The following is a 57,671-nucleotide window of genomic DNA, read 5'->3' as shown; positions in this document are numbered from 1 at the left end:
TAATTTTATTTTCGGCGCAGCTTCTTTTTGAAAAAATATTTTTGAATGCAATGTTCGGGGTAATTACTACATCGGAGTACCAAATGCTAAACTTTTCAATTTTCAATAAAAATTTATAGACAAAGCTATCTTGTGAAGTTTTAAATATAGAAGTAAAAAGCTCCGGCATTGGATCGTGAAGATCAATTACAGATTTACAGCCAAATAATTTTGGAATGAAGCCTGTGAAAACTAAAAAGTCCGGCATATTATGTACGTGAACAATGTCATAATGTTTTGAGAAATTTAATACTGTCACTTTCCAAAATGCCCACATGAAAAAATACAAATATTCCCAAATGTAACCGATCTTACCGGCTCTTTTTCGATTTAACTTGAGCCGATAAGCATTCACACCGCGCACATTTTCTTGCGGCAGTTCACCGCGTGAGGTTCGACAAATAACATCTACTTTCATACCCTCTGCAATCAGTGCTTCAGCTTCTCTTCTCACTCTAACATCTATCGGGTAAGAGGAGAAAACCACCATGCAGATATTTATTTCCTTAGTTTTTATCTCGCTCATATAAATTTATTTAATATCATATTTTTTTTATCTAAATCTCTCAAAGAAGACGATTTGTGATTGATCCTGAATATTCGATTAATGGCAGCGGTAAATGACGCCAAATTATTGCAACCAATGAAGAATTATTTCCGGGATCTAATTTTTCTTTTGGCTTATAATCAGATTTAAGGTAATAATGAAAAATTTCACTTTCGGCCATGCCCCATTTCTTTTTATAGTGATCAAGGCCATCGTGCTCGCCCTGTACCTCTCCCATATCAAATATTTTAAAACCCTCCTCCTGTGCCTTATTTAACTCGTACCAATGCAGTAAATCATTCACCCTGAACTTAAAATATTTCCTGCTGCTTCCTTTGAATGCTCCATAAATTCTTTCTTTATAACGAAAAGAAATTGCACCATTTAAAAGAATAGTCTTCGAGTTTACCTTCATCTCAACTAAAGAAATACTCATTAAGCCAGCACTATGAAATTCATCCCATAAATCTTTGAAGAAACCGAATCTCCTTGCCGGTGTTGTATGAAATCTCATTGTTTCCAGATACAGATGATACCAATTATGCAGGTCATCAATGGTTTCAGCTTCGCGAATACTAATATTATTTTCTTTTGCTTTATTTATAGCTCTTTGAACTTCTTTTTCTACACTGTGACTTGCTAAGGATATTTTAATTCCTTGTGACGGAATTTCTTTATAATAAGCTTTCCTCCAGGGAACACAAACTAATTTGTCATCAATCTTATCCAGGTTTCCACATTCATATTTTAATTGTAAAACTATCTTTGATTTAGATTTAGTTAAATCAATTGCTGAATCAATTAATAGTTTTAACACTTCAGGGTTTTCGGCTATAGGTCCTGCGATTGGCGAGCGCGGTAATGAAGCCAGCCTTCGTGCAACTAAAATCCCTCCTAAACCAAACGGCAATCCTTTGGTAAATAGGAGCGGCATATAACCTACTATATTTCCCAGTTCATTGATACAAATCAATTTGATCGCCTTTTGTGAGGACTCTTTCGCGAGTATCTCTAGCCACTTGGGCAGATGGTAGAAGGTTGCATCGTGATTTACTGAAAGAAAATCTTCTATTCTTCTATTGTCGGAAGAAACAGCACCAATAATTTTATACATAATATACTTTGCTATAAGATTAAAAAAATAATCATCAGCATAGCACATCTCATACTACTTATGACACTATAAGTAATTTTGATCCATATATTCAGCTAATTCTTTTGGTAGTGGATTCCAGTACTGATTTTTGTATTTCGATTTAACATACTTTAGAAATCCCTCGTATTGACTTACATGAAATTCTTCGGTTTTATTTGGAGTATGCGAAAAGTTTATATAATCAGGATGAACATTTAATAATGCCATCCCTCCTTTTTCAGCTATCCAATCTAATTTCTTTTTCCAGATGTCATTTGATTCATTCATTAAAACAAGAAGAGTGAAATCTTGAACCAGAGTATAAGGAAATTCCCAATATCCTTCTGTGGAGCCATTCCGTTTTACGAAGAAAGGAAAAATTGTTCCAACGCCATCAGACTGTGGTTCGAATGGATCAGTATCAAAAGTTGAAAGATCATATTTGACATTTAGTTCATGCTGCCATTCAAGATTGTGGTGCATTGCAGGCGCTCTGAATCCAACTGCATTCCACTGCTCTAAATACCCGTTAATCTTTTTTGCTCTCGTCGAAAAAACTTCTCTCGAACTAAAAAGTTTTCCATCGTGATTTAAACCATGAACACCAACTTCAAATCCATTCCGAACTAACTCATCTCTAACTTTTGAAGAAACGTTGTAACGTTCGGGGACAAAATTGAATGATGATCTGAAACCGAGATTCTTTTCAAGTTCCATTAATTCGACACATTTATCATGCCCGCCTTGAAGTTCAACGTCGTGGGTTAAAACTAATGTAAATTTTTTATTGTCCTTCCAACCGGGGAACTCCTTCGGTTTCATTCCAGCGGATTCAAGTATAGGCCAAACATCCTTAAACTTTTTAATTTTAATTTTAATAAGAATACGTCTTAAAAAAATTTGAACGTTTCTTGGGATTAATGGTTTTAATATGTAAAAAATTTTAGCGAGCATTGTAATAAAATTTATTTTATTAAAGATACTTGTATGTCCATTTTCCTAGCAATGCAGAAACATTTAATGGCAGTCTTTCAATAATCTTTTGTTTCCACCTTGCACACTTTCAATGTCAATTTCATTTCCATAAAGTGATACTTGTTCTGGGAAATAATAATGGTATATCTGAATTATTTTTGTTCCCCATTTTTTCTTGTAAGCAGCTAATCCCGCTTCATTTTTTGAAACCTCACCAAAATCATAAGTATGACATCCGATTTGTTGGGCGTCTGAGATAGCTTGCCAATGAATTAAATCATTTGGGCGTAATTCGAAGGTGCTTCTATCGCTTCCATTAAAGGCATAAATAGCATAACCATTAAAATAAAACAGCAGAGATCCGGATATAATTTTATCTTTGTGAATTGCGAGATAAAGTTTAAGATTTTCTGAAGGATGGAATTTTTCCCATAATGCTTGAAAAAATTTTAATGATCGAGCCGGAGTTGAATGAAATCGCATTGTATCCAAATACAGTTTATACCAAGCTATTAAATCACTATCGGAATTTGTAATCTGAATAGTAACACCATTATTCGCAGCTTTATTTACCGCTCTTTTAATTGCACTATGGTTTCGTGAATCGCCGAATCTTAATTCAGCATTTTTATCACCAGGAATTTCGAAAATATATGACTCACGCCAGGGAATACATGCTAATTCTTCTTTTGAATTGTTCAATTTATCCGAAAGTGATTTTACCTGAAGAATTTTTCCACTGAAATTTTTTGAAGTTTAATAGCTTCGTCAAGCAGGAGAGTATCGATTTCATCTGAATTAGAAAGCGGACCACCGATTGGAGTGCGGGGCAGGGAGGATAATCTTGCAGCAGCGGTTACACCACCCATTCCCAGCGGGAAACCTTTCGTAGTAACTAACGGCATGACGCCGAGAATATTTTTTTTATCATCAACGCAGGCTAAACGAATGAGTTTTTCTCCCGATTCCTGTTGAATGATTTTAAGCCAGCTTGTAGTAAAATAAATTTGTCCTTCCGGATGTGAGGCAACAAATTTATCCCATTTGGTTTCTAATTCTAAATTTTGGTTATCAATAAAAATTATTTTGTTCATTAAATTCAATAAGAAAAAATTACATGTAGTTCGGTAAAAATCTTACCCTCTAAAATTGTAAATAAAAAATCACAAAAATTCCTGAATAACTCACGTAGTTATCATTAATTAAAACATGCTTGAGTTTCTGCAAACAATTCCAAAATGCGAATTATTTGCGGGAGGTGATTATTTTAACAAAGTCATCTTTTTAGTAATGACTTTGCCTCCTGCGTTTATTACATAAATGTAATTACCATTGGCAAGATTCGTACCATCAAATTGAAGAGAATAACTGCCTGCTTCTTTTTGCTCAGTAATCAGCAAGGCTGTTTGTTTTCCTAATAGATCATAGACTTTTAACGAAACGAAAGTGTTTGATGGAAGCGTAAAATCAATAGTAGTGGTGGGGTTAAAAGGATTAGGATAGTTTTGTGAAAGGCTGAACTCTATCGGGATATTTAAATTTACAGAAATGATTTTGGAATATTCAAACGAGCCGTCTGTATCAATCTGTTTCAGTCTGTAGTAATTAATTCCAGTTTCGGGAGAATTGTCTTCAAATGAATAATACTTAGTCGAATTGCTGTTTCCGTTGCCTTGCACAAAACCAAACTTACTGAAGTTTTTTCCATCAATAGATTTCTCAACATCAAAACCGTAATTTCTAACTTCTGTGGCTGTTTCCCAATTTAAAATAATATTTCCGCCAATGATCCTGCCGCTGAACAATGATAACTCAACAGGAAGGGGTGCGTTGCTGCTTGCAAGTGTAAATTCAGTTCCCGTCAAACCACTTTTGGTAAGAGTATTGGCACCTTGATCCAATGTAGCGGTTAAATCTGCCCAGGTGTCATCAGCCAGATTATCTCGATACAAAAGATTTAATCCGTTTTCGGAAGTAATTCCCGGGTGACCGTTATAATTATAAACAAGAGTGTAAGTCGGTGTACTGGTTCCAAAAACTTTTACACCCCAATAACGCAACGGGTCAATGTTTGTGTAAGTGCCTGAATTATTTGAAGCACCTGACCGAAGTGGAGTAGAATCAACACGATAAACTTGTAATCCCGTTATTGTTCCGCTAGTGGTTGTTGCTGTTATCTCGTCGCCATCAGAATGACTTAAATTTTGGGTGAAGCTACCAGTTGGATCATAATCATAAGCGCTTTCATCGCCAATTGCAGCACCAGACCAGCTATAAGCATAGACCGGAATATCGTGAGCATCAACATAGTTGTTGTTTGATGTTTTGTCATTTACATGTAATCCTTCAGGTGCATCAAAATTCCAGTAGGCTATTAATCCACTTTCGGAGCCTGTAAGTTTTTTGCACATATTTGTACGGATCTCATCGACTGTTTTAACAACATTCCAAATTCTAATTTCATCCAACTGTCCTTCAAAGAAATTGAATGTGTTCTCAGATCCTAAATAGAAACTGCTCGAATTGGTACTAATTGTGCCTGATGTTGAATTTGAATTATCTAAAATTCCATTTATGTATATCTTCATCCCTGTGGCTGAGCTGTAAGTTGCAGCTATATGAGTCCATACTGAACTACCAGCCGTATAAGATGAAGAGGAAGTCAAGGTTGTAGAGTTTATTTTGAAGGTAACATTACCTCCTGAAGTTAATGCAAGATCATAACCAGTGGATGCGGTAGTTTTACTAATTAGTGATTGGTTTTTTTTGAATGTTAGGACTTATCCATCTTCTAGTGTAATTGCAGTAGTGATATTTAAGCTGGAAGATGAAGCGCCCCTTTTTAATTGATCATTAGATCCATCCAAGTTGAATGCAAAACCTGCTCCATTAGTTGTTGAATCTGCAGATAATTTTGCAATTACTCCATGCCAAACATTTAAGGAGGTAGCAAAAATAATAACAACACTATCCGAAAAAGTTTGCTTTGTTGTAGAAATATTATTCAGGTTCAAACTTCCATAGACTAAAAATCTTTCAGGATGGGAAAAATTGATCGAACTGATCGAAGATTCCTTATACAGTATATCATCGTCGCTTCCACGTGATGCGGTGTATAAAACTGCTATTAATCCTTTTGTTTCATTTAAAATTACCTGTGGTCGCGTTCCTGGATTATTGTCGTCTCCTTCGGTGACTGTATAAAGTGGATCCCATGTTCCATTACTATGTTTTACTAATAACCCTATCTCAGGATAGTTTGGTTCATCATATCCGGTTTTTACTGCAGCATAAATGGTTCCATCAGAGGCAACTTTTAAATTGATATGATCATCTCCAACTCCTGCGTTAGGGTCAGAAGCAGTTACAATAGTTTCGGTTGTCCAAGTATTAACATCATCCCCGTCAATATGATAAGCGAATCTGAACTGAGTATTGGGTTGATCTGACCACATTACTCCAATTTTGCTAAGTCCATCCGGATCATAAGCTGTTATTGCGCAAATGTCATCACCGCCAACACCAGTGGCAAGAGTTATGGCGGCACTGAATGAATTATAAGGATAATCACTCCACCGAACATTAATATTTTTTAAATCACCATCTCCACTTCCTGATCCTCCACCATCCGAAGCTAACCAAAATCTTCCATTCTTATCAATATCAATTGTGGCAGTTTCGCAGTAGGAATCAAGAGATATATTAGTAGAACTAAGCAAGGAGTAAGTAGAAGTACCTGAATCAAATTCATATCTCAAAAACTTTGCAGTTTGCGAAGATGGAGTGTTAGGTGAAACGAGAAGAATATTGACAATATCGGCTTGTACTTTAACATCCGCTTTAAATGAATTAGAACCTGAAAGTTGATTTTTTTGTGTCCATGTCGTGCCTTCCAACCTGTAAATATATGTCCCACCACTTACCGGAATTACAGTCCACCAGTATCCACCATAAAACCAAACTTTGGATTGAGGTTTATCAGCAGTAGTTGCATTGGCGTTTATAGTACCTAAAGAAGTAATAGTTTTAAAACTCTGCGCCTGAACAACTGCAGTAACTAAAAGCAAACTTAGTATTATTAAAAGCTTATTTTGAACTCTTTGTGATTTTATCATACTCAATAAATATTTTTCTTACTCACTTCGAAATGTCTTTTCAATATTAAAAATAAAAATCATCATCTGCAAACAATTGATGATTTATTTTGACAGAAAATTCTAATATTTATGTATTAATATTTTGAAAAAATCTCATTTCGGAAAAAGATTAATAAAAATATTTTAAGTCTTTTTAACGGTGGATAATCTGATATTAAGTTTGTTCAAGTTTTTTTCCGCTAAATAGTGACTTGAATATGAAAGCGAATATCAAACTCATTTCACCAAGAAACGGTTTAGGATCTTTCAAAGAAAATACTGCAAAGTACTTCGGACCGCTTACTGATTTAAAATATTCCCTTATTGTTAACTTATCTTTTTTCCAATAATTTATCGCTGACTGAAGATCAGTTCGAATATGGATCCACTTAATTCCTTTGTAAGTCTGAAATCTTGAAGAGGGGAGTGGTAATCCGAGACAATCGCAGTACATAGTGAAAAGTAAATCAACGCCGCAAGCTTCGGATAAAGCTGATCTGCCCGTCGGTCTGCCGATGTTTGGCTCGATGATATAATATTTCCCGGTACGAATATCTTTTTTTAATTCGAGGTAAACTAAGCCGATGTAATTAACTTTCTTGAAAAGTTCGTGCGAAATTCTAACGACTTCATCATCAATGCAATCAATTCCGAGCGCTGTATTTCCAGTTTCCGGAGGCCATTGTCTTAATTTTTTTGCAGTAAAAGTTGCTAATGGTTCCGACTTAGAATTGTAATAGCAATTGCTCGAATACAGATCTGAATCAGTTCCAACAATCCATTCCTGCACCATCAGAGTATCTGCCCACTGCGAACACATTTCGTAAGTTTTAAGATATTCTTCTTCGCTAAAAACTTTATAGACTTTATGTAGCTTTGAATATTTTTCCCACTTTGCGCTCTTCATCGGAGGCTTGATTATCGCCGGGAAAGTCAGATGTTTAGCCACACTGATTGCTTCATCTTTAGATTTTAATAAGTAGAATTTTGCAACGGGAAGATTTTCTTTAACTGCAAAGTCATAAAATTTATATTTATCCATCAGCAGCTCCACTGTCTCTTCTGAGGGCAGGGAAATGTGATAATACTTTGAAAGCTGCTGTCTATTGCGTGAAACTAAAAGCACACTGTTATCCTGGCAGGGGTAGAGAACGGGCTTTAATTCAAACTTTGGACCCATTTCCATTAGCAAGTCTATCAATGCTTGAGTTTTCGTATCTACTTTAAAAACTTTTTCACAAGTATTTGTTCGCGCACAATAGTGATCTGGATTATTAGCCATTCCAAGAACAGGCACTCCGCGCTCGGCTAACAATCTTGAAGACTGAAGTCCGGTGAGATAATCCATATCAATAAGAACTGCGTAAGGTTTTCCGTTTTTACTTTTTATTTTTTCCATTGCTGCCGGTTTAACTTTTCATTTAATATTATTTTGATTTTCCATTATTCACGAAATCAATTATAGTATTATTGACTTCATTGAAAACTTTTTCTATTGGCTGTGTTGTATCAACGATTACAAAATTTTTTAATGCTTTACCAACTTTCAAAAATGTTTCGGTTCTCGTTTTTAGATATTCAACATCAACCTCATGCTTTCGTTCGTAAAGTACTTCTGCGGGGGCGTTCAGAAAAATTACTAGATCCGGTTTCGAATAAACTTTATTGAGAAACCATCTATGTATTTTATTTGTAAAGCGCTGCTTTTTTAATTCTTCGCCGGTAGCGCTTGTAGCCGCATCAAATATAAAGAGACGATCAAACAATACATTATAGCCGCGTATCTGGAATGTCCATGATATAAATAACCTGTATAATTCCTCTGAAACTCTTTTTACTAATCTTGCTGTTGCCCCAACCTTTCCTCTCGGATCTCCTCTTCGGTTGTCATCTATTTGGTGAAGAGAGATATTTTTTAACTCGACATTTTTCAAGTGCTTGTGCTTGCGTTTGTACTCCCATAGTTTTACTTTATATGCTAATCGTGAGGTTGGGAGAGCATAATTACTTGACTCAATATTCAATCCCATATACAAATACTTTAATGGAACCGGAGGAGATTGCATTATTTTTTTAGCTACAGTTGTTTTGCCCGAGCCGTCAGCTCCAATTAAAGCTATCGTTTTCATTTAACTTCGACTGATTTTATTGTTGGTGGATACATTGCTTGATGATTTGATGAATTATTTCGCTCAAAAATAATCTTCATGTTGTCGAACAATTTTTCAAACGAAACAGGATAGGGATGAACAACTTTGTGAGCGGTTTTGTTTTTGAACGCTTCATTTAACAAAGCCATTTGTTTTGTTCCAATATTTTCGAGCAATTCATTTTTAAGATTTGGAAATGCATACTTGAATGTTAAATACTGCTCAATGAACGAAGCGATTTCATAATTCTGAGAATTTATCATTCGATCAATCACTTCATCTATGCTGCAATTTTCTACTTTTATTTCATCATTATCGTGGCTCATAATTAAGATAATATGATCGAGCGATAACTTTGATTTGATCATTTTTGTTTTAAAAATAGTCTTTGGTTCAACTCTGATATTAAGTTGCCGTCTGAATGCGGGCATTGCTTCGGCAAGTACTTTTGTTGGAAAAGAATTTTTTAGAAAAGACTTTTTTAGAAATTTGTAAAGTGAATCAAAAAAATGGATCAAACCGAAAAGCATTATTTTTTGATTCGGAAGTTTAGGAAGAAGTTTTGGTATCTGTTCAAATTGCCATTCCCAAACACAAACAGAAACAGGTATTCCAAAAATTGTTTTTCCATCTTGAGAAATTACTACTGTCTCATCGCCAATATATTCTGCTTCATTATTAGCAAAAGCTAGCAGTGATTCAGTCTTCCCGCCTTTAGACCATCCCATTACAAGCGCTGTTTGATCATTGAACCTGAATGCAGAAGCATGAAGGGGGATATAATTTTTTTTCAAAAAAATTAAATTAATAAAATGACGAAGCATTGGAATTTCAGGAGTACCGGATTCACAAATTATTTCAAAGTCTTCACCAATTTTATCGAATGGGATTTTAACCTTAAGCTGGTTTCTGCCTGTTGATAATATGTAAAAGCCATTTTCATCAAAGGCTGCGTTATTTAAACCAATGTATGTTAAAAGGGGAGTATCAATTTTATTGACGAAAGTAATTTTAATATCAGGTTCATTTTCTGTTTGACACTGATATTCGCCAAATGCATTGTTAAATTTTTTTAAATCTTTATCAGATGGATTTACTAACCTTAATCGTACAATACCATGCAGATCATAATTGTATAAATTTTGTATGTTTGAATTCATTCAAAGTGCAGCGATAGTTAAAATTTACTTAACCGATTCACCGATCATCGGCAAATATTTTTTCTCTGCTTGCTTCAATTCATCAGCATTTTGTAGTCGGAAAATTTCTTTAACCGAAACAATTTCCGGCTCAACGGACAGTAGTGATCTTTCACTATAAATTTGTTGTGCAGTGTTCTGCATCGCTTTGATAGAAGATCTTAAGAGATGATTTGCCCAAATAATAAGACTGATACCGGCATCTTCAAAAACTTTAGTTGGAGTTTTATAGTACATCGTTGGAACGATAACAATTGGAGCCTGATTCTGCCAGGCGTTCATAAAGTCCAAAATTTGATCAGGAGCGGCAATCTTGCTGTGAATTAAAATTGCATCGGCACCGGCTTTATAATATGCTTCAGCACGCCGCAATGCTTCATCCTGTCCAAGCCCTGCAATCAATGCTTCCACGCGGGCAACGACACAAAAGTCATCATCTGATTGAGTATCTTTTGCAGCTTTTATCTTTCCGCAAAATTCTTCAATGTTTGCCAGTTCCTGCTGTTCACCATTAATAAAAGAATTAGTTTTTGGAAATAGCTTGTCTTCGATACACATTGCTGCGACATTTCGCTGCTCAAGTTTTTTTACTAAGCGGCGAACGTTGTTGAAATTACCATAGCCTGTATCTGCATCAACAAGGATGGGGATATCAGTTGCATCGCTCATATATTCCAGAACCTCGAGCACTTGAGTCCAGCTTGCTTCATTGTTATCTCTTACACCCATGGCAGCAGACATTGATAAGCCGCTTGCCCAAATTCCTTTGAAGCCTGCTTCCTGCACGATCTTTGCGCTTAGTCCGCTATGTGCCTCCATTATAAATTCGGTTTCGTGCGATAAAAGCATTTGTCTAAATTGAGTTGTCTTTTTCATATTGCTCTCTTCGATTTTAGGTAAAAATTATTCGTCAATAAAATTAAATTACTGATGATTCCTGTAAAACTTTGATTTTTTCTTTGTCAAATTCTTCGACAGTTGATAAAATTATTTCGCCTATTTCTTTTTGCGAATCAATTGTCTGGGCACCAATGTGAGGGGTCAAAATAACATTTTTCAATTCGGCTAAAGGAGAAATTTTACCTTCGCCTTCGGCAACGTGAACATCAGTGGCGGCGCCTCTAAGTTTTCCACCTTCCGTTAATGCGTGATACAATGCCTGTTCATTTACAACACCACCCCTTGCAAGATTCATCAAATATGATCCTGGTTTCATTTTATTCAAAACATTCTGGTCTATAAGATTTCTTGTTGAATCATCAAGCGGTACGTGAATGCTCAAATAATCAGCGTTTGCAACAACTTCATCAAATGAAGTAATCTTAATGCCTTTAGCTTTCATTCCGGAAATGAATTCATTAGTTAAATTGGAATGACGGACACAGCCTAAAACATTCATTCCCCATGCCGCCCCCATTGCTCCAACCCGCGACCCAATATTTCCACATCCAACCACACCTAAAACTTTATTGGTGAGCAAGTAACCGTTCATTTCGGATTTTACCCAATGCCCATTTCTCCATGAAGAATCTGCTTTGAATAAATCTCGGGATAAAGCGAGCATAAATGCGAAGCTTAGTTCTGCAACTGCTTTTGCCCCCGGCTGAGGAATACGGACTAGCTTTATACCTCTTTGATTAACATAATTTAAATCAAGATTGTCAAGTCCCGATCCAGCACGTAAAAGCAATTTTAGATTAGGAGCGCTTTTTAAAACGTCAGTGGAAATTTTTACGCCGCTTCTAAAAATTAAAATCTCACGGTCAGCTATTGCTGAGATAAGGCTTTCTTCAGAAGCATTAAAAGAACAGACTACATCATGCTCTTTTTGAAGTTTTTCAATAGCACTTTTATGAATCGAACTTGCAATTAGGATTTTCATTTATTCCTCAGATTAGAATTTATAAAATTATCTCACCCACCGAACAAGTGAATGTTTTTGCTAATTTAGAACAAATAATGTTCCAGTAAAATTTCTTTAATTTATTTGATATTTAGAACAAATTTAATGCTTAAACAGGACACAGTGTTTCAAGGTGATAATTTTTCCATGTAATAGTTTCCCTAAACTAAGCAATTTGATTCTTAACCGATATGTCTGTAAGCTATTTTACCTATTGCTTTCAATACTGGAATTGGAAGTGCAGCAAAATATTTGTTATGCTCGCCATGAGTTTTGGTTGTCAGTTTCACAAAATCCTTTTTCCTAAAATCGTAACGGTAAGTTTTAATTTCAAATTCTACAGTGTTCCATCCATTCTTAAATCTTCTTAGCCCGTCATTTTCCGGTTCTGTTTTGCCAAAGTAAAATTCTTCATAACCCAGTGCAGCGTAATGACGAATCGCTTCCCACATCACTAAATTATTTGCTCTTAAATTTTGGAATGAAAGATCAGACGCACCGTATTTATACAACACTTTTTTTCCATAATGGAGGTAGACAGCACCCGCAATAATCTGTTTATCGTGAGATACGAGACATATAGTGCCCTTTCCTGTGCTTATGATTTTTTCAAATAAATTTTGGAAAAAATTATACGGCTGAGGAGGCAAACCGTGGCGCTTTCGAGTGATCAGATTCAAATTATAATAATCATTCATTGCTTTCTGAGTGCTTGAAATTTCAACCTCGAGTCCTTCAGAGAGTGATTTTTTAATATTTCTTTTTGTATTGCTGCTAAATGAACTGAACAATTTTTGCTCATCTGAATTGAGGTAGAGAAGATGTCCGAAGTCAATAGTGGCAGGTTCGCGCAGACAAAGGAATTTTGCCCCTCCTTTAATTTCAAGATATTTCCATTTGGCTTTTTCTCCTTGCTTCAATAGTTTATTGAAGCAATAGTCAAAAGCAGTTTGATCGGCAAATAGAGGTTCGCAATAATCACTGAAAGGCAGACATACTGCTCTCTTGCCTGTGATAAAACTATTTATCTCAACTAAAGGGAAGTATTCAAATGATGAATCGGGCTCATTCCTTTATAACAGAAATATTTTTATAATTATAAGATTCTATAATTAATTCTAACCATTCTTTTGTGTTAAAGAATGAATAGTCGGGATTTGAAAGTACATTTTTCTCCCATCCTTTAATAGATACTTGAGGATTTGTAAGCATTAATTCTAAAGCAAAAAATTATTATCTATTGAACTTATAAAATGAAATCAGGCTTTTGATTCAACAACTTCACCGCTCTGAACAGTTTGTTTAGAAGTTTCACCGTATTTTTTATGTCCATATCCATATCCATATCCGTAACGATATCTATATGAAGATTTTTCGACATCGGCTGAATTGACTACTATTCCGCGTATCTTGATGCTTGCCTGCATCATATCCTGAATACCACCGTAAACACTCTCTTTAAAAGAGAAGCCAGGACGAACGACGAGTATGGCATCTTTCACAAAACGCCCGAGTATCAAAGTATCAACAACACGAGTAACAGGGGGAGTATCAATTATAATAAAATCATAAGCAGATGAATTAATAGTCTCGAATAACAATTTCATCTTTTCTGAGTTAAGAATATTACCGGAGTCCTCCGTAGTTCCGCCAGCCGGAAGTATGTCAATTCTTTTTAATATTTTATTGTAAATTTTTGGCGGCACATCGTTCATTAAATATTCAATCAAGCCGGGTGATTTTTCGGAGATGTCAAATTTCGAAGAGAGCTCTGCCTTTCTTAAATCGCAATCTATCACAAGAACGCGTTTATTTTCTTGTGCGATGGAGACAGCCAAATTTGAAACGACACTCGTTTTTCCAGTATTTTCTTCACAACTGGTTACGAGGAATATTTTTTCTTTTCCTTCCATCTGGAAAAGTATTTTTGTTTTAAGCAGGCGAAATGACTCGGTAAATCCATCAGCGTTTTCCATCAGTGTTACCAATCGTGATTTGCCATCTTGAGCATTATCAATTTTGCTTTTAATTTCGGTAGTGTAAGCTGGAACTATAGCAAGAATAGGAATCTTAAAATCTTCCTCTAATTCATCAAGATTAATAAGTTTGGTGTTCTTAAATTCAAGGATAAAGATGGACATGACCCCGATAAAAGCACCAGCAATAATGGCTAATATAAGATTAAGAAGTTTTTTAGGTGAAATAGGATCCAGAGGGGTATGTGCGGGATCAACTATAACAATGTCTTGAAGTTTGGAAAGTTCTGCCATTCTCATTTCCTCACGTTTATCTAAAAGGAGGGTGAAAATTTTCTCATAAACATTTTTTTGACGCATTAAGTTTACTAAACGATTTTCCTGTGCTGGAAGCGTTTCCATCTTAACTTCATACTTGGACATCAGGTTGGTAATCTGCAAAAGTTTTTGCTCCAACGCATTTGAAATAATTCCGTAGGAAGTTAGAGTGTTTTCATTAAACGAACCCAACTTATTTTTCACGAGATTTATCTGTTCATCAAGTTTAATAACATCAGGATGGCTCTCTGTTCTTTTTTGAAGCAGCTCAAGTCGTTGAAGTTCAAGATCTGACATTTGTTTCATCGCTGCAGAGAAAGGGGAGTTAGTCGGTTCATTACCTTCAGGGGCAAGAAAACTTTGGTCAAAATATCCTTTATTGCCGAGTTCCTTCTGCATATCTCCCATCTTGTTTTTGTACTGTCCAAGCTCCAATTCCGTTTTCATCTTTTCAGCTTCTAATGAGCTAAGAAAATTCACTAGTTCTTCAGAACTTCTATCAATGGTCATAATTTGACCTGAGGATTTGAAACTTGTAAGATTTGCTTCTGCTGATTTTAATTTCTCCTGCATTTGTTCAAGCTGTTGATCAACAAAATTAAATGAATAACGAATTGTTTCTTTCTGCTGATCTATTCTCGACTCTCTAAATTTATCGGTTAGCACATTTGAAATTTTGGCGGCAGCAAAGGGGGAGGAATGTTTGATCGAAACTTCGAAAACGTCGGTCTTTAATCTTCTCTGCACATATAAGGATTTTTTTAATCCTTCAATGGTCGAATAGTAATTGTCTAATGTAAAATAGACTTTAGAACCCGGTTCAGCATTTGTCCATTTTAAAGGAATATCGGCTATATCAATACTAAAGTTAGCGGTTAAGGAATCACTTGTGGTTTGTAATAATCTGTCATTTTCTGCACTATATAATGAAAAATTAGTCTGATTGTTGACTTTTACATAAAATTTAGCAGTTATATCAAGCTGTTTAACTTTTATTCTGCCGAACTCAGGAAGAGAACCAAGGTTTGGTGCGTTAAGGTAAAATTCAGGGCTCTCGTATTCGATAGCATTTTTAGCCAGTTCGATTGATTCACCATTTGGTTTTACAATTTTATCAACAGTTAAAAATAAATTTAGTGAATCAGCAACTTTTCTTAACACAGTCCAGGTTTGCACCAATTCCATTTCGGTTTCAATTATATCTTGGTTTTGAACATTAAGAATATCCTGAAGATCAGGCTTGATGCTTGTTTCTGGAGCGTTTTCTTTTTTTAATAGAACTGTTGCTTCGTAGATAGGTGTCGAAATAAAATTGTACAAAAATGCAATTATTAGAGCAAGTCCCACAGAAATTATCAAATACCATTTATGTTTATTTAATATTTGAAGTAAATCAACTAAAGATTTCTCTTTTCTCTTAGGTCTCGTTGATCTTAATTGAGGATTTTTTTCTTTTGCCATATAAACCTTAAAATTCTTTTTTTAATTCAATTTACTTTACTTTAGTAATAATGCGGCTACCGATACAAGTACAGTTAATGCGCCTGCTATGATGGTTACGCCCTTTGCATCAGCCCACCATGTTCTTGGAACGTAGATTCTATCTCCAGATATTAAACCTAGATCACCTAATGTGTTTCCGGATTCTATCATGTCCCGTGCGTCTAATTCAATCTCGACACTATCCCGGATGATAAATATATTATCAATATCGGCATCACCGGTAACACCACCGGCAAGTGCAAAAATTCCGGATAATTTTTCAACATCAGTTACAAAATAAAAGCCGGGTTGTTTAACTTCGCCAATAATATTAATCTTAAATAATGGTTGAATTGTTAACTCAGGGTTACGATAGAGGGAATCATACTTCTGAATTATTTCATTTTTAATCAGTAGGTAATTTTTATCATTTGTGTAAATTGTACCTATGTAGGGGAGCTGCAATGTTCGGTCGAGCTGAATAAAATAATCGCCGGATATTTGATCAGTCACATTAAAGAGCGTAAGTCTGATACCATCTCCGGGATTAAGATTTTGCGCGAAAGAGGTAGAATAGAGAACAGCTAATAAGGTAACGACAAAAATTATTAATGTTTTCATCTGTTTATTAAGTTTATTTAAAGTTATAATTCTTTACCAATTTAATACCAAATAGAAGGAAAGCTAAAAATAATATAATCCTCTCTAAGGGTTTAGTAAGTTCCTGAATATTCAAAACCTGTACCAATAGTTTTCAAAAGTTTCCTCTATAACACAATCAAATTTACAATTTTAATTTAATAAATCAATTTTCTTTTTGCCAAAACGAGAAAAAGTATTTAAATGAATCATCGAACAATCACTTTTGAGTAAAAATCTAGGTTAAGACATTTCTTCAAGGAAATAATAGAAGAAAAATATATTTTTGAGACAGGATTTTTATTTTTTAGTGACTCATTCATTATCCCAATGGCAATTATATTATCACTATCAATAGGATTCAGGGAAGGCAATATACAGTGAGGCACAGAAATTGCTAAAAATCGCTTCAAATTATGGATCAACAATACTATGTATCCATAATATTAAAATAATTATTAACTAAACTAAAATCCAATTGGAGTCAAAATGCAAGTACCATTTCTCGATCTAAAAGTTCAATATAAATCTATTAAAAAAGAAATTGATGATGCAATTCAAAATGTTCTTGATAATACCGCATTTATTTTAGGCGATGCAGTTCATAACTTTGAACAAGAATTCGCCAAAGAACATAATGTAAAATATTGTCTTGGCACCTCGTCAGGCACTGATGCAAATCATTTAGTTCTATGGGCAGCAGGTGTAAAGGCTGGTGACGAAGTGATAATTCCTGCCAATACCTTTATCGCTACGGCTTGGGGTGCTACTTTATGTGGTGCTACACCAGTCTTTGTAGATTGTCATCCGTTAAGTTATAACATTGATCCGGAAAAAATTGTTGCTGCAATAACACCACGAACAAAAGCAATTGTTGCCGTGCACCTATATGGGCAACCAGCCGAAATAGATAAGTTAAAACAGATTGCGGAAAAATATAATCTTTTGCTAGTTGAAGACGCCGCACAAGCTCATTTTGCCGAATACAATGGGAAAAGAATTGGAAGCACAACTTACGCTACTTCTTTTAGCTTTTATCCAGGGAAAAATTTGGGAGCATTTGGCGAAGGGGGCGCTGTTGTCACAAATAATGATGAAGTATTTCATAGAGTGAAACTTTATAGAGAACATGGACAGTCGCAAAAGTATTATCATGAAACCTATGGGCATAATTATAGAATGGAAGGTATTCAAGGTGCGGTTTTAGGAGTAAAATTAAAACATCTCGATTCTTGGACTAAAGGTCGAAGAAAAGTCGCCTTAAAATATAAAGAAAGACTATCATCAATCGAGCAATTATTTAATTTAGTTATGAAACAAAAATGGGGGCTTGAACTTTGCGTCTTAAGATAATAATGAAAAAGATTTATCTCTCACTTTGGAACAAGTATTCATTCATTTTCCTAATAAATCTTCCATAAAGTGAAAGAAAACGAGTGAATGATTTCGGCACAGTTTTAGTCAGACTTATACCAATTGAAAAATTTTGAATAATAAAATAATAAATCAAAGTGAAAAAATTACCTGGTTATAAGTCTTTTTTTGGAATCATGGATTTCATAGTGATTTTTGCATCATTCTTAATGACAGTTTACTATCTCAGGACTGAAACAAACCTATCTTTTTTGGAGTTTTTTTATTCAATCAGATCGCTCATTCTAGTACTGTTTCTGCTTTCACTGTCTTTCATCGTAATCTTTAAATATAACGGGTTATACAGGATCAATATCATATTAAGCCGTGCTGCTCAAACTGTGAATATTTTAAAAGCACTCTACTATGGAGCACTGCAAATTGTAATTGTATCCCTATTTATCGAAAATAATAAGCTGATTGATTCCCGTCTTATCCTGATTGTATTTCTCTTTATTGGCGGTCCATTAATTTATGTTGTTAGAGTAGAAATATTTAGAACTTTATTTACATATTTAAAATCAAATAGTTTAAGAAGAAATGTTCTGATTGTAGGTGATGGAAAAGCCGGCAAATTACTCGCAGCAAAATTATTGTTTGAAAATCCACTGGGTTTAGAAATTGCAGGATTCCTTGACGATGATTTACCTATCGGGTCATATGTTGTTGGTGAGAAAAAGGTTTTGGGAAGAATTAGTGAGTTGGAAAAAATTATTAAAGTTTATAAGGTAGACGAGATTCTAATCGCAATTGAAAATGAAAGCTATGAGCAATTTCTGAATGTCGTAGATAAATGTAAAACACTGCAAACCTCAGTTAGGATAACTTCAGAATTATTTGATATTGTTGCAAAAAAACTCAATATCGAAAAGTACATCGACATACCGATTGTGGATGTTGCTCCTCACTACCAAAATAATTTAACTCTCTTTCTAAAGAGATCATTTGATGTTTTAGGAGCATTTTTTGGGCTCCTAATATTATCGCCTTTCATGATTACAATAGCTATCTTAGTTAAAACAACCTCCAAAGGTCCAATATTTTTTAAACAAAAAAGAATTGGGTTACTAGGTAAAGAGTTTGATTTTTATAAATTTAGATCGATGCATGTGCTTTCAGGCGAAGATGAGGAACGTAAAAAAATGATGATCGATTTTATGAAAAATAGAAAGCCTGAAAGTATTGATACCAAAGTAATTAACGATAGTCGTATAACCTGGATTGGTAATATAATTCGTAAAACTTCTTTAGACGAATTACCTCAATTTTTTAATGTACTTAAAGGTGATATGAGTCTCGTTGGGCCACGCCCCTGTTTGCCTTATGAATTTGAAAACTACGATGAATGGCAAAGAAGGCGAGTGAGCGTAATTCCCGGCTGTACAGGTGTTTGGCAAGTTTGGGGAAGAAGTTCAGTTTCTTTTAAGGATTCAGTAGTACTCGATCTGTATTATATTAACAATATGTCACCTTGGTTTGATTTACAACTTATATTGCAAACTATTCCAACAATCCTCTTTTTAAGAGGAGCAAAATAATTTATTCAATTAAGAAAATGGGAAAAAATATATGAAAATCGGAATAATTGGACTTGGTTATTGGGGTCCTAATCTAGTTCGTAATTTTTCATCGCAATCTGAAGTCACTGAAGTGATTGCGTGTGATGTTAGAGCTGAACGTAGAAATACAATTAAGAAAAAATTTCCAAGTGTCAAAGTTATTGATAGTTGTGAAGAATTAGTTAATAGTGATGTTGATGCCATTGTAATCGCTACTCCAGTCGCATCTCATTTTAATATCGCTAAAAAATGTCTTGAAGCCGGCAAACACATTTGGGTAGAAAAGCCTTTTACGGCGAGTTCACTTGAAGCATTAGAATTATTAGATATAGCTGAGAGGAAAAAACTTAATATATTTGTGGATCATACTTTCATTTATACTGGCGCTGTAAGAAAGATGAAAGATCTGGTTAAATCGGGTGAATTAGGGAATATTCTTTATTTTGAATCTGAAAGAATAAATCTTGGACTATTCCAAAAAGATGTTAACGTTATATGGGATCTTGCTCCCCACGATTTATCTATAATGGATTACATAATGGATACTCAAAAGGTCGTTGCAGTTTGTGCAAATGGTATAGCTAATTTCAACGGTTTAGAAAATGTAGCTCACATATCCGTATATTTTGAAGAAAAATGCTTTGCTCATTTCCATGTAAATTGGACATCGCCAGTCAAGATTAGAAGAATGATGGTCGGTGGAGATAAAAAGATGTTAGTTTTTGATGATATGGAAAACTTTGAAAAAATAAAAGTTTATGATAGTGGAATTGAGATTAATACAACAGAAGGAATTCACGAGGCATTGGTTCAATACCGAATTGGGGATATGTTCTCTCCAAAGGTAAATCAGACTGAGGCATTGGATTTGGGAGCAAAAGAATTTATCGCTTCAATTATAGAAAATCGCCTACCCAAAACAAATGGATACGATGGTCTAAAAATTGTCAAAATTTTGGAAGCGAGTTCAAAATCTCTTGCGAACAGAGGGGAAATGATTGAGATAAATTCTTTCGCTGAAGCTTATTAACGAATTAACCGAAAAAAGTATGGAAAAGAAAAATATTAATAATGTAAAACTTGGCAAAGATGTAAAAATCTTTGATTTTGTCAACCTCTATGGGTGTTCAATTGACGATGGCTCTAAAATTGGTACCTTTGTTGAAATTCAAAAGAATGCATCAATAGGTAAAAATTGTAAAATTTCATCGCATACTTTTATTTGTGAAGGTGTACACATCGGCGATAATGTTTTCATTGGTCATAATGTTACTTTCATCAACGATAAATACCCGCGAGCTACTAATGAAGATGGATCTCTTCAAACTGAAGTAGATTGGACAGTTGAAGAAACATTTATTAAAAATGGAGCTTCCATCGGTTCCTCGTCCACTATATTATGCGGTTTGACAATTGGTGAAGGGGCGATAGTAGGTGCAGGATCTGTTGTTACTAAAAATGTACCGCCTAAGACTATAGTCGCCGGCGTTCCAGCCAAAGTTCTAAAAAAATCATAGTATGTATTTTAAGTAAAAAAAAAGCCTGGATTTAACTTCCAGGCTTTTTTTTTGTAATAAATATTTTTATCGAAACAATAGAAACAATGATATACTAAGAGAAATAAAGTAAATAACACTTAGTACAAATTTTGTGGGAACTGGTCTACTATTTTCATTCTTATAGTTGGATGTAAAATCTTTAGAGTATTCGTCATTGGGATCAATATGTAAAATACCGATTCCTTTTCCTGTAATTCCGTGTCCAAAACTTTTATTCATTGTCAGTTCCTTGTTAAATCTTTTTGGACAAAGATTTCATTAATTATGCCGGATCAAATATTTCGATTTTAATATAAAAACAGGTGTTGTTCATGTTGGTAGGAAAATTTTACAGGCAATTCTTATTCAATTGGATAATATTGACCGCTTAAGCTAATTTATATTGCAATTTTTGTCAAGTAGTTTTATCAAGTGCTTATATTAAAAGATTTAAGTATAAGTATCTGATATTAAACTATAATTACTGCTCTCTAACGATAAGAATTCTTCTGTTACGCTGCCGTCCAAATTCGGTTGTATTATTAGCTATCGGAAATTTATCGCCCATACCAAATATTTCAAATTTTGAACCATCAATTCCCTTTGAGATAAAATATTGAAGAATAGCTTCCGCCTGTTTTGTTGATTTTATTCTTATTGATTGTTCGCTTCCTTTGCTATCTACATGACCTTCAATCCGCCAGTTAGCTTCAGGGTAATTTCTTAAGATTTCTACAACGCGATCTAATTCTTCAAAAGCTGAAGGCAACACAGATGTATTTTCGCTTCCAAAAATCAAATCCCCTTCAAGAAGTATTTGCTTGATATCTTCATTTTTATTTGTCACCGGAGCAGAGTCAGGACACCCATCTTCGTCTTCAAAATTATTAAATGTTTCAGGAGAATCGGGACATTGGTCGACAATATCTAAAATCCCATCGTTATCATTATCTTCATCCGGGCAACCATCTGTATCCTGAAAATAATCCTTATCCTCAGCTTCATTTGGACATAAGTCAATTGCATCGGCAATTTTATCGCCATCATTATCAAGATCAGGGCACCCATCTTCATCTTGAAATCCATCGGAGTCTTCAGCATCATTTGGGCAGGCATCTTTTAGGTCTGGAATTTTATCTCCATCATTGTCAAGATCAGGGCAGCCATCCTCGTCCTGGAATCCATCAATATCTTCAGGCTGCTCGGAACATAAATCAATTTTATTCAGAATTCCATCACTATCCGAATCCTCGTTTCCAAAAATATTGTATGATAAGCCTATATTGAACATAGTATAAAAGTCATTACTTGAACCAGCCTCAATATCATCTAAATTATCTGTTACCGGATTAAACAATTTAACATCAACGTTCGCCGAAAATTTATCACTAATAAAAACTTTAATCCCCGCAACACCAAACATGTTAAAAAATTCTTTGTCGTAATTCTTTTTCGATTGTTGAGCAAAGCTTCTCCTTCAGTATCCCTTGGGGTAAAAACGTTATAAGCCACGCCAACTCCCGCAAATGGGAAAATATATTCACTAACTTGATACGAATAAAAAGAGGAAAAACTTGTGCTAAATATTGGAGTAACAAATTCATTTGGAATTGTTTGTGTGCCTTGATTTGACGAGATACTGTTTCTATCGTCTTCGCCTCTGACCTGAAACTTATTTGTTGTTAATTCTAAGCCAATGATATGATTGCTATTTAAAGGAAGGAAATATTCGACACCTAAATTAAACCCTGTGCCTGTACTGCTATTATGATAGTCAGTTGAAGGCAGTGTGATCAATCCGCCGGCAGTAATATTGAAATTTCCCCAATACGGATTTGATGAAGCAGTCTGAGCGAATATCGGATTCGATAAAACTAATAATACAACTGAAACGAAAAGAATTTTTTTTACACTCATCACTAATTTCTTTTAATTGTTGTACTAAAATATCACTATAAAGTATTTGAATGCAAATGTTGATTTAGGGGAAATTAGAATTGTCAAAAAAAAGAGAGGGCTGTAAAATTACAACCCTCGTAACATTCAAGGGAAAGTTTTATTTCGAAAGAATTATAAACTCAACTCTTCTGTTAAATGCTCTGTTTATTGCAGTATCATTCTCCCTTACATTCTTCGTCTCACCATAGCTTTCTTTGCTGATTCGAGCAGCACTTATTCCATTGGAAGTAAGGTAAGAATAAACCGCATCTACCCGTTTATAGGATAAAATTTTATTGTCATCATTTGTGCCATAACTATCGGTATGTCCGGTGATTAATATTTTTATATCGGGATTTTCTTGCAGCACTTGAACTGCATGTTCAAGAATTGGATAAGACTCCGGACTGAATGAGAATTTATCAAACTCAAAATGAACTCCAAATAAAGCTGGCTCTTTAATATAAACAGTGTCTTTTATGACTTTGATTATTTCTGTTGGAGGGGTTTGACTAACAACCGGAATTTCTCTAATTATTTCACGAACGCCTTCCGGGCATTTATCACAAAGCTCTGAAGGTTCTCCTTTCAAGAAATACCACATTATACCGGCATTCAATTTCATATAAGTATCACCGTTGCCTCCGAGCAAACCTTTTGTGTTTTCATTCTGTCTATCATTGCCATCAATTTTATTATTTGATGCCGTGATATATTCGGCTTCAGTATTAAAACTAAAATCATCAGATAGTTTCCATTCAACACCCATTCCTAAATTCATTTGATAACCCCAGAAGTTCGCATCCATAGTAGTTGTGTAAGAATTATCGGAAGTGAAATTTGTAATTCCCAATCCAAATGCAAAAAAGGGAGTGGCAGTCTCGCAGGGCATAAAATTGTAAATCACATCTAAGTTGCCGGCGAGGTGATTAAGGTTTTGGGTATTTAACCCGCCGAGGTCGTCGTAGTAATTTGATGTCATATAAGTGTAGTTACCGCTGAGCCGCAATGCGAGGTGCTCGGTAAACATCCTCCTTAATGCGATATATCCGCCAAAGTTAGTATTAGCAGAATAACCAGTCCCGGATACACTTATAAAACGCGGGTAAGTACCGCCAAACTCGACTGCCCAACTTGTCTTACTCAATTGAGCAAAAGTTGGTAAGTTTATTAGAAATATTAGTGTAAAAAAGAAATATAGCTTTTTCAATTAGCCTCCTTAATATTATTTTTTTTAGAGAATTTTTATCAAATAGATGGAATGACACATACATTGAACAAAGTAGAAAAATAACTATGAGAATATAGCAAAGATTATTTCATTTTAATATTTTATTAAATCTGATTTAGATAAATTTAATCGAAAATTAACATTTGATTTTCTGTAAAAGATGAATGCATTTTATTTTGCGTGATGCGACTGACAAGTCCTCTTAATAATTGTAACGAGTTAATTCTGAAAACTCATCTCATTATCAAATTGCAAGACGGATGTGGAAAGATTTGAAAATTCTCTGTAAAACTGAACTTATGTGATGTCAACTACGGTGAATGTCAAATTCTACTTTTTCCCGCCATTTTGGCTTTCCAACTTTGGAAATATGACCATGAACGTTCAAAGTTCTATTTCCGATTTTGGAAATGCCACTATGAAGCTTCAAAGTCCTATTTCCAACTTTGAAAGTACCACCTTGAAGCTTCAAAGCCCTATTTCTAACTTTGGAAGTGCCGCCATGAAGCTTCAGAGCCCTATTTCCAACTTTGGAAGTGCCATCATGAAACTTCAGAGCGCCATTTCCAACTTTGGAAGTACAGCCATGAAAAATCTGAGTTAAACTGTAATATTCTCCAGTAAACTTTTTAATCGCTGTCCTAAGTTATTTTAGTTGTTGGGAAGTTGAATTATTAAGTCATCTTACGCAGGTGAGTATAAAACCTCCAAGGTTTTGTAAATAGCATCTTCCTGAGGCTGTTTGTTAGTGTTTAATTGAAAATATTTTCATAAACCAATTCATCGAAACCTCGGAGATTTGCCGTTTTGCGTAACGCGAGTTATTAAGTCACCTTACGCAAAGTTTACATTTATGTCATTCTGAGGCAATGCCATCAGCATGACAAATGTGTGAGGTAACTTATTAATTTGAGATTTGCTGAATAAGCATACGCTCTATTTAATTAGAATCATCCCATGAGATTCGGTGAAGTCTTTGGTTTGAATCGAATAAATATAAACTCCGCTTGATAAATTAGAGGCGTCAAATATTTTTTCATATTTCCCGGCGTTCAATTCTTCATTCACCAAAGTCTGAACAAGATTACCCAGCGCATCAAATATACGAAGGGTGGTGAAACTTTTTGTTGGAAGATTAAAACTAATTGTAGTTGCCGGGTTAAAGGGGTTGGGGTAGTTCTGTAATAGTGAAAATTGTGTGGGTGAAATTATAGTATTCTGATTTTCAACATTTACAGTTGTAAAACTTATCGGCGCTGTCCAAAGTTGATAAATGCCGCTTGAATTATCCATCCAAGCAGGAAAAATAAATTTACCATTAGCAGTAAGTCCAATGTTGTCGCCTTGGTATCCAGCGCCTAATCCGCCAATAGGCTGCGGCATAAAATTATGATCCGAAACTTCATAGTCAATCCATGTATCCCCACCATTAGTTGAGCGAGATAGAAAAACTCCAGCCGAATCAGAGGTTGTCTTGCGATCGTCATAATAAAGAATATTAATGGCTCCTGTATGATCAATATGAAGAGCAGGGAAGTATTGAATTTTATGATTGTTCAAAGCATCCTGATTCACTCTAATTCCTGATGACCAGGTACTGCCGCCATCAGTAGAACGATTTAAGATAATATCCGGATCAGTTCCTGCAGGAGCTAAATTTATTTGAGTAGTAACAATATAAAGCCAGCCGTTTCTTTGTCCGGCTGTTGTATCTATTCCAATTCGCGGCAGACCGTTCACACGAATATTCGCCTTGTCGCTTAACACGCCGCTAATGCCGTTCATATTAATTTTATTATCATCGGAGTTCCAGGTGATTCCGCCGTCGGTAGAAGTCGCAAATCCGATTTTGATTTCAGTAAAAGGTGATACATCTTGTACCCCTGCCCAGCAAGCATACAACTTGCCGCTTTGGTCAATCGTAAGATCTGCTCCATTTGAGCGAAGAGTTGGGTTATTGATTTGTTTAGGTGTAATCCAACTTTCAGCGCCATTGTCGGAATATGTGAACATAATAGGGTAGGGTGGTGTAAATCTTGTCCATGCTGCATAAACTCTTCCATTAAAAGTGCTGCCTGAAAATGCATCCGTTGTCAATACCGCTTTATATTCATTTTCATTTTGACTGATGGTTACAGAGTTAGACCAAGTAATTCCGTTATCAGTTGAATAGTGGGAATACAAACCATAAAAGGGTGCTCTACCCACCCTGGTGACTATAAATCTTCCCTTCTCAGTAATTGTTATTCCCGGTTCACCCCCATGGAAAAAAATATTTCCTCCATTAAGTGTATCTTTACCATACCAGCTTGTCCCTCCATTCGTTGTTGTATAGACTCCTTCTCCGATGAAGAATGGGTTAGGCGTAAATGTGTTGGCAGATGAAAATAGAATATCAGGATTATTTGGATGCACGGTAATAAAAACTTCACTTTGTGTTACAGTACTTGGATGAATACGATAGTTTTCTGATATTGATAAAGCCCCATCCTGTCTGAAATTGTATTGGGCAAATGCTACATAATCAAAAACAAAAAAGCTTAATAAAAAGAAATAATAAATTATTTTCATCGGTCTTCCTAAAAATGAATAAATGAATCAGCCGGAAAATTTGTTGAATTAACCGGCTGACAAAAAATAAAAAATTCCTAACTAAAGTCTATAACTAACATTCAGACTGCCATAAAAGGTTTGTGGCTCGCCTGCTTCATAAAATCTTCCATTGGTTGAATTAATATTTATGAATCCAACATAGGTTCTATCAAAAATATTATTCATTCCAACTGAAAGTAATAAATTTAAGTTATTTAAAACAATGTCAGAACCAATACTTGCACCAACAATATTATAGTCGGAAGTCTTTTCGGAATTTTGATCATTCACGTACATTCCACTTACGTGATTGTAAGTTGCCCTGACAAAAGCAGAAATTTCATTTGTTAGAAAATGTCGGTATGCTAACGCACTGAAAATATTGTGCTTTGGTACACTTGGAGAAACATTTCCACCAAAATCTTGAATAGATGTAATAATATTATTGAGTGAATTAAGATCAATTACTTCGGCGGAGTAACTGTCATAAGAAAAATCCGAATATGTATAGGATAGTTTCATATTTAATCCGCTTAAAATTTCTGCCTCACCACCGAGTTCGATACCCAGCCGATTTGTTGTTGCAGAATTTCGAAAGAATACATCACCAAAGATTTCAAATGGGACAATTTCATCTTCAATTTTAGTATTGAAAAATGTTGCTTCGAAATTAATATTCCGGAAAAATTGAGAATCAAAAGAAATAATATTTCCTTTTATGCCAACTTCAAAGTTTTTAGATTTTTGAGGTTGAAGATCCGGATTTAGTAATTTCCCGGGATCAGAACTTAGCGGGAAATTATCAAGCTCATTGCCTGCAGGACTATCGAAGCTTAGCCCATAAGAAGTATAAACTGCAATGGAGGGTGTAAGCTTAAAATTGAATGCAGCTTTGGGTGTAAATGCTTCAAATCGGCGATTTGAATTTTGCGCAGCAAGTTGTTGGTTCTTATTATCGAATATTACATTATCATATCTTCCCGAAACCAAAAGTGAAAATTGATCGGGCAGAATTTCAAAATTATTTTGCGCGTAGAAACCAACATTGCTTATAGATTCATCGCTAAGAAAATTTAAGATATCATCTTTCTGTCCGTTAACAGTGTTGTATTCTTCAATCGGTCCGGTTTGGTAGAATAAGTCATTGCCAATTGAGAATTCATTTTTTCTTTCGCCAACTTTAGCTCTAAAAATATATCTCGCAGTACTTCCTAATCCGTATCTATTAAATACTCTGTAAGATTTTGAAACTCGCTCAAAATATTTTATTGTTCCATAAGTTGTTAATTCAAATTGATGATTCTTTTCATCATCAAAATAATTATTGAATCGTAAACCAATTCGTCCTTTCTTTGTGACACGCCTGAAATCAAAATCAATTTCACGCTCGGCAGATTGGTAGGGGTCAAGCCAAAAATTCATCTTGCGTCAACGAGCCGGGTAATTTTATTATACCGTTTGCGAAATAACCAAGTATCTGCAAATTCGTTTTTTTGCCAAGATTTGTTTCAAGCACAGTATTAAGAATGTGCCAGTAATCCTGACTATGCGCTCTGTAACCTTCATAGTTGTGATAATTATAATTTACCATAAGTTTATAACCATCTCCTTTAACTCCCGCTTTGATTCCGTTTTGTCTCATACCAAAAGAACCAAATTCGTTAAAACTTTTGATAAATGAATTATCAAAGTTTATATCATTAATGAAATTAATAACCCCACCCGGCGCATTGGTATAAAGCGAGGATAAGTTTCCCTTAACTACTTCTATGCTTCCAAGCGCATTGAAATCAATGGCTTCGACCCTGGTTTGCCCATCAGGTTCCGATTCAGGAATGCCATCAAGTAAAATTCTAATCCCGCGAATACCTGTGTTAGATCGGCTTCCAAATCCTCTGATTGATATTCGAACATCATGGTTTCCATACCGCGATTGCATGAAAACACCGGGAATTGAAATCAATACATCGTTAATTGATACTTTTCTATCAAACTGAAATTGATAATTATTAATACGGTAAACAGGGTAGGGGATGTCAATTATTTTTTGTTCCACTCTTGTTCCAGTTACAACCACTTCATCAGTCTGATATTTAATTGTGTCGGCATAAGTTGTTTTAATTTTTTGTTCTGAATCACCGGTTTGACAATAGGCTTTTGTTCCCAAAGTTAGTGAGATAAATAAGAGAATCAGAACTGTAAACGTTATCTTAAACATTTTTTTCTCTTTCCTTTTTTAAAAATGATTTAAAACTGCAATGCTGAATTAAATACAATATTCTTAGCGAGAACAATTATTTAACTTTCGCTAAACGACATGCAGTTAAAATTATGTATAAAATATTTAGGAGAAAATGTTCTCTGGCGGGGGGGTTATAACATTTAGAAATGGAGTTAATTCGCTTTCACTTGCCGCCGGGAATAAGTATCCCAGAGCAAAAAGTATTGAACGACAATTAGCCGGCTGAGCTATCCAGTCCGACAGTGATAATAAATTTATTTTATGAGTATTAGACTCAAGTGACCTGGTCTCTTTTCCATTTTGAAAATGAACTTCGAAAGAAGTCTCGAGGAGATCTTCTTTCTTATCGGCAAAACAATAATAAATCACTCTGTCGCCGGCGGTTTCTTTTTTGACAATGTCATACATATTGCCATTATATCGGAATTCTTTTTCGTGAATCCAGTGCAAACCTTCAATCCCGGAATTAATTTCTTCAAGTGAGAATGAAAATTTAACAACAGGAAAATCTATCATTTCGCTTCTTATTAATTCTTTAGTTACTTTTTTTATAAGAAAGGAAGCAGGAGTGTAAATTAATATGAACCCGCCAGAATGGTAAATTAGAAGCGAAGTTAAAAGCAAGACAATTATTTTTTTTATTCTGATGTGTTCGTACATTTTAGATATTGTTCGTAAATCTCTATGAAAATTTAATTAAAAGATTTATAAATCACTATTGCATAGTAAAGTTATTTACGTGAATTTTAGACATCTAAAATTGAAGGATTAATTATTTTATTATGAATAAACCAATTGCAATCGTAACAGGAGCGACGGGATTTGTCGGAAGTCATCTCGTTGATTTATTATTATCCAGGGATTTTGAAGTCAGGTGTATAACCCGAAAGTCAAGTAATCTGAAATGGTTAAAAGAAAAAAATGTTAGAATTTATGATTGCGGCTTGAATGATGAATCCAAACTCAGAAAAGCATTTGTTGGTGCTAATTATATTTTTCATGTGGCAGGCGTCGTAAAATCTAAAACAACTGCAGGCTATTTTCAAGGAAATGTTGAAACAACAAAAACTTTGCTCGAGACTGCGCTAAAATTCAAATCTACAATTAAGAAATTTGTAATTGTCAGCAGCCTAACTGCAGTTGGTCCTTCAAAGAATGAAAAAGCAGTTGACGAAACTTCACCTTGCAATCCAATTACCACTTACGGAAAGAGTAAACTTGCTGAGGAGGAGGTGGCAAAGGTTTTTATGGATGTGCTTCCCATTACTATTTGCCGCGCACCAGCAGTTTATGGTGAAAGAGATACTGAGATTTTAATCTACTTCAAAACTTTCAGCAAAGGATTAACAACAATTGTAGGTTTCGATAACAAACTTGTCAGCCTTATTCATGTTTCCGACCTGGTTGAGGGATTATACCTTGCTGCTGTCTCAGAAAAATCCGTCGGTGAGATTTATTTTATCTCATCAGAAAAATTTTATACATGGAAAGAGGTAGGTGAAGTCACTTCTAAAACCCTTGCTAGAAAACCAATCAAATTAATCGTTCCTCATTTTATTGTTTTTGGAATTGCAGCATTTGCCCAATTCTTTTCAATGTTCAGCAGCAAACCTGCAACTTTAAATATCGAGAAAGCAAAGGATTTGACTCAGCACGCATGGATTTGTGATACTTCAAAAGCTATGAGAGATTTTGGTTACAGTCAGAAAATTTCAATTGAGGAGGGAATTAAACGCACGTGCAAATGGTATTTGCAGGAAGATTGGATATAAATAAGTTTAATTATTTAATGCACCTTCTTTTATCCAAGTTCTTACCCCTTCAATTTGATCGGGAGTTAAGTATGGAAAACCTACAGGCGGCATGACAGGGAATCCGGACCTCAATTCAATAGTCCACACAAGCACACTTTGATCGGGATCATACGGAAAGATTATCCGTGTGGAACTTGTAGCTTCAGCCCACGTTAGCAAACTTAAACCACCGGCTCTGTATTCATCATGACAGCCGGCGTTAGCGCACTTAACACTAAAAATCGGCTGGATATATTTTGAATAACTAACGCTCGAATCGGGTATTACAACATTATCCAAATCCTGTACAGTGATAGTATCTTTGCAGCCGCTTAATACTGCAAGTGATGAGAAAATCGAAATTAATATAACAGATAGAAATATTTTCATTTAATTTTTAATTTAAAATATAGTAGAGAACTCAATCAAGCAATACATAAATTAAAGTTCAATTAAGAATTGACAGAACAAAATAATAATCATATTTTTGAATAGTTCTTTTCCATAATTTAGTTTTGGGGCTATAGCTCAGCTGGGAGAGCGTCCCGATGGCATTCAGAAGGTCAGCGGTTCGATCCCGCTTAGCTCCACAAAAAATTGATGATTATGATAACTCAGGGGTGATAAGTCTAAATATGTAAGAGAGCGCCCCGATAGAAGCGGGAAGGTTAGCGGTTCGATCCCGCTTAGCTCCACGAAAATATCTATTAAATTTTAATTATGTAAAAATGATTTAATTCCATCCATTTGCCCACTTTATTCATTCAGATCGCAAAAGTTTTTTAAGCATCGGTAACAAGAATAAGATTTGTTTAGGAATAGTATTTCTACTATTTTGCAATTGCCTGCTTAAAAATTTGAATTCATACCTAAATATTCATTCTAGTTTTTATCCACAGGAGGAAGAAGCATTGCATTGGTGCTTTGTTAATTAATTATTTAAAATTTTTTAGGAGTTTATTAGTATGAATATCTTCGTTGGAAATCTGGCAAGTGATGTTAAAGAAGAAGATTTAACAAACTTGTTTTCAGAGTTTGGTCAAGTCAAGGAAGTAAAAATTATCCGGGACTTATTTACACAGCAGTCAAAAGGATTCGGCTTTGTTGAAATGCCGGGTTTAGCTGATGCTCAAAAAGCTATCAACAGTTTAAATACAAAAGATGTCAAAGGTAAAAAAATTACCGTAAACGAAGCTCGCCCAAGACGTGATGATAACAAAAGAAGACCTGGCGGCGGCGGCGGAGGCAGATCAAGCGGCTCCGGCGGCTCAAGCAGACGTCGTTTCTAATAACATTTTCTATAAATCCGGTTTGAATTTATTCGACTTAAAATAATTCAAATCGGATTTTTTTTGTTTCTAAAATTTCATTTCTACATTTTTGCCCAACCTTTTTAAATTTTAATTCTCGCAATAACTTTTATATAGGAGTTTTATGACTTCGGAAGCTAATAAAAAGAAAAACTGGTTATCCGCCTTTCCTAAGAATTACTGGGTTGTAATCATAATGGAGTTTTTTGAGCGCGGTTCTTACTACGGTGTTATGTCTGTACTTTCAGTTTATTTAGTTCTAAACACAAAAGATGGCGGACTTGGTTTTACCAAAGAAAGTGTTGGAGTAATTAAAAGTACAATTCAACCTCTCCTTTATTTCCTTCCAATCCTTTCTGGTGCAATTGCAGACAGGTTCGGCTATAGAAAAACTCTTTTCTTTGCATTTGCGGCTCTTAGTCTCGGTTACTTTCTCACAAGTTTATTTACCGGATATACCTTAGTTTTTTTAAGTCTAATTATGATGGCACTCGGTGCAGGATTTTTTAAACCGGTAATTTCAGGAACAATTGCCCGTACAACGGATGAGTCAAACTCCACCCTTGGTTTTGGAATCTATTATTGGTCAATCAATCTTGGCGCATTCATTTTTCCGCTTATACTTATCCCTATTTTAAAAGACATTTCCTGGTCATATATTTTTATAATGGCATCAGTCGGTACCGGATCAATGCTTCTGCTCAATCTTTTGATGTATAAAGAACCCGAGCGTCCAGCAAGTTCCAAGTCAATTTTCGATGTGTTAAAAGGTGCGGTTCTTGTTCTAAAAGATTTCAGATTCATTCTAATGATAGTTATTTATTCGGGTTTTTGGATTCTGTATTTTCAGATGTTTGATACAGTACTTTGGTACTTTACGGATTATGTGGATATGACGCCAATAAATAATTTAGTGAACGGACTGCTGTCAGTTTTTATAGCAAATCCAAATTGGAAATTTGATGCCGAGCATGTAACTGTAATCAATGCAGGGACTATAATACTCCTTCAGATTTTTGTCTCCAATATTGTTAAAAATAAAAAGCACTGCCAACTATGATAGCCGGCATCGGGCTTGGTACAGTAGGGATGGGGATACTTGCAATATCAACTCATCCACTGGTATTTATGCTTGGGATAATTATTTTTTCAATTGGTGAAATGACAGCGCATCCAAAGTTTATCAGTTATGTGGGACTCATCGCACCGGAAGATAAAAAAGCTCTCTATCTTGGTTATTCATTTCTTTATGGTGTTATCGGCAGCGGTATTGGCGGAATACTCGGTGCAAATCTTTACGTCTATTTTGTTGACACATTAAAACAGCCGGGAACTCTCTGGTTTATTTTTTCGATGATTGGAGTTTTGACTATCATTGGTTTATTACTCTTCAATAAATATTTAGCACCGAAAAAATAACTTTCTGAATTTTTGCAGTTAGTTTATAAATGAACAAAAAAGAAAATAGGATCAGTCAAAAGTCTCCATTAAGCTTATCTATGCTTTTACGAAGTATAGACTTTTTTAGATTCTCAACGTGGTCGTTGATATTTTCAAATCTTTCAGTGATATTTATTGCGCTTATTGATGACATAACTGCTGCAGATGTTTTATGGATTTACTGGGGACAAAGCGTAATTATTGGAGTATTTAATTTTATTAATATTATTTCCCTAAAAGAATTTTCAACCGAAGGATTCAAGCAAGGAGGGGAGCAAGCTCAGTCAACAAAAAGAGTAAAGATTTCTACTGCTGTGTTCTTCCTTTTTCATTATGGATTTTTTCATTTTATTTATGCTATGTTCATTGGCGGTTTTTACTCTATGAATCAACAAGACTCATCAAACACTGGTTCAAACTTCGTACTTTATTCTGGAGTAATATTTTTCGTTAGTTATTTAATTGAATTTATCTCCTCACGAACTAAACCTTCGGATGAAATACCCAATATCGGCAAACTAATGTTTGCGCCATACGCCCGGATTATTCCGATGCATATGACCATCATACTCGGTGGATTTGCAACAACGTTTGGTGATATATTTTCAACCGATACAAATTTTTTCATCATAGTTTTATTTGTAATGATTAAAACATCAGTTGACCTGATCACACACTCAATCAATTTTTCAGGAATAATTAAAGCGAAAAAGACTGGAAACACTAATGAAGTTGTATGATGAATTCCTGTATTGATACATCGAATCAAAGACAGCGGGTCAAATTTATTTGACTATTAACGCATAATTAATTTGGTTATGTCAATGAATGGACTTAGCTTTGTCTGTCCCAATAGTTGGGGCTTTTTATTTATTAATTTTTTTAGAGGTTCTTTCGTGAGTACTAAATTATTTGTGGGATCACTCCCTTGGTCAGTTGATGACAACACTTTACAAACAACTTTTGAAACACATGGTAACGTTGTTTCAGCAAAAGTAGTTAAAGACCGTGACACCGGCAGATCCAGAGGTTTTGGATTTGTTGAAATGGAGAATTCCTCAGAAGCAGAAAATGCTATAAAAGCATTGAATAATTCTGAATTAAAAGGAAGAAATATCGTAGTTAATGAAGCTAAAGCAAGAAGCTAAGATTCGATTCTAAGTTATTTTCTGAAAAAGGTGTCCAATTAGGACACCTTTTTGTTTTGGAATATCATAACTTAAAATCACTTTACTATATAAAATTTCGCATGCCGAGTTTCCTATTAAGCTTTCGAGGTATGTATCTCATTCATCCAAGTCTTAGCAACGATCATAGGTGCCTCAATCTTTATAACTAATTTTGTTATTGATCATCTATATTCAAATTGTGGAAGTCTTTGTTGCGGTTTAGTGCATTGTAATCAATAGCTGACTCTTAATATAAAGTTACAAATAAAAATTTTGACACAAATTCTATGAGATTGAATAATTAGTGCCAATATAAATTATTATATTAGAGTATATCGTCTTTCGCAATATTGAAAAAAAAGAAAACTTCACTGAAAACTATTCACAAGATTGGTCTATGAAAGCAAAAGTTTAACAAAATTATCATTTCATTGAAATAAAAAACATCATGAAAAAAAACTCAATAAATTTTATAAATGAAAGAAAGAACAGGAAGTCAAAAATTTACCTTCTACTAATCCTTTCCCTTGTAACATTTCCTCTTATAAGCTGCTCGGAAATAACAGCTCCTGCGGATGTATTTCCACCGGATTCTCCAAAAAACTTTATTCTTTTAGGTGGAGGTGATGGGCAGGTACATTTCCGCTGGGAAAAAAACACTGAGATTGATATCCAGGCTTATCAGTTATATCGCTCTATTAATAACATTGACTCATTTAAATTACTTGCAAGTTTAAATCAAACCGAATTCTTAGATCGCTTTTTGGAATATGATTCGACATATTATTATTACCTCACCGCAATAGATTTTGCAGGTAATGAAAGTTTGCCTACTAATATTATAGATATTCAACCGCTTAATCTTTCAGCGCCACAGCCGCCAAGCAGATTATTAGTACAGGGATATAACAATTCTTTGCTCGGAGCATTGGAGGTAGGAATAAGCTGGATCCCGCCTGATATAGGTGACCTTAAAAACTATATGATTTATCGGGGTTTAGATTCCTCTTTTGTCCCTGATGTTTTAAGCTTCCTTGATTCTACGGACATCGCAATTTATGTGGATAAATCTGTTCAGATAAATCAGAGATATTATTATAAAATTACAGCAGTAGATAAAGGTTTTAAAATAAGCCTGCCAAGTAAGGCTGGAACTGATATAATATTATCAAGCCCAATTTTAGTCAGCCCTGCAAATAATTCACGATTTGGTGACCCTCGTACTTTTAAGTTTGAAGCAGTGAGTAACGCTGTCAATTATGAAGTCTTTGTTGGCAACGGACCTTTTTCCGATGTTTTCTGGTCTTCGGGTAAAATAACAAATACTGAAATCAGCTATAACGGAGCGGCGCTAGAATCTTCCAGGGTGTATTACTGGTGGGTGGGTGTTTACAGTAAAGATAAAAACAAATTTGAAGATGGAACAGAGCTTCCTGCTCAAGTAAATTCATACAGTTTGGTAAATAATTTTTTTGCCGAATAAAATTTTAATATAGGAGATTTTATAAATGATTAAGCAATATTTTTTCTTTACAATGATTTTTGTCTCACTTTTTTTTATAAGTACATTCGCACAGGATGTAAACATTGTTTTAAAGAACAGCAAAGTAATCGCCGGAAGAATTGTTGAAGAACAGCCTGAATACTTGCTGCTGGATTATGAACTCGGACAATTAAAAATTGACCGGCAGAATATAGAAAGCATTACTTTTAATCCGTTTATTAAAATGGGCACAAATCAAGATGATAAATCACTCAATTCTAATCCTGAAAGTGGATATAAATTTGTCATTAATGATCCGGTTGTCGTATATCTGAAGAATGGTAATGTTGTTTCGGGCTTACTACTGGCTAAAAGTTTAAGTATGATTATGCTGCAAACTGATTCCGGTAATCTTACAATACCTAAGAGTGAATTATCTAAGATTGAATATATTTCAAGTGAATATGCCGAACGAGGTGAAATAGTTATTGCGTATCTAAACAATGGAAAAAGATTCGAGGGAAATATTTATTTTGAAGACTCAGAGAGTTTAATATTAGATACCGAAGTTGGTCGTTTGACAGTGCCTAAAAATAATTTACGTACAATTGAGTACACCGGCAAAACCGGAATTAGTGAAACCACATTATCAGATCAGTACTCCGACCTTACTTTGAATAAAAGATATATCTTACCCCATTATGATATTTTTGAAGTTTCATACAATTCAAAGTTTGGTTCAAATTATGGCTCCGGTTTTGGTATCGGTTATCAAAGCAGGTTTAATCTTGCCCAATTGGAGGGTATGAACATAAGCGCTGTGGGCGGCTTAGCTTTGAATTACTTCGGATTAAATACTGATAATATTGTTAATTCAAATCAATCAATTTCTGCGGATTTAAAAGGAGGGGCTTTTATAACTACTATCGGTGTTGGAGCACAGCTAAATATCTATCCTCAAACTTCCTCTTTCTATGATTTTTATGTATCGCCGATACTTGAAACGCATATAATCTATAAATCCTTCGAGCAGAATTATCCGTCATTCCCGCAGTTTAACACTAAAGAAACTTCCACAGAGTTTAAATTTGGTTTGGGCACAAGATTCGGTGTAGAATTTCTTTTTGATTCATTCAAGCTGGGGATACAATATAATATGCACACTATTTTTAGCAGTGATGGTTACAATCAGTTGTCAATTACTTTGGTGAATAATTTATTTTAGAAATGATAAAGATTTTTTTTGCCTTAATAGTTTTTATAGAAACTAATATACTCTTTGCTCAGCCGGATATAACCCGGCTTACCGAATTGCAAAAAATCTTTTTTGTTTCTGAGGCATCCGGACTAGCATCAACCAGCTACAATCCTGCCGCTATGGGTATTGGATTTGATAATAATGGAGTGATACTCGGCTATGATTTTGACGACTTCAATTCTCAAGGGAACTCATCAGTTTTTTTAACTTCGAATAATATCGGTATTTCATACCAGGATATTTATAACACCAATAATATTCGTCTGCAGAATTATTCCGTTAACCTATCTATCGGAAACGAATCTATAGCAATTGGAACTACAAATCGTTACATAATAGCTAAATATTCTTCTTATAACTTGAAACTATTTTCTTTTGATGCAGGCATTATCTTAAAGCCTTTAAGCTTCATTTCGTTCGGATTATTAGCAAGAAATCTTAACGAGGTAAAATTCGATAGTCTTAATTACGTCAGAAATTATACTGCGGGAATTGGACTAATTTTTTTCGACGAAACACTTAAACTTTTTGCAGATGTTGATTTTAAAGATAATTCAATAATAAAAGATTTGGGAAGTACGATTGGAATAGTTATTAGCCCGTTTAATCTGTTTGAATTCCGTGGCGGCGTTGTTCTAAACCCTGAAGACATCATAGATTTAAGAAATGACAATCCCAGAATTATTGAACTTAAATATGAGACTTTTATTTCCGCAAGTTTTTTAATAAAAAACACTATCAGGTTAACTGCCTCAACCAGATTTAATAATATGGGAGAACGGACCAGGTTCTCTGCTGTGTTTGGTTTTCCTTTTTCGAGCAACAGACATTAATACAAAATTAATCTTTGCGTAAGGTGACTTACTAACTCATGTTAAGCAAAACAACAAACCTCCGAGGTTTCGATGAATAGGTTTATGGAAATATTTTCTATTTAGCGCTAAAAAACAGCCTCAGAAAGATACTATTTACAAAACCTCGGAGGTTTTATACTTCCCTGCGTAAGGTGACTTACTAAGTTAAAAACATTGCGTTGGAAATTAAGAACCGCAGTTAAAAAATTTATACCTATAACCTTCAAAGTATATAATTCTTCATAGTCACTTTTAAAGTGATCTTATCAAAGCAAACATCAAAGGAATATTTAAACGGAATCAAAGACTCCGTTAGTAATTACTCTTTATTAGATTTGAAAATGTGATTACCTATCCCGCATGCAATCCCAAACAATAATAATGTTTGAGCCACCTGAACCCAGGTGTAACTCTGAATAAAAATTTTAGTACCGGTAAACTTACCAATCACTCCGGCTAAGATAGCAAGCCCGGCAAGCATAATAAAAAGAAGCACATTTTTATCTTTCATATCTCTACTCCAATAAATTGTTGTAAGAAGACAGTTGATTATATGCACCTGCATAGCAATATCTTTTCAATTGCGCGGTTAAAATTATTGAATAATAATTTAGGAATAAAGATAAATTTTGAAATATTGTTGCTGCTACTGTGATTTGTAAATCCCGAAGTTCAATTATAGCAAGTTTAAACTTCCCTTAAGGAGATCATTTTTCTCTCAGGAGAGAATTAGATTATAAATAATAATCACCTCAAAGAAATCCAACAGAAAAACACTTAATTACGCCTAGTATTTTCCCATTAACACAAGTTATTCTACGAATATTACTGGAATAATTATTGATACAATTATTTAGTTATATAAATAAATTGATCTAAAATTATTATTAGAGGATTTTATGATACACAAAAATTTAATTATTCATTTCGCATTAGGTTTGTTTTTTATTTCGATAGCAATTTTATCTTTGCCTTCCTGCAGTAATCAAAATACAAATCCTGTCGAATCATCTTCGGAAGAGGGCATTACACTAAGCGATCAATTCTCTGGTGAGGGAACAAATTCAAAATCTGAATTAATTACTTCCGAAAAAGTAGATAGAACGATTATAGCTCAATACACATTTAATGAAGGATCCGGGAGAACATTGAATGACATTACTGAAAATAGCTTTGATGGATTAATTGATAAAGGTGCCGAATGGTCAACAAATGGAATTGATGGATTTGCACTCAAGTTTAACAAATCCGGTAAGGTTACTTTTGTAAACCAGCAAGCACTAAATACTATAGGAGAAACTTCATACGGAACAATATCGGTTTGGTTTTAGTACTCCGGTATTCCTTCAGGACAGGAAATGGTTCCAATACTTTATTTTGGTGATGATGTCTATTCATCTTCTCAGAATTGTCTTGTTCTTGAGATCGGTCACCCCGGGAATGAATTTCTTTATTTTACCATAATTCGAAATGGTATTATCATTCAATGTTTTGATAACAATAAGACAATTCAAAAAAATCAATGGTATCACTTTGCTGCCGTAGTTAGCCCGACAGGTAACACTGGTTATATTAATGGTGTCGAACTAACCAATAGGCATTATAACGCCGGTACACTTCCCTCGGACACTGAATTTTTCAGTTCCATCACTAAGCGAGACTTAATGGCATTTGGTTATGGAACTACAGGAATTGCATCTGCTTTTCGTTATTACAATGGCTCGATTGATGAAATAGCAATTTTTAATCGCCCGCTGCAAGGTGCAGAAATTTTACAGATTTATAATTCAGTGTTACAGAGATAACAAAAGTATATTTTGATCCTTGTATAATCTAAAGGCATGTTAACAAAAAAGCTTTTCATATTGCCGCTAGCCTTAACGGTTTGACGGTTAGTCTCAACGTGTTTAAGTTTTACTGATATATGAGTGCTGTTATTAACGAATAACTCTGTGAAAATAGGAGTAAGATTTCTTTCTTACCCGGCATTGAAGGATTTCTCGCACAACAACTAACGGGGTGGTGAATATGGACCCGGCATTTAATACAATATTTGGACAGGGTCACTGTAATATTGCTGGCTCATTGATTTATTTTCTGGTCCGCAAGCTAGTTGATATTACTGCCTTCCATTACGTTAAATCAAAAACCGGAGAAGCAAAATTCTGGCTGCGGGCTGCAGGCTATACATTAGTAACTCAGCTTATTGACAGCTTTATAGTTTTGTTTATTGCTTTTTATATCGGAGCGGGGTGGGATATAAAATTAGTACTTGCGATTGGAATAGAAAACTATATCTAGAAATTCACAGTAGCGATAGCGTTAACGCCGCTATTATATTTTGTGCATAATATAATTGATAGATATTTAGGTAAAGAACTATCCGAAAAGTTAATGGCGGAAGCGGTAGAAGCGAATTAGCCGGGTAAGTGGAGTATAAAAAGTGAGAAATAGACGTATAATAACAACGTATAATTAGCGTATGTCTAGCGTATGATTAGCGTATGTTTAGCGTATGATTAAAGGTATTGTTGCCTGATAGGTACGGAATAGATAAGGAAAACCCTACCCTAAACTTCCCTTTAATTAAGTGAAAAGAATTATCGGAACTTGTCAATAAATATGGGGCTAAAGCCTAATATTTTCTCAGTTATCTTTATCAGTTGGCTGAAGCCAACTGCAATAGGAAAATTAAAAAAAATTGCACTTGACTTTAGTCAAGTGACAAAAAATATCTGGCTCGACTACATAAACGGCTATCAAGAACACCTTCATTGCTTAATTTCACTCAATAAAGATCAATCCATCAGCAAAACTGCTCAACCGATAAAAGGAGAATCTTCATTCTGGACAATTAAAAATCATCTGACTGAAATAAATTCATCTCGCAAGATGATTATTGGGCAGTAAGTGTAAGCGAAAACCATATAATAGAATATAGAAAACATATTGAACAGCAAGAAGAGCATTATTATATTGCTACCCAATCCCGTAAACTTAAAAGCTAACATTATCATTTTTAAGTGTCTTCATTGTACATTGCCTCCTTCTTTCTTCACAACCCCGATATCTGGGTTCACCCCTCACTCCCCCGACCAACATTAATCAACATAACAATTAGTCAATTAAACAATATAACAATAAGACAATCAGCAAATTCGTAATTTCCCATCTCCAATCACATCAACTAATTTATTGTCTCATTTGTAAACAATTTTTCTGGATATTCTTATCTTGGTTCGTATTCACTTAAAAAAACTTTCATTTTAATAGATAACATTTATTATTTTAGGCACATCATTTGATTTATGTGTTATATTTTTACAAAATAATTTGTCAATTACTTGACATTTTCTATTTATTTTTGTAAAATTATTTTAACAATTTTCAATTGCTTAATTATTTGATTTTTATTTAAAAAATTCGTTTTGGTGTATTTTTATATTATAGGCATAATTGTATGATTTTGAATAATTGTTATAATCAATAAATGCTATACTCCTGAACACTTTTATACTCAGGAAAATTTCTCATAATTAAAGCCGTTTCTTACAATCTAATTTTATAAGTTTTTAAATAGTGTTTTTACATAGATACATTTTTATATCAGATAAACCCAAAATATAGTTTTAATTTTTTTTTCTTGTTCTTTATTAATTAATTAATTTCTTCATAATCTTTGAGAGGATATTTATGAAAAAGAGATACTACGTCTCGCACAAAAGTGAACTTGGTTTAATTACTTCGTTCATTCTTTTCTCCTTCCTGCTCCTTTTTGTTTCTGGGTGTACTAAAGATGATTCAGCAACTAATACCGGCCCCGTTGAAGAACAGGATGGTATGCTTTATAATGTAGCTGGTCACGCCGGCGATCCTGGTGGTGGTGGTAACGACGCAGCGGCTAAGGATGCATATTTATACTGGCCTCAGGACGGTTTTGTAACTCCTTCCGGCGAAGTATTACTTATGGATTGGAATAACCATTGCGTCCGTAAGATTGGCACAAATGGAATTATTACCCGATACATTGGTTCAGGTAACCTTGGTGATGATAAAGACGCCACTGCTACTGATATTGATTTGAACCACCCTACAGGTATTGTACTTGGTCCAGATGGCAACCTATGGATGGCAGCTTGGCATAACTGGAAGGTCAAAAAAATTGATCCGTCATCAATGTTCCTTACTGCTCCTATCGGAACCTCTCAGGGTTTTGAAGGTGATGGCGGTGCTTCCAATTTGGCTAAGCTTGATCTGCCAAGCAGTGTTGTATTTGATGCAAATGGTAATTTGTACATCTCCGATCAGGGTAATCAAAGAATCCGTATCGTTGATCCTATGATGAACATATCCACTTTTGCTGGAAGTACTCAAGGTTTCGCTGATGGTATTGGTGATTTAGCTCAATTTAATATGCCTAAAGGCTCCGATGCAGTACCTGGTGGCAAAATCTGTCTTAGTGAAGATGGACTTTATCTTTATGTTGCTGATACCCAAAATAACAGAATCAGAAAAATTAATATCGCAACAAGAGAAGTAACTACTATTGCTGTAACCGGTGCAGCCGGTTACTCTGGCGATGGTGGCTCTGCCCTTCTTGCTCAGCTCAATTATCCTACCGACTTAGTTTGTACCCATGACGGTGATATTTTTATCGCTGATTCACGCAATCACGTAATTCGTAAAATTGATCCTGCAGGTAACATAACCACTGTCGTAGGAAATGGTACTGCCGGCTATTCTGATGATGGTACTTTGGCTACTCTTGCTAAACTTAACACCCCTTCCGGTGTTTTTTATGATGAGAATAATCATACACTTTATGTCTGTGATACTTTTAATCAGCAAGTTAAAAGAGTTAAAAACCCTTAATTTATTAATCGCTGGTGTTATTCTATCTTGGTCTAACACCAGCCTTTTATTAAAATCTGTTTCTCAACAATTTTATTTATTTATTTTATAATGCTAAGGTATAATAAGTTTTATCTTTTTATTTTTATTTTCTCTCTCATGCTTTCCGTTGGCTGCAATCAGGATAATTCAACAGAGCCTCTAATGGATAATCAGGATGGTATTCTCTATATCGTAGCAGGTATATCTGGTGTTGCCGGCTTTGCGGGTAATGGCGATCTTGCTATAAATGCTAATCTTAACTTCCCTATAGATGGTTTTATTACTCCGGATCACAAGATATGTATCGTTGATTGGAGTAACAACTGTATCCGTATTATTGATTCATCAGGTATTATCAATGGTTTTATTGGTACGGGTAATCCTGGCGATGATCTCTCCGGCTCTGCTTCAATGATTAATTTGGATCATCCGTCTGGAATCACTTACGATTTAAATGGAAAAATTTGGCTGGCTTCCTGGAAAATTCTAAAATTCAATCCATAGACCCCACCTCTATGATGCTTTCTTCTCCTTTCGGTTCAACCCCCGGATTTGAAGGAGATGGTGGTCCGGCAAACCTTGCAAAATTTAACCTGCCTAATAGTATCGTATTCGATGAAGATGGTAATATGTTGATTTCCGATCAAGCCAATCAAAGAATCCGTATGATTGATACGTTTTTCAATATCTCAACTATTGCAGGTGGTGGTCAAAAGGGTTTTACTGATGGTTTCGGTGATTCTGTAAAATTCAATTTTCCTTCTACTTCCGACCTTATTCCTGGTGGCAAAATCTGCTGGGGCCATCATCCTGACGGAATTTTTATTGCCGATACTGATAATAATAGAATTAGATTCCTTGAGCTTTATTCCGGAGAGGTTTATACTATCGCCGGTACTGGTGCCGCAGGTTATTCTGGTGATGGTGGCCTTGCAAAATTTGCCGAGCTAAATCATCCAACTGATATTTACCAATCTGATGATCATTTTATTTATTTTACCGATACTTATAATCATGTAATTAGGAAAATTAATCCGCTTGGGATCATCGAAACCGTTGTTGGCAATGGTATCCCTGGTTCTTCACCCACTGGAACCCCGGCTAAACTTTCAATGCTGAATACTCCGGGTGGAATTTTCTATGATGAAGTTTCTCACACTCTTTTTATCGCCGATACTTACAATAATCAAATTAAAAAGGTTAAAAATCCATAATGAAATTTCTTGCATTTTATTCTTTAATTCTTATTCTTTCTCTATCATTGTATTCTTGTAAATCCTCTGACAACCCTGCTGCTCCCGAACCATTGGATTGCAACACAAATTTTAATCCGAATGATTTTCCTGCTGCTACTGTTTCTTTTCAGCAAGATATTTTTCCGATTCTTCAGACTCATAACTGTGATAATATAGATTGTCATGGTGGGGGTGCGAGTTCTTATTCTGTCAGTTCTGCAATTTCTATACTTGGCCCTGGTGAACAGTCACAATCAATGGGTTTTTGTGATGTTATTAGGGGCGACCCTTCTGGCAGTTATCTCATCATGAAACTAACTAATGCCCAGGGGATCACTGGCAAGCAGATGCCTTATGAAGATACTCCACTTACATCAGTTGAAATTGCCGTTATACAGCAGTGGATAATTGAGGGTGCCAGAGATAATTAATTTCTACCTATGTGCTCCTCTCAAGACATTTCCGATCGGACAATGTTGAGGCAAAGGCTCCTCATTAATGGGGAGCTTTTTATCATCATACTTCTCTATTGCAAACTTTAAAGTTATTCATACCATTATTAAGTTTTTTAAAACTTGCTTAATACCCTCCCGTGTGCAGGAAAATTTCGCAAATTTTCAGTTATATTTCAAACAAACAACAATTTAACAATTCGTAAATTAGCCAATTCGCAAAGCCCCTGATTCCGAAGAGATGATACAACCCAAGAGTTTAAAACAAAAACGCTAACTTTTTACACAGCTATAATTTACTTTTGCCCGCTGAGTGATGATTAGGTTTTTTGAAGGCGGTTAGGAATGGATTTTGTAAATATGTTTAGATACTCCGTTTTGAAAATTGAATCGCTTATTTAATTGGATATAGATTAAATTTCAATAGTAAAAATTAATTACTTAAATGAATACTGATACAAAATCCATACTCATCAAAGAATACTTCCAAAAAGTAAAACAGGCTAATAAAGAGCATACTAAGAAGGAAGCGTTTAAAGACTTGTTAAACAGGCTTTATGGTGATGATAAAGATATTCTAAAGTTGGTTGATAAAATTTCTCTTGGCTCTGAAAAAACAATTCTGAACATTCCACGAAAAGATAAACTTCATAAAGGAAGTGCCGATACTCTTTACAACAAAATAATAATTGAATTTGAAAATGATCTTAAACAAACTTTAACTCACGCGAAAGAACAATTAGCCGGTTACTTGTTAGGACAATTCAATTCGGGTGAAGGATATAATTTTACTTTGATTGCATCTGATTTTATTACCTGGAAAGTTTATGCTCCTGCAGTTGAATGTATTGATAAACTGAAAGAACTTAAAGAAGATGAACTGAAGCTTGATGAAGTTAAAAGCGCATCATTTGTTTTGAATGAAAAGAATGCGGAAGATTTTTATTACTGGATAGATCGTTTCCTTTTTAAGGAAGAAAAACAACGCGCAACATTAAAAAGAATTGAAGAAGCATTTGGTTACCAGAGCAATGTTTTTATTGAAAGTTACCAGGTTTTAAGTAATTGGTTTAATGAGGCTAAGAAATACGGTGAAGTCCAGGTTTCGTACGAGCAATGGAATAAATTTTTAAGTGTTGCTTATGGCTCATTCGATGGAAGAGAAAGTATATTCTTAATCCACACTTACCTAAGTGTTTTTTCAAAGATGCTTGCATACAGTGTTGTATCTAATGATGATTACATTGACGATGCTGAATTAAAAGCTATTCTTGATGGTAGTTTATTCCATAAATACAATATCAGGAATTTTGTTGATAATGATTTTTATCATTGGGTTGTAAGCGATAGAAACTTTAAGAGTCTAAAAAAAGTATTTCGCCTGATTGCACAGGAAATTTCTTCTTTTGATTTTGATAAGGTTGATGAAGATGTTCTTAAAGGTGTTTACCAGGAACTTATAGATTTAGATACAAGACATTCACTTGGTGAGTATTATACTCCTGATTGGTTGTGTGAACGAATTGTTAAAGAATTTAATTTTAAGAAGACTGATAAAATATTAGATCCTGCTTGCGGAAGCGGTTCTTTTTACGAGCTGCAATTCATAGAGTAAAAGAATTAAATCCTGAATCAAACGCTGAAGAAATAAACGAACAGATTTATGGAATTGATATTCATCCCTTAAGTGTGCAGATAGCAAAAACAACTTTGCTTCTTGCACTTGGTAAAGAAATAATTGATGCAAAAAATCCTGTTTACTTAAATATTATTCTTGCAAACACTTTACTTGCACCGGAAGGAGTTGAAAATCTTTTTGGAAAAGACTTTACTCTTAATATTGATAAGGAAAACTACAAGCTTACAACACAGGTACTTGATGATGTAAAATTGTTTGATGATGCACTTGAGATTTGTGATGAACTTGCTGACCAAACAATGAGCAAGAAGAATGAAAGCGAAGAAGTTTTTTGAAAATATTCTCAGGAAAAAAATTAAAAGGTCATTCATTAAATAAACAAATAATTGAAAGTTTTTACAAAGTATATAAAGGTTTTAAAATCGTAAAAGAAAAAGGACGTGATAGCATCTGGAAGTTTATAGTGCAGAATTTATACAAACCTTATTTTCTTGCTGGTAAGTTTGATTATATAATTGGCAATCCTCCGTGGTTTACTTATAGTTCTGTAAAGAATGAAGAATATCAAAAGTTGCTCAATACGATTGCAGATATTTACGATGTTAAACCAAAATCAATCAAGAATTTTCCAAATTTAGAGATTGCAGCCATTTTTCTTAGTTATTGCAATTCATATTTTCTAAAAGATAATGGTTCATTAGCATTTGTTCTACCTAGAAGTTTTTTCAGTGCAGATCATCACGATAATACAAGGAGTGGTAACGCAAAAGGGTTTGCAAGAAGTTCAATATGGGATTTGAATGATGTTAAACCTTTATTTCGTGTCCCAAGTTGTGTTATTGTAACAAGGAAAATAAAAAAACAAAAAAAATTTCCTTCTAAAGGTGTAGGTGGTAAAACTTTTATTGGAACTTTACCCACTAAGAATTGTAACTATGAGATTAGCCTTAATAGCTTAACAGAAACAAACAACACTTGGTATTTAAGAAAACAAGGAAAATCTTCTGCGTTCTCATCAAAAAAAACAAAAGTGCAGTCCAAATCAAATCCTTACAAAACTTTATTCAAACGTGGAGCAGAAATCACGCCTCGTAATTTTTATTTTATTGATCTTAATCAGGAAATGCCATCCGATTGGAATGATAGGATTGTAAATATAAAATCTTCTGAACATTCAAAAAGAGAAGCAAAGAAACCTTGGAATATTGTAGATATTACTGGTAAAATAGAAAGTAAATTTATTTTTCGTACAGCACTTTCCAAAAGCATATTACCATTTGCTCTCATAAATCCAGATTTGATTGTATTACCTGTTGAAATTATTATTGATACCGAACTAAAAAAAATTAAAGTTCTTTCAGTAGATGAATTGAGAGAAAACGGTTACTTAAATGCTTCGAAATGGTTTCAATCGGCGGAGAATTTCTGGAAACTTAACAAGACTGTTCATAACAAGGAAACTTCAGCAATTCAATACTTAGACTTTCATAATAAACTTAGTTCTCAGAATCTAAACTCAGAATATTTAGTCATCTATAATTCGTCTGCAAAAGACGCTAATGCAACTGTTGTTAAAAGAGATGAGATTGATCTTGAGTTTTTTGTTGATACTAAAGCCTATGTCTTTTTTACTAGTGATCCTAACGTAGCTTTTTATATTGCTGCAATACTTAATTCATCCATCCCAAATGAACTAATGAAAGACTTTCAATCGAAAGGATTGTTTGGGGCAAGAGATGTTCATAAAAAAATATTAGATGTTTACTTTCCAAGATTTGATGAGACAAACGAAATACACATTAAACTTACACAACTAAGCGAGCAAGCACACGTAAAGGCAAAACAATATTTAGAAACAAACCCACCACAACAAGAACTAAGTGCAATTCACCTCGGCAGATTAAGAGTAGCAATAAAAAAACATCTTGCAGAAGAAATGAAAGAAATAGATAAGCTGGTTAAAAAGGTGGTAGGGTGAGGGGGAATCTTATAAAGGGAAAAAATATGGAAGATGATTATAGTTGGAAAGAATTAGCAGAAAAGTTTGATGAATTAGGTTCTTCTCTTAAAGGCTTAAGATTAGATTACCAGTGGGGTAGTGTCCCATCTATTTATTCTTTAGCTGGAGGTAGTAATTTAATGGCGTTAAATCAGTTTAAGACATTAGCTTATGTAGCTGGTAACAAACTGGTAGAAAATTATAAATCACTAAAAGAATTTGCTGAAGTTTTTACTATTAAAGAACCAATAAACATATGGTACAACTTTCTACGATTGTACAGTGGTCAATTCAATATTGGTTTAGTTGGTGATCAAACAGTAAATGGTGTTTCTATAGGTGCGGTTTATCACGGTTCACTTTATGATGTTGTTAGTATGTCATCTCAAATGTGTATGAGGATGATTGTTATTAAACCAAAACCCGTAAAAAAGAATAGCGGTTCCAAAACAACTAATAGTAGAAATGACAAGAAAATTCCTAAAAGAATAGAGAAAAAAATATTTCAGGAAGCTAATAGTACCTGTCCCTTTTGTGGGGAAAGAGAAATATCTTTTCTGGATATTCATCACATTATACCAAGAAGTCAGAGTGGACCAAACGAGGAATTAAATCTGATATTAGCGTGTAAAAAATGTCATACGGATATTGAAGAAGGTATAATCTCTATTGTAGAAGTTATGAAAAAGAAACAAGATTTAATTCATCAAAAAGCTGCCCATCTAAAGGCACCCCATGCTGGCACAATCTTTAATCTTAATAAAAATAAAATCGATTCCAGTATAATAGCTAACACTGTAAATATTAAGGGCAAACGGATTCCCAAGATGCACCATCCAATTGGAAGTATTGGAGCAAATCTTAATATGAACAATTATGTAAAATATTTAATTGATAGATATTACAATTATCGAAAAGTTGATTCAAGTTATGGTAGGTTTGATAAGTTTAACCATAGTGAAATTCATACATCTATTCAAAGTAGATTTAAAGCCAAGACTTATTTTATACCAGAAGAAAAATTTAACGAGTTATGTGTATATCTTTATGATAGAATTGATAAAACAATACAAGGTAAAAGAAACAAGTCAAATGGGGTTAAGAATTATGAGACGTTTGAGGAGTATTTAAAATTATAAAAAGGGTGTTAAATTGAGGAAAGAGCATTACGAACTTGAAGAAGATAAATTTTATATAAAAAGAATTATAAAATTATTTGAGCATGATTTTAATCCTCCAAAAGAAGAAAATAAAACTGATATTGAGTTTCTGGAAAAATATAGAGTAAAAGAATTATTTCTAAAAATAATAAACAGGTTTGACCCCGAATTACATATCCCGCATAGCAAAAAACTATTATTTCAAAGTATAGATAAATGGAATGAAAAAAATTCAATACAAAAATTTGATCTAAAGGAACTCACTGACAAGTATTATCTTATCCAATCTGAACACTTTGCAATTTTAAACCCCTATTTATTGAGAAGAACTGATAACCCAAATCCTATTTATAAATTTTATGAATCATTAGATAAAAAACTTATTATTTATTATCCATTCTTTTATGGTCATCATATTGAAGAATCAATTAATGACATGGACTATCCCAATTTTAATATTAAAGATTTAATTAATGATGAAGAAGATTTATTCGATGCTATATTTCACAACTATAAAGGAATTGGTAAGCAATTTAAGGAAGCATTAGCAGAATATCTTATAACTATAAGCTATTCTGAATGGACAAAAATATTGATAAATATTTTTATCTTCTAGTCGCTCTTAACTTTATGGAACTAAACCTAGATACTATAATTAACTCTATTGGTTTATACAAAAAAGATCAATTAAAGAGATTTGCTTCCCAAGTATTAAAAACAAAAAATGAAATTTTGAAAATTGAGAAAATTAATTTTTTGCAAAGAATGCTATATGCACCGTATGAAATAGAAGGGACTGATATTTATAATCCACCTGAGGGATCTTCATTAGACCCATATTCTGATGAGTATAAAGAGGAAAATAATTTATTCAGAAGAATAGATTCTGTTGAGCAATGGATTTTTAATAGTTATGAAAATCGAAATTTATTTCGTGATTTATTCAAAGATGTTGAATTTATACTGTGGTATCTTGGTAGTGAATTTTCCTTATCAGAATGGGAAGAAATATTTAATTACTGTAATTCATATTTCTATAGAATGGAGTTATTAAATACTTTTTCCCTTCGGAAAGATAAATGGGTCGAGAAAAATGATTTAAATTTCTCACCTTTTATAATCCTACAATTATTTAATTCCTCTGCTAATATTAACTTAGCTAAAGAAAGAGAAATAAATGTCAATGAATTAAAATTCAAGATTCTTCAATTCTTTATTGATTCAATATATGAGGGTAAAGAGATTGATTTATCTTTACTATTGGATCTATATCTCTACTTACCATCATCACCGGGTGTGATACAATATGATTATCAGTATGAAGTTAAAAAGATGTTGAGAAATTATGTGATAGATTTTTTCTCGGAAAATAAATCTGAGAATGTGTTTGATTTAGTATTAAAAAAAGTTTCGGAGCAAATTGATAAATCTTTTGACTTTTCGCCTTTCGATGTTTTTAATAGTTATTGGGAATACTCAAATAAATTAAGATCAATTATTATCAATCATTATTATAAAATTTTAGAACGTGAAACTTTAATTGGTCATTACTATGACATTAGTGGAAAAGAAAATTTTTTCAAAGCAATTTTATCGCTAACAGATAGTGAATTAACTGTTTTCCTTAATAAATATGATTTTGTTTCGCTTTTTAATGACATAAAGAATGCAACTAATATCTATAATGATGGAGCAAAGTTAAGATTTCACTTAGGAATTCTAACTGAATATTCACTAAATTATAATAAACACAGAAATGAAATACCAGATTATGTTCTTAACAGCTATAAAGGTATTATAAAGATAAAATCAGAAATTATTGAGCCTCTGGAGTGGAATGATATTATTTCTGATACTTTTCTCTTCAATACTAATTTCAGTGAAAGACAATTATTATCAATTATAATTATAGATTTATTAAAGTACAAAGGTAGTGCATATGTACCTACTTATTTTGATGAGATAAAAAATCATCTGTCATTTACTGAATTGAGCTTTTATCAACGGAAATTTCCAGAAATTGAGACTATAAAAAATTTCGATCTAATCTCGTCATTTCCGAAAGATTTGAGGGGAACTGGTTTAGGTAGGGCTAAGATAGAAGCACAACTCTTATTAAAATATAATTTTCCAGATAAAGCGATTAAGTACACTGAATATATTGAATCGTTAGGTTTTCAATACTATTCAAGCGATATAAAAGAATTAAGATTCAGAGGGTATTTAATAATAAAAGATTTTGATAATGCAGAAAAGACATTGAAACTTATACCCGGCGAGATATATAATCTCGTTGGCTTACTCCATTATTTTAAGGAAGATTTTTCGACTTCAGTTAAATATTTTGAGCAATATAAAAAAAGGTTTAAGGTTTTAGCAAAGGGAGATATAATTACTTATTCTGCTTCTCTTATAAAAAATAACCAAAATAGAGAAGCGATAATATTGTTAGAGGAAAATTTAGGAAATATCCAAATGAATATCTTATTTATAAGAATTTAGGTGCAGCCTATTCAGAAATTAATAAAGGTAAAGCTTTATATTATTTACTGATAGCAAAAGATCTTATCCCTAATTTAAATGATACAAGTTTTGCAGTATATGAAAGTATCATCGAAATAATTCCTGAGCTTGAAGAGATTGTAAATGATTTTGTAGAAGACCCCTCTGCTGCTAATGCACTTTTATCAAAATTCAGAAGTACCGTTATTCCAACAATCCGCAAAACTTTTACTTACAATATTACCAAGGTTGAAGAGTTAATTATTCAAGAAATATTTTATTCAATTGAACAGAAGCGGACAATCAATCATAGATTAGAGAAGCTATCAGAAACGGATATGAGTGATGAGTTGAGGCTAATCATACAAGCTCGACTTAAAGATAAAGGAATTATTGTTGAACGAGAGGCTCCTGTAGGATACAGTCTAAAAAATCTGGAGAATTGGATTTCTATATTTATAATAGCAAGACTATAGAAGTATATTCCGTAGGAGAAAATAAAGAATGGAGTAAAACAAACTTTGAAGATCAATTAAAACAGGTTTTCGGATATGCGAAAGCAAATCGCGGTTTTTGTTTTACAATTATCTTTAATAAAACTGAAGATATAAAGAAAATTGTAAAGGAAAGGGAAAATATTTTATCAACTTTTTATGTCGATGATAATGATGAAAAATATTTTGAAATGATAGAAATAATTCATGATGCTTCTGTGCTCATTGATGGAATTAAAGATGTGGTTTTAACTTTTCATAAAAATCCCGAAGACGACTCAATGGTTCATGTATATCACTTTATTATTGATGCATCTGAAAGACAAAGAAAAATTGCGGCTAAACAAGCTAGAAATAAAAAAGCCAGGCAAAATGCCCGGCTCAGATAATCTTTTGATTTTAGGAGAAAGTTATGATTGAATTGTTTTTATTTGATTAATTCTCTCAGAATTTAAGAGAGTATTGGTTCTGTTATCTAATAGAATAATAGTGTAACTATTAGTTCTCGATAATTGCTGAACCACCCAAAAGTAGAACATAATTATCGTAACTAGATTACTTAGAACATTCAACATCAAATCAATATTTATTATCATATATTTCAATCCTATAGTGTTTAAGAATTATCATTTATAAAGTAATAAACATAAATAATAAATCAAAGAAAGCAATGTCTGATGGAAAATGAGAACGAATAAATTCAAAACACAGAAGAGAATCATCGTGTAACTAGACAGCCAAATATTAATGATTTCGTTGAATTAGCAAAACCATTAATTGAGGTTTATCAGAAATCAAAATATGATCAGCAAAAACAGCTATTAGATTTTGAAATGAAAGCATTAGAAGAAACAACATAATAAAATAAATTACTAATCAACTATTTCTTCGGTATTGCTTTAATAATTCTTGGAATATCTATCTACCTGTTTGTTGATAAAAGAGATGATACAGCTTTTAATTTAATTCAGTTAGCTATCTCACTTGGTGCAGTAGCATTTGGGGCATATCACTGGGGTCAGAGTAGGAAATCGATAAATCGAAATGACAACGAAAATATTTAAAAGAGATAAACTTAAGATTTTAAATATGCTTTGACATAACTTATTCACTATTTTTGAACTAATGTACTACAGAAGAAAAATATTATTAGCCTTATTACAAACATTTGGTGGTGTTCTGCCAAAGATAGATTTCCAGAAATACCTGTTTCTTCTAAACGTAAATAAACAAAATCCTTTCTTTGAATTTATTCCGTATAAGTATGGATGCTTTTCATTCCAGGCAAACCAGGATATGTCAACAATGGTTAAGTACAGCCTCGTAACTGAATCTGAAAAAAACTGGCAATTAAAAAATGATAAGGATTATTTAGTTGATTTAAAAGAAGATGACAGAAAAGAGTTAAAACAAATACAATCGAAGTACGGAAATTTAAAGGGCAGAAACCTTATAAAATATGTATATGAAAATTATCCATACTATTCTATAAATAGCACAATAAAAGAAACCATACTTGATAAAGCACATTTAAAGGCTGTAGAAAATTCAAAACCAAGTAAAAGTGAGTTTACTTTATACTCGATAGGATATGAGGGTAAAACCGTTGAGCATTTTACAAATGAATTGATAGGGGAAGACATAAAGGTGCTCTGTGATGTTAGAAAAAATGCACTTAGTATGAAATATGGTTTTTCTAAGAAGCAGTTAAAAAATGTTGTTGAAAATGCCGGTATAAAATATATCCATATGCCCGCACTTGGTATTGAATCCGATAAGCGTCGGCAATTGAACACAAAAGAAGATTATGATAATCTTTTTCAGAATTATAAACTTAATACTATTCGTCAGAGAGATGCCGAAATATCAGAACTATATAAAATATTTATTGAGAATAAAAGAATTGCTTTAATGTGCTTTGAAGCCGATCATAATTTCTGTCATAGAAGCCGCACAATAGAAGCACTTGAAAAGAAATTTGAAAAGGAATTTTTAATAAAACATTTATAGGGGGTGGTTAATGCGTACTAAAGTTCTTATCACGGTTAAAGCATATCCTGCACTTTCCAAAAAATATAACGAAACAGTCTGCACGGCAGGCATAACCGAAGAAGGTAAATGGATTAGAATCTACCCTATACCTTTCAGACAATTAGACTATGATAATCAATTCAGAAAATATGAATGGATTGAATTAGATCTTGAAAGAAATACAAGTGATTTCAGACCTGAATCATACCGACCAAAAAACTTTATGCTTAATGATCTCATATCTTATGGAATTATAAAAGCAGATGGCAATGCCTGGGTTGAAAGAAGAAAATTTGTTCTCAAAAATATTTACACTAACCTTGAACAGTTAATCGCTAAGGCAAAGGATAAAGAAATTTGTACTTCGCTGGCAGTATTCAAGCCAACAAGGTTTATTGATTTTATTTACCAGGAAACTGACAGAGAATGGAAAAAAGAAAAAATCGATTTCCTTAAAAACAAAAAACTGCAATTGAATTTGTTCGAGAACCTTGAACAAAATGATATTGATGAATTTGAAATAGTAGATAAGCTGCCTTATAAGTTCTCTTTTAAATTTGAAGATGATGCAGGTAAAGAATCTACTTTAATGATTGAAGATTGGGAAACCGGTATGCTATTCTGGAATTCACTTACTGCAAATGAAGGAAATGAATATAAAGCCTGTGAAGATGTAAAGAAAAAGTATTTTGAGGATTTTGCAAAAACCAAAGATTACTATTTCTTTTTAGGCACAACAAAGAGATTCCATTATACAGCTCCAAATCCATTTGTGATTATTGGTGACTTTAGACCGAAGCATATTAAGCAGGAAGAATTGTTTTAATGAAATCAATCATTAAAATAAATTATTAACTCGCCCTACTCAAAAAAACCTCAAATGTCATTCCGTCGCGATGAATCGGGATCTTAATTTCTTGAAATTTTATATACTGTGTGTCAATGCCATCAGCATGACAACTGAATAAGGTGAGTTAATAACTTAAGTACCATTCATTTGATAAAAACTTTCAGGGTTATTTGAAATGATCAAGATTTCCTTTTTTTTCATCCATGTTCAAAGGTTTTACAGTTTAGTATAAGGTGACTAATTGATTCTATCTTTAATGAATATATTAAAACCAAAATTAATTAATTTTACTCCCTCCTTATATTCTTCATAATTCCAAATTCTTCTTATTCAACAAGTAAACTTGACTTTGAATAATAAATAATATTTATTTGACGTGAGGAATTTTTTCATTCCACCTTGAGAGGAAGGTTTTTACGGAAACCGGAATCTCTAATGAAAACTGCTGCTTCCCCCCAAGGCGTGTTCAACTGATCTAAGCTGACAAATTAAATAATGGGATTTACATTCACTAATAACTGTGAGTGAATGTATTTCTATTGTTCATTTATATTTAAACCGGAGAGAAATCATGTTACAGAACAATTCTTTGTTTAAAGTTGCATTTCTTTCTCTTCTCATCGCTGTAGTTACCGCAGTAACATTTATTAGCTGTAGTAAAGATGAAGACGTAATCACACCAAAGGTGTATGATGTTGCAGGCACCTGGGCTGGCAAGACCAGTCAGAATGAGGACATCACATTCCACGTGAACAGTTCTGGAGTTGTTGATACAGTATTAGTTTACCTGGAATTGGATTTCACTCAATTTACATGTACTGCCCCCTTTATGTGCGACACAATATCACAAATTCTTAACAACAAATTTACTGTTCCTATAAACTGTCCAATTACTTCTGTGAGCTCTGAAATAACGGGTAATTTTAGTTCATCAACAAAAGTTACAGGAACTTACAAAGGCTACGACGCAGGTGCATCAATCACTTGCGGTAACACGTGGGGATATAGCAGCGGAGGACAATTAAGTGATGGAACATGGGAGGCAGCCAAACAATAAAATTATATACAACTTTGCCGAAGACTATTTCTGTTTTAAAATTAAATAATTATTTAAAATTATTCAGCGGGAGGTTTGTTATGTTCGGTAAAATAATTCTGATACTTGCTTTGTTCTTTCTTCTCTCATCATTGAAGGCGCAAAATCAAAAAGTTGAAAAAAGATCGAACGATAATATCGTTACAACGGAAATTTCAATTAATGGAATAACCGATAGAATTGAACAAATATCATTGCCTCTTTATTCATTACCCGATAATCCAAATTCAATTACAGAAGGATTATGGGAGGGGAATCATGATGTCAGGTTTAGGGTAATAAGTCAAACTAAGATTGATACATTTTCTATTACTTTCTATAATGTTGGATCCTGTTCCTGGGTGAACATAAAAGTATATCCACTTAACTTTTCGGGAAACACATTTAATATTAATTTAGATTGGTCGGGGTACAGTGCAGGTTTTGTAAATGGTACTTTTAATCCTGAGGGAGATAGTATTTCAGGTACTTTCGATTATACTAATTATTCCTGCGGTGGTTCAGTTAGCGGCAGTTGGTACGCAACACCATCATTCACCCAGCCAACCTGGAATATTGTCTGGGAAGAAATATTTGATGACACAAGCCCACCCCCAGGTTGGGTTGTAATTGATAATGATAACAGCGGGTCACAGTATTTATTAATTCAACGAATAGATTTTTCCACCGGTGAACACGTTTATCCTCAAGCAGGCACAAGTTTTTGGTGGAGCGGATTTATCAATGCTAACGATGATGGATTGATTGATGAGTGGTTAATTTCGCCAAAACTTGATATGATAACAGATGAATCAGTTCTAATTATTTGGGCCGGAGCTGTTGGTGATTACAATTATGCAGATTCATTGAAGATATGGATTTCAGACACAGACCAAAGCCTTAGTAGTTTCGATGATATGATCGCATACTTCAAAGTTGATGGACCGATTGGCAGCTGGCATGAGTATGTCTTTGATATTTCAGATTATGCAGTTAAAGAAATATATGTAGCTGCAAATTAT

General features: G+C 33.9%; 57 protein-coding genes and 1 pseudogene (2 of these 58 running past the window's edge). 32 read left to right on the top strand and 26 right to left on the bottom strand.

The features are described from left to right. The 16 genes from IPH11_11590 to IPH11_11515 all read right to left on the bottom strand — a co-directional run. Positions 1-565, bottom strand: partial view of a glycosyltransferase family 4 protein gene (locus tag IPH11_11590; protein MBK6914249.1) — the 5' end (the start) only. It extends 656 nt beyond the left edge of the window; 565 of the gene's 1,221 nt are visible here — the first part of the coding sequence; its start codon is at positions 563-565; the stop codon falls past the left edge of the window. Positions 566-605: 40 nt separating this feature from the next. Next, a complete protein-coding gene (locus IPH11_11585; GenBank protein ID MBK6914248.1) occupies positions 606-1,700 on the bottom strand; it encodes a GNAT family N-acetyltransferase in 1,095 nt (364 codons plus the stop codon). Between the two features lie 66 nt (positions 1,701-1,766). Beyond that, positions 1,767-2,675, bottom strand: a complete 909-nt coding sequence (locus tag IPH11_11580; protein MBK6914247.1) for a hypothetical protein — start codon at positions 2,673-2,675, stop codon at positions 1,767-1,769. A gap of 63 nt (positions 2,676-2,738) precedes the next feature. Next, on the bottom strand, positions 2,739-3,398 hold the full coding sequence (locus IPH11_11575; GenBank protein ID MBK6914246.1) for a GNAT family N-acetyltransferase: 660 nt from the start codon (positions 3,396-3,398) through the stop codon (positions 2,739-2,741). 17 nt (positions 3,399-3,415) lie between these two features. Then, on the bottom strand, positions 3,416-3,790 hold the full coding sequence (locus IPH11_11570; protein MBK6914245.1) for a hypothetical protein: 375 nt from the start codon (positions 3,788-3,790) through the stop codon (positions 3,416-3,418). A 168-nt stretch (positions 3,791-3,958) separates the two neighbouring features. After that, entirely contained in the window at positions 3,959-5,362 is a 1,404-nt protein-coding gene (locus IPH11_11565) for a T9SS type A sorting domain-containing protein (GenBank protein ID MBK6914244.1), read from the bottom strand. Between the two features lie 114 nt (positions 5,363-5,476). Beyond that, positions 5,477-6,811 carry a hypothetical protein gene (locus IPH11_11560; GenBank protein ID MBK6914243.1) on the bottom strand — a complete coding sequence of 445 codons (1,335 nt, stop codon included), beginning with the start codon at positions 6,809-6,811 and terminating at the stop codon, positions 5,477-5,479. 196 nt (positions 6,812-7,007) lie between these two features. After that, on the bottom strand, positions 7,008-8,231 hold the full coding sequence (locus IPH11_11555) for a carboxylate--amine ligase (protein ID MBK6914242.1): 1,224 nt from the start codon (positions 8,229-8,231) through the stop codon (positions 7,008-7,010). A gap of 28 nt (positions 8,232-8,259) precedes the next feature. After that, complete coding sequence (locus tag IPH11_11550) at positions 8,260-8,961, bottom strand: hypothetical protein (GenBank protein ID MBK6914241.1); 702 nt, start codon at positions 8,959-8,961, stop codon at positions 8,260-8,262. Beyond that, the gene (locus tag IPH11_11545; protein MBK6914240.1) at positions 8,958-10,142 is read right to left on the bottom strand and encodes a hypothetical protein; all 1,185 of its coding nucleotides are present in this window, start codon (positions 10,140-10,142) and stop codon (positions 8,958-8,960) included. The genes IPH11_11550 and IPH11_11545 overlap by 4 nt, the downstream gene beginning before the upstream one ends. A gap of 24 nt (positions 10,143-10,166) precedes the next feature. Next, entirely contained in the window at positions 10,167-11,057 is an 891-nt protein-coding gene (gene aepX / locus IPH11_11540; GenBank protein MBK6914239.1) for a phosphoenolpyruvate mutase, read from the bottom strand. Positions 11,058-11,100: 43 nt separating this feature from the next. Next, positions 11,101-12,063, bottom strand: a complete 963-nt coding sequence (locus IPH11_11535) for a hydroxyacid dehydrogenase (GenBank protein MBK6914238.1) — start codon at positions 12,061-12,063, stop codon at positions 11,101-11,103. A gap of 203 nt (positions 12,064-12,266) precedes the next feature. Continuing rightward, a complete protein-coding gene (locus IPH11_11530) occupies positions 12,267-13,004 on the bottom strand; it encodes a peptidoglycan bridge formation glycyltransferase FemA/FemB family protein (GenBank protein ID MBK6914237.1) in 738 nt (245 codons plus the stop codon). A gap of 145 nt (positions 13,005-13,149) precedes the next feature. Beyond that, positions 13,150-13,296, bottom strand: a complete 147-nt coding sequence (locus tag IPH11_11525) for a hypothetical protein (protein MBK6914236.1) — start codon at positions 13,294-13,296, stop codon at positions 13,150-13,152. 47 nt (positions 13,297-13,343) lie between these two features. Continuing rightward, complete coding sequence (locus tag IPH11_11520) at positions 13,344-15,839, bottom strand: polysaccharide biosynthesis tyrosine autokinase (GenBank protein MBK6914235.1); 2,496 nt, start codon at positions 15,837-15,839, stop codon at positions 13,344-13,346. A 36-nt stretch (positions 15,840-15,875) separates the two neighbouring features. Next, the gene (locus IPH11_11515; protein ID MBK6914234.1) at positions 15,876-16,481 is read right to left on the bottom strand and encodes a hypothetical protein; all 606 of its coding nucleotides are present in this window, start codon (positions 16,479-16,481) and stop codon (positions 15,876-15,878) included. A gap of 507 nt (positions 16,482-16,988) precedes the next feature. On the opposite strand from IPH11_11515, the gene IPH11_11510 reads away from it, so the two are divergent. The 4 genes from IPH11_11510 to IPH11_11495 all read left to right on the top strand — a co-directional run bounded on the left by IPH11_11510 (position 16,989) and on the right by IPH11_11495 (position 20,988). Next, positions 16,989-17,852, top strand: coding sequence for a DegT/DnrJ/EryC1/StrS family aminotransferase (locus tag IPH11_11510; GenBank protein ID MBK6914233.1), 864 nt, complete (start codon positions 16,989-16,991; stop codon positions 17,850-17,852). 158 nt (positions 17,853-18,010) lie between these two features. After that, the gene (locus tag IPH11_11505) at positions 18,011-19,450 is read left to right on the top strand and encodes a sugar transferase (protein ID MBK6914232.1); all 1,440 of its coding nucleotides are present in this window, start codon (positions 18,011-18,013) and stop codon (positions 19,448-19,450) included. A gap of 31 nt (positions 19,451-19,481) precedes the next feature. Beyond that, complete coding sequence (locus IPH11_11500; protein ID MBK6914231.1) at positions 19,482-20,501, top strand: Gfo/Idh/MocA family oxidoreductase; 1,020 nt, start codon at positions 19,482-19,484, stop codon at positions 20,499-20,501. A gap of 19 nt (positions 20,502-20,520) precedes the next feature. Next, positions 20,521-20,988, top strand: coding sequence for an N-acetyltransferase (locus IPH11_11495; GenBank protein MBK6914230.1), 468 nt, complete (start codon positions 20,521-20,523; stop codon positions 20,986-20,988). Between the two features lie 502 nt (positions 20,989-21,490). On the opposite strand, the gene IPH11_11490 is transcribed toward IPH11_11495, so the two are convergent. The 3 genes from IPH11_11490 to IPH11_11480 all read right to left on the bottom strand — a co-directional run bounded on the left by IPH11_11490 (position 21,491) and on the right by IPH11_11480 (position 24,157). Further along, positions 21,491-22,432 carry an OmpA family protein gene (locus IPH11_11490; GenBank protein ID MBK6914229.1) on the bottom strand — a complete coding sequence of 314 codons (942 nt, stop codon included), beginning with the start codon at positions 22,430-22,432 and terminating at the stop codon, positions 21,491-21,493. Further along, on the bottom strand, positions 22,351-22,926 hold the full coding sequence (locus IPH11_11485) for a hypothetical protein (protein MBK6914228.1): 576 nt from the start codon (positions 22,924-22,926) through the stop codon (positions 22,351-22,353). The genes IPH11_11490 and IPH11_11485 overlap by 82 nt, the downstream gene beginning before the upstream one ends. Before the next feature lie 139 nt (positions 22,927-23,065). Then, a complete protein-coding gene (locus IPH11_11480) occupies positions 23,066-24,157 on the bottom strand; it encodes an OmpA family protein (protein MBK6914227.1) in 1,092 nt (363 codons plus the stop codon). A gap of 325 nt (positions 24,158-24,482) precedes the next feature. Here IPH11_11480 and IPH11_11475 point away from each other — a divergent pair, with 325 nt between their 5' ends. Then, positions 24,483-24,782, top strand: a complete 300-nt coding sequence (locus IPH11_11475) for a hypothetical protein (protein ID MBK6914226.1) — start codon at positions 24,483-24,485, stop codon at positions 24,780-24,782. 332 nt (positions 24,783-25,114) lie between these two features. On the opposite strand, the gene IPH11_11470 is transcribed toward IPH11_11475, so the two are convergent. The 4 genes from IPH11_11470 to IPH11_11455 all read right to left on the bottom strand — a co-directional run bounded on the left by IPH11_11470 (position 25,115) and on the right by IPH11_11455 (position 29,672). Continuing rightward, positions 25,115-26,749: a T9SS type A sorting domain-containing protein gene (locus IPH11_11470; protein MBK6914225.1), complete on the bottom strand. Its 1,635-nt coding sequence runs from the start codon at positions 26,747-26,749 to the stop codon at positions 25,115-25,117. Between the two features lie 81 nt (positions 26,750-26,830). Next, complete coding sequence (locus IPH11_11465) at positions 26,831-28,192, bottom strand: TonB-dependent receptor (protein MBK6914224.1); 1,362 nt, start codon at positions 28,190-28,192, stop codon at positions 26,831-26,833. Continuing rightward, positions 28,176-28,988, bottom strand: coding sequence for a Plug domain-containing protein (locus IPH11_11460; GenBank protein ID MBK6914223.1), 813 nt, complete (start codon positions 28,986-28,988; stop codon positions 28,176-28,178). Before IPH11_11460 ends, IPH11_11465 begins: the two co-directional genes overlap by 17 nt. A gap of 126 nt (positions 28,989-29,114) precedes the next feature. Continuing rightward, positions 29,115-29,672: a hypothetical protein gene (locus IPH11_11455; protein MBK6914222.1), complete on the bottom strand. Its 558-nt coding sequence runs from the start codon at positions 29,670-29,672 to the stop codon at positions 29,115-29,117. Positions 29,673-29,791: 119 nt separating this feature from the next. Here IPH11_11455 and IPH11_11450 point away from each other — a divergent pair, with 119 nt between their 5' ends. Continuing rightward, complete coding sequence (locus IPH11_11450) at positions 29,792-30,784, top strand: NAD(P)-dependent oxidoreductase (GenBank protein ID MBK6914221.1); 993 nt, start codon at positions 29,792-29,794, stop codon at positions 30,782-30,784. Positions 30,785-30,790: 6 nt separating this feature from the next. Here IPH11_11450 and IPH11_11445 read toward each other — a convergent pair whose 3' ends face one another. Continuing rightward, a complete protein-coding gene (locus IPH11_11445; GenBank protein ID MBK6914220.1) occupies positions 30,791-31,195 on the bottom strand; it encodes a hypothetical protein in 405 nt (134 codons plus the stop codon). Positions 31,196-31,770: 575 nt separating this feature from the next. Between IPH11_11445 and IPH11_11440 the strand changes: the two genes are divergently transcribed. The 7 genes and pseudogenes from IPH11_11440 (at position 31,771) to IPH11_11410 (ending at position 38,298) form a co-directional block, all read left to right on the top strand. Next, positions 31,771-32,094: an RNA-binding protein gene (locus IPH11_11440; protein MBK6914219.1), complete on the top strand. Its 324-nt coding sequence runs from the start codon at positions 31,771-31,773 to the stop codon at positions 32,092-32,094. Positions 32,095-32,239: 145 nt separating this feature from the next. Beyond that, a pseudogene (locus IPH11_11435) lies at positions 32,240-33,534 on the top strand (MFS transporter). 29 nt (positions 33,535-33,563) lie between these two features. Then, positions 33,564-34,295 (top strand): hypothetical protein, encoded by a 732-nt coding sequence (locus IPH11_11430; GenBank protein ID MBK6914218.1) that lies wholly within the window; start codon positions 33,564-33,566, stop codon positions 34,293-34,295. A gap of 156 nt (positions 34,296-34,451) precedes the next feature. Beyond that, entirely contained in the window at positions 34,452-34,703 is a 252-nt protein-coding gene (locus IPH11_11425; GenBank protein ID MBK6914217.1) for an RNA-binding protein, read from the top strand. Between the two features lie 469 nt (positions 34,704-35,172). Continuing rightward, complete coding sequence (locus IPH11_11420) at positions 35,173-36,207, top strand: hypothetical protein (protein ID MBK6914216.1); 1,035 nt, start codon at positions 35,173-35,175, stop codon at positions 36,205-36,207. Positions 36,208-36,232: 25 nt separating this feature from the next. After that, entirely contained in the window at positions 36,233-37,432 is a 1,200-nt protein-coding gene (locus IPH11_11415) for a hypothetical protein (protein MBK6914215.1), read from the top strand. Positions 37,433-37,434: 2 nt separating this feature from the next. Continuing rightward, a complete protein-coding gene (locus IPH11_11410) occupies positions 37,435-38,298 on the top strand; it encodes a hypothetical protein (GenBank protein MBK6914214.1) in 864 nt (287 codons plus the stop codon). A 340-nt stretch (positions 38,299-38,638) separates the two neighbouring features. Here IPH11_11410 and IPH11_11405 read toward each other — a convergent pair whose 3' ends face one another. After that, positions 38,639-38,830 carry a hypothetical protein gene (locus tag IPH11_11405; GenBank protein ID MBK6914213.1) on the bottom strand — a complete coding sequence of 64 codons (192 nt, stop codon included), beginning with the start codon at positions 38,828-38,830 and terminating at the stop codon, positions 38,639-38,641. 388 nt (positions 38,831-39,218) lie between these two features. Between IPH11_11405 and IPH11_11400 the strand changes: the two genes are divergently transcribed. The 14 genes from IPH11_11400 (at position 39,219) to IPH11_11335 (ending at position 52,199) form a co-directional block, all read left to right on the top strand. Continuing rightward, positions 39,219-39,650, top strand: a complete 432-nt coding sequence (locus tag IPH11_11400) for a hypothetical protein (GenBank protein ID MBK6914212.1) — start codon at positions 39,219-39,221, stop codon at positions 39,648-39,650. 27 nt (positions 39,651-39,677) lie between these two features. Beyond that, on the top strand, positions 39,678-40,124 hold the full coding sequence (locus tag IPH11_11395; GenBank protein MBK6914211.1) for a LamG domain-containing protein: 447 nt from the start codon (positions 39,678-39,680) through the stop codon (positions 40,122-40,124). 223 nt (positions 40,125-40,347) lie between these two features. Next, positions 40,348-40,620 (top strand): queuosine precursor transporter, encoded by a 273-nt coding sequence (locus IPH11_11390; protein MBK6914210.1) that lies wholly within the window; start codon positions 40,348-40,350, stop codon positions 40,618-40,620. Between the two features lie 321 nt (positions 40,621-40,941). Beyond that, positions 40,942-41,229, top strand: coding sequence for a transposase (locus IPH11_11385; GenBank protein MBK6914209.1), 288 nt, complete (start codon positions 40,942-40,944; stop codon positions 41,227-41,229). Positions 41,230-42,012: 783 nt separating this feature from the next. Continuing rightward, entirely contained in the window at positions 42,013-43,191 is a 1,179-nt protein-coding gene (locus tag IPH11_11380) for a hypothetical protein (GenBank protein ID MBK6914208.1), read from the top strand. Between the two features lie 183 nt (positions 43,192-43,374). After that, the gene (locus IPH11_11375) at positions 43,375-43,716 is read left to right on the top strand and encodes a hypothetical protein (GenBank protein ID MBK6914207.1); all 342 of its coding nucleotides are present in this window, start codon (positions 43,375-43,377) and stop codon (positions 43,714-43,716) included. After that, positions 43,677-44,426 (top strand): hypothetical protein, encoded by a 750-nt coding sequence (locus IPH11_11370; GenBank protein ID MBK6914206.1) that lies wholly within the window; start codon positions 43,677-43,679, stop codon positions 44,424-44,426. The genes IPH11_11375 and IPH11_11370 overlap by 40 nt, the downstream gene beginning before the upstream one ends. Continuing rightward, positions 44,426-44,878, top strand: a complete 453-nt coding sequence (locus IPH11_11365; protein MBK6914205.1) for a hypothetical protein — start codon at positions 44,426-44,428, stop codon at positions 44,876-44,878. The genes IPH11_11370 and IPH11_11365 overlap by 1 nt, the downstream gene beginning before the upstream one ends. Positions 44,879-45,344: 466 nt before the next feature. Further along, complete coding sequence (locus IPH11_11360; GenBank protein MBK6914204.1) at positions 45,345-46,514, top strand: SAM-dependent DNA methyltransferase; 1,170 nt, start codon at positions 45,345-45,347, stop codon at positions 46,512-46,514. After that, positions 46,472-46,873, top strand: coding sequence for a hypothetical protein (locus IPH11_11355; protein MBK6914203.1), 402 nt, complete (start codon positions 46,472-46,474; stop codon positions 46,871-46,873). The genes IPH11_11360 and IPH11_11355 overlap by 43 nt, the downstream gene beginning before the upstream one ends. Beyond that, positions 46,870-48,516 (top strand): hypothetical protein, encoded by a 1,647-nt coding sequence (locus tag IPH11_11350; GenBank protein ID MBK6914202.1) that lies wholly within the window; start codon positions 46,870-46,872, stop codon positions 48,514-48,516. Before IPH11_11355 ends, IPH11_11350 begins: the two co-directional genes overlap by 4 nt. Positions 48,517-48,542: 26 nt before the next feature. After that, on the top strand, positions 48,543-49,676 hold the full coding sequence (locus tag IPH11_11345; protein MBK6914201.1) for an HNH endonuclease: 1,134 nt from the start codon (positions 48,543-48,545) through the stop codon (positions 49,674-49,676). A gap of 13 nt (positions 49,677-49,689) precedes the next feature. Next, positions 49,690-50,313, top strand: a complete 624-nt coding sequence (locus tag IPH11_11340; GenBank protein ID MBK6914200.1) for a hypothetical protein — start codon at positions 49,690-49,692, stop codon at positions 50,311-50,313. Positions 50,314-50,429: 116 nt separating this feature from the next. Beyond that, positions 50,430-52,199 (top strand): hypothetical protein, encoded by a 1,770-nt coding sequence (locus IPH11_11335; protein MBK6914199.1) that lies wholly within the window; start codon positions 50,430-50,432, stop codon positions 52,197-52,199. A 40-nt stretch (positions 52,200-52,239) separates the two neighbouring features. Here the strand turns inward: IPH11_11335 and IPH11_11330 are convergent, their stop codons facing one another. Next, positions 52,240-52,422, bottom strand: a complete 183-nt coding sequence (locus tag IPH11_11330; protein ID MBK6914198.1) for a hypothetical protein — start codon at positions 52,420-52,422, stop codon at positions 52,240-52,242. Positions 52,423-52,641: 219 nt separating this feature from the next. On the opposite strand from IPH11_11330, the gene IPH11_11325 reads away from it, so the two are divergent. The 5 genes from IPH11_11325 to IPH11_11305 form a co-directional block, all read left to right on the top strand. Next, positions 52,642-53,082, top strand: a complete 441-nt coding sequence (locus IPH11_11325; protein ID MBK6914197.1) for a hypothetical protein — start codon at positions 52,642-52,644, stop codon at positions 53,080-53,082. A gap of 736 nt (positions 53,083-53,818) precedes the next feature. Then, on the top strand, positions 53,819-54,703 hold the full coding sequence (locus IPH11_11320; protein ID MBK6914196.1) for a DUF488 domain-containing protein: 885 nt from the start codon (positions 53,819-53,821) through the stop codon (positions 54,701-54,703). A gap of 10 nt (positions 54,704-54,713) precedes the next feature. Then, positions 54,714-55,550, top strand: coding sequence for a hypothetical protein (locus tag IPH11_11315; GenBank protein ID MBK6914195.1), 837 nt, complete (start codon positions 54,714-54,716; stop codon positions 55,548-55,550). 595 nt (positions 55,551-56,145) lie between these two features. Then, positions 56,146-56,631, top strand: a complete 486-nt coding sequence (locus IPH11_11310; protein ID MBK6914194.1) for a hypothetical protein — start codon at positions 56,146-56,148, stop codon at positions 56,629-56,631. A 935-nt stretch (positions 56,632-57,566) separates the two neighbouring features. Then, positions 57,567-57,671, top strand: the beginning of a protein-coding gene (locus IPH11_11305; GenBank protein ID MBK6914193.1) for a T9SS type A sorting domain-containing protein. The gene runs 381 nt beyond the window's last position; the window shows 105 of its 486 coding nt (coding positions 1-105); the start codon lies at positions 57,567-57,569; its stop codon lies beyond the right edge, outside the window.

The organism is Ignavibacteriales bacterium (genome assembly GCA_016709155.1).
Lineage (GTDB): Bacteria > Bacteroidota > Ignavibacteria > Ignavibacteriales > Ignavibacteriaceae > JADJEI01.
Note: the sequence above shows the minus strand (reverse complement) of the source record. Positions and strands in the feature narration are given on the sequence as shown.

Bases quoted from the DNA above. Each gene is read 5' to 3' on its own strand.
- IPH11_11390 (MBK6914210.1), top strand. From the start codon at position 40,348: ATGGACCCGGCATTTAATACAATATTTGGACAGGGTCACTGTAATATT.
- IPH11_11550 (MBK6914241.1), bottom strand. From the start codon at position 8,961: ATGAAAACGATAGCTTTAATTGGAGCTGACGGCTCGGGCAAAACAACT.
- IPH11_11500 (MBK6914231.1), top strand. From the start codon at position 19,482: ATGAAAATCGGAATAATTGGACTTGGTTATTGGGGTCCTAATCTAGTT.
- IPH11_11515 (MBK6914234.1), bottom strand. From the start codon at position 16,481: ATGAAAACATTAATAATTTTTGTCGTTACCTTATTAGCTGTTCTCTAT.
- IPH11_11420 (MBK6914216.1), top strand. From the start codon at position 35,173: ATGAAAAAAAACTCAATAAATTTTATAAATGAAAGAAAGAACAGGAAG.
- IPH11_11365 (MBK6914205.1), top strand. From the start codon at position 44,426: ATGAAATTTCTTGCATTTTATTCTTTAATTCTTATTCTTTCTCTATCA.
- IPH11_11475 (MBK6914226.1), top strand. From the start codon at position 24,483: ATGTCAACTACGGTGAATGTCAAATTCTACTTTTTCCCGCCATTTTGG.
- IPH11_11410 (MBK6914214.1), top strand. From the start codon at position 37,435: ATGATAAAGATTTTTTTTGCCTTAATAGTTTTTATAGAAACTAATATA.
- IPH11_11470 (MBK6914225.1), bottom strand. From the start codon at position 26,749: ATGAAAATAATTTATTATTTCTTTTTATTAAGCTTTTTTGTTTTTGAT.
- IPH11_11400 (MBK6914212.1), top strand. From the start codon at position 39,219: ATGATACACAAAAATTTAATTATTCATTTCGCATTAGGTTTGTTTTTT.
- IPH11_11535 (MBK6914238.1), bottom strand. From the start codon at position 12,063: ATGAAAATCCTAATTGCAAGTTCGATTCATAAAAGTGCTATTGAAAAA.
- IPH11_11315 (MBK6914195.1), top strand. From the start codon at position 54,714: ATGCGTACTAAAGTTCTTATCACGGTTAAAGCATATCCTGCACTTTCC.
- IPH11_11345 (MBK6914201.1), top strand. From the start codon at position 48,543: ATGGAAGATGATTATAGTTGGAAAGAATTAGCAGAAAAGTTTGATGAA.
- IPH11_11555 (MBK6914242.1), bottom strand. From the start codon at position 8,231: ATGGAAAAAATAAAAAGTAAAAACGGAAAACCTTACGCAGTTCTTATT.
- IPH11_11465 (MBK6914224.1), bottom strand. From the start codon at position 28,192: ATGAATTTTTGGCTTGACCCCTACCAATCTGCCGAGCGTGAAATTGAT.
- IPH11_11415 (MBK6914215.1), top strand. From the start codon at position 36,233: ATGATTAAGCAATATTTTTTCTTTACAATGATTTTTGTCTCACTTTTT.
- IPH11_11485 (MBK6914228.1), bottom strand. From the start codon at position 22,926: ATGAGTGTAAAAAAAATTCTTTTCGTTTCAGTTGTATTATTAGTTTTA.
- IPH11_11570 (MBK6914245.1), bottom strand. From the start codon at position 3,790: ATGAACAAAATAATTTTTATTGATAACCAAAATTTAGAATTAGAAACC.
- IPH11_11320 (MBK6914196.1), top strand. From the start codon at position 53,819: ATGTACTACAGAAGAAAAATATTATTAGCCTTATTACAAACATTTGGT.
- IPH11_11545 (MBK6914240.1), bottom strand. From the start codon at position 10,142: ATGAATTCAAACATACAAAATTTATACAATTATGATCTGCATGGTATT.
- IPH11_11455 (MBK6914222.1), bottom strand. From the start codon at position 29,672: ATGTACGAACACATCAGAATAAAAAAAATAATTGTCTTGCTTTTAACT.
- IPH11_11490 (MBK6914229.1), bottom strand. From the start codon at position 22,432: ATGTTTGGTGTTGCGGGGATTAAAGTTTTTATTAGTGATAAATTTTCG.
- IPH11_11560 (MBK6914243.1), bottom strand. From the start codon at position 6,811: ATGATAAAATCACAAAGAGTTCAAAATAAGCTTTTAATAATACTAAGT.
- IPH11_11375 (MBK6914207.1), top strand. From the start codon at position 43,375: ATGGATAATCAGGATGGTATTCTCTATATCGTAGCAGGTATATCTGGT.
- IPH11_11585 (MBK6914248.1), bottom strand. From the start codon at position 1,700: ATGTATAAAATTATTGGTGCTGTTTCTTCCGACAATAGAAGAATAGAA.
- IPH11_11405 (MBK6914213.1), bottom strand. From the start codon at position 38,830: ATGAAAGATAAAAATGTGCTTCTTTTTATTATGCTTGCCGGGCTTGCT.
- IPH11_11310 (MBK6914194.1), top strand. From the start codon at position 56,146: ATGTTACAGAACAATTCTTTGTTTAAAGTTGCATTTCTTTCTCTTCTC.
- aepX (MBK6914239.1), bottom strand. From the start codon at position 11,057: ATGAAAAAGACAACTCAATTTAGACAAATGCTTTTATCGCACGAAACC.
- IPH11_11430 (MBK6914218.1), top strand. From the start codon at position 33,564: ATGAACAAAAAAGAAAATAGGATCAGTCAAAAGTCTCCATTAAGCTTA.
- IPH11_11440 (MBK6914219.1), top strand. From the start codon at position 31,771: ATGAATATCTTCGTTGGAAATCTGGCAAGTGATGTTAAAGAAGAAGAT.
- IPH11_11525 (MBK6914236.1), bottom strand. From the start codon at position 13,296: ATGCTTACAAATCCTCAAGTATCTATTAAAGGATGGGAGAAAAATGTA.
- IPH11_11495 (MBK6914230.1), top strand. From the start codon at position 20,521: ATGGAAAAGAAAAATATTAATAATGTAAAACTTGGCAAAGATGTAAAA.
- IPH11_11520 (MBK6914235.1), bottom strand. From the start codon at position 15,839: ATGGCAAAAGAAAAAAATCCTCAATTAAGATCAACGAGACCTAAGAGA.
- IPH11_11580 (MBK6914247.1), bottom strand. From the start codon at position 2,675: ATGCTCGCTAAAATTTTTTACATATTAAAACCATTAATCCCAAGAAAC.
- IPH11_11445 (MBK6914220.1), bottom strand. From the start codon at position 31,195: ATGAAAATATTTCTATCTGTTATATTAATTTCGATTTTCTCATCACTT.
- IPH11_11380 (MBK6914208.1), top strand. From the start codon at position 42,013: ATGAAAAAGAGATACTACGTCTCGCACAAAAGTGAACTTGGTTTAATT.
- IPH11_11360 (MBK6914204.1), top strand. From the start codon at position 45,345: ATGAATACTGATACAAAATCCATACTCATCAAAGAATACTTCCAAAAA.
- IPH11_11395 (MBK6914211.1), top strand. From the start codon at position 39,678: ATGGTTCCAATACTTTATTTTGGTGATGATGTCTATTCATCTTCTCAG.
- IPH11_11460 (MBK6914223.1), bottom strand. From the start codon at position 28,988: ATGTTTAAGATAACGTTTACAGTTCTGATTCTCTTATTTATCTCACTA.
- IPH11_11510 (MBK6914233.1), top strand. From the start codon at position 16,989: ATGCAAGTACCATTTCTCGATCTAAAAGTTCAATATAAATCTATTAAA.
- IPH11_11385 (MBK6914209.1), top strand. From the start codon at position 40,942: ATGGGGCTAAAGCCTAATATTTTCTCAGTTATCTTTATCAGTTGGCTG.